This is a genomic window from Streptomyces sp. NBC_00009, assembly GCF_045040855.1.
Taxonomy (GTDB): Bacteria; Actinomycetota; Actinomycetes; order Streptomycetales; family Streptomycetaceae; genus Streptomyces; species Streptomyces aureus.
This window is the reverse complement of record NZ_CP108312.1, coordinates 5,084,929-5,142,599: the sequence shown is the minus strand read 5'-3', so window position 1 is coordinate 5,142,599 and position 57,671 is coordinate 5,084,929. Positions and strand designations below refer to the sequence as shown.

General features: G+C 70.9%; 46 protein-coding genes (2 of these 46 only partly in view). 27 read left to right on the top strand and 19 right to left on the bottom strand.

Annotation, left to right across the window (positions count from 1 at the left end; translation table 11 throughout):
* Window positions 1-839 carry the 5' portion of a BTAD domain-containing putative transcriptional regulator gene (locus OHA58_RS23200; RefSeq protein WP_405481089.1) on the bottom strand. Its footprint begins 76 nt before the window's first position, so the window shows 839 of its 915 coding nt (coding positions 1-839); it begins with the start codon at window positions 837-839; the stop codon falls past the left edge of the window.
* A gap of 244 nt (window positions 840-1,083) precedes the next feature.
* Between OHA58_RS23200 and OHA58_RS23195 the strand changes: the two genes are divergently transcribed.
* The 8 genes from OHA58_RS23195 (at window position 1,084) to OHA58_RS23160 (ending at window position 12,709) form a co-directional block, all read left to right on the top strand.
* Entirely contained in the window at window positions 1,084-2,070 is a 987-nt protein-coding gene (locus OHA58_RS23195) for a ScbA/BarX family gamma-butyrolactone biosynthesis protein (protein ID WP_405481087.1), read from the top strand.
* Window positions 2,067-2,741 carry an HAD family hydrolase gene (locus tag OHA58_RS23190; RefSeq protein WP_405481085.1) on the top strand — a complete coding sequence of 225 codons (675 nt, stop codon included), beginning with the start codon at window positions 2,067-2,069 and terminating at the stop codon, window positions 2,739-2,741. Before OHA58_RS23195 ends, OHA58_RS23190 begins: the two co-directional genes overlap by 4 nt.
* Window positions 2,738-4,450 carry an FAD-dependent monooxygenase gene (locus OHA58_RS23185; protein WP_405481084.1) on the top strand — a complete coding sequence of 571 codons (1,713 nt, stop codon included), beginning with the start codon at window positions 2,738-2,740 and terminating at the stop codon, window positions 4,448-4,450. The genes OHA58_RS23190 and OHA58_RS23185 overlap by 4 nt, the downstream gene beginning before the upstream one ends.
* A complete protein-coding gene (locus tag OHA58_RS23180) occupies window positions 4,447-6,717 on the top strand; it encodes an MMPL family transporter (protein WP_405481083.1) in 2,271 nt (756 codons plus the stop codon). Before OHA58_RS23185 ends, OHA58_RS23180 begins: the two co-directional genes overlap by 4 nt.
* Window positions 6,692-7,786 (top strand): NAD-dependent epimerase/dehydratase family protein, encoded by a 1,095-nt coding sequence (locus tag OHA58_RS23175; RefSeq protein ID WP_405481081.1) that lies wholly within the window; start codon window positions 6,692-6,694, stop codon window positions 7,784-7,786. The genes OHA58_RS23180 and OHA58_RS23175 overlap by 26 nt, the downstream gene beginning before the upstream one ends.
* Complete coding sequence (locus tag OHA58_RS23170; protein WP_405481080.1) at window positions 7,783-9,033, top strand: alpha/beta hydrolase; 1,251 nt, start codon at window positions 7,783-7,785, stop codon at window positions 9,031-9,033. Before OHA58_RS23175 ends, OHA58_RS23170 begins: the two co-directional genes overlap by 4 nt.
* Before the next feature lie 64 nt (window positions 9,034-9,097).
* Window positions 9,098-11,368, top strand: coding sequence for an MMPL family transporter (locus OHA58_RS23165; RefSeq protein WP_405481079.1), 2,271 nt, complete (start codon window positions 9,098-9,100; stop codon window positions 11,366-11,368).
* 9 nt (window positions 11,369-11,377) lie between these two features.
* Window positions 11,378-12,709 carry a metallophosphoesterase gene (locus tag OHA58_RS23160; protein ID WP_405481077.1) on the top strand — a complete coding sequence of 444 codons (1,332 nt, stop codon included), beginning with the start codon at window positions 11,378-11,380 and terminating at the stop codon, window positions 12,707-12,709.
* Window positions 12,710-12,800: 91 nt separating this feature from the next.
* On the opposite strand, the gene OHA58_RS23155 is transcribed toward OHA58_RS23160, so the two are convergent.
* On the bottom strand, window positions 12,801-13,838 hold the full coding sequence (locus OHA58_RS23155; protein WP_405481075.1) for a zinc-dependent alcohol dehydrogenase family protein: 1,038 nt from the start codon (window positions 13,836-13,838) through the stop codon (window positions 12,801-12,803).
* Between the two features lie 171 nt (window positions 13,839-14,009).
* Here OHA58_RS23155 and OHA58_RS23150 point away from each other — a divergent pair, with 171 nt between their 5' ends.
* From OHA58_RS23150 to OHA58_RS23140, 3 genes are all read left to right on the top strand, one after another.
* A complete protein-coding gene (locus tag OHA58_RS23150) occupies window positions 14,010-14,960 on the top strand; it encodes a PrsW family intramembrane metalloprotease (protein ID WP_405481074.1) in 951 nt (316 codons plus the stop codon).
* Window positions 14,961-15,076: 116 nt separating this feature from the next.
* A complete protein-coding gene (locus tag OHA58_RS23145) occupies window positions 15,077-15,394 on the top strand; it encodes a heavy-metal-associated domain-containing protein (protein ID WP_405481072.1) in 318 nt (105 codons plus the stop codon).
* A 278-nt stretch (window positions 15,395-15,672) separates the two neighbouring features.
* Entirely contained in the window at window positions 15,673-17,994 is a 2,322-nt protein-coding gene (locus OHA58_RS23140) for a heavy metal translocating P-type ATPase (protein WP_405481071.1), read from the top strand.
* Window positions 17,995-18,628: 634 nt separating this feature from the next.
* Here the strand turns inward: OHA58_RS23140 and OHA58_RS23135 are convergent.
* Entirely contained in the window at window positions 18,629-19,918 is a 1,290-nt protein-coding gene (locus tag OHA58_RS23135; protein ID WP_326712911.1) for a citrate synthase, read from the bottom strand.
* A 134-nt stretch (window positions 19,919-20,052) separates the two neighbouring features.
* A complete protein-coding gene (locus tag OHA58_RS23130; RefSeq protein WP_405481070.1) occupies window positions 20,053-22,386 on the bottom strand; it encodes an ATP-dependent RecD-like DNA helicase in 2,334 nt (777 codons plus the stop codon).
* Between the two features lie 490 nt (window positions 22,387-22,876).
* On the opposite strand from OHA58_RS23130, the gene OHA58_RS23125 reads away from it, so the two are divergent.
* A complete protein-coding gene (locus OHA58_RS23125; RefSeq protein WP_405481069.1) occupies window positions 22,877-23,233 on the top strand; it encodes an Lsr2 family protein in 357 nt (118 codons plus the stop codon).
* A 316-nt stretch (window positions 23,234-23,549) separates the two neighbouring features.
* Here the strand turns inward: OHA58_RS23125 and OHA58_RS23120 are convergent, their stop codons facing one another.
* A complete protein-coding gene (locus OHA58_RS23120) occupies window positions 23,550-24,134 on the bottom strand; it encodes a hypothetical protein (RefSeq protein WP_116513649.1) in 585 nt (194 codons plus the stop codon).
* Window positions 24,135-24,381: 247 nt separating this feature from the next.
* On the opposite strand from OHA58_RS23120, the gene OHA58_RS23115 reads away from it, so the two are divergent.
* From OHA58_RS23115 to OHA58_RS23090, 6 genes are all read left to right on the top strand, one after another.
* Window positions 24,382-25,452 (top strand): LacI family DNA-binding transcriptional regulator, encoded by a 1,071-nt coding sequence (locus OHA58_RS23115; protein WP_405481068.1) that lies wholly within the window; start codon window positions 24,382-24,384, stop codon window positions 25,450-25,452.
* Window positions 25,449-27,047, top strand: coding sequence for a sugar ABC transporter ATP-binding protein (locus OHA58_RS23110; protein ID WP_405481067.1), 1,599 nt, complete (start codon window positions 25,449-25,451; stop codon window positions 27,045-27,047). Before OHA58_RS23115 ends, OHA58_RS23110 begins: the two co-directional genes overlap by 4 nt.
* Complete coding sequence (locus tag OHA58_RS23105) at window positions 27,037-28,983, top strand: substrate-binding domain-containing protein (protein WP_405481066.1); 1,947 nt, start codon at window positions 27,037-27,039, stop codon at window positions 28,981-28,983. The genes OHA58_RS23110 and OHA58_RS23105 overlap by 11 nt, the downstream gene beginning before the upstream one ends.
* An 84-nt stretch (window positions 28,984-29,067) precedes the next feature.
* Entirely contained in the window at window positions 29,068-29,967 is a 900-nt protein-coding gene (locus tag OHA58_RS23100; RefSeq protein WP_405481064.1) for a ribokinase, read from the top strand.
* Window positions 29,964-30,353, top strand: a complete 390-nt coding sequence (rbsD, locus tag OHA58_RS23095) for a D-ribose pyranase (protein WP_405481063.1) — start codon at window positions 29,964-29,966, stop codon at window positions 30,351-30,353. Before OHA58_RS23100 ends, rbsD begins: the two co-directional genes overlap by 4 nt.
* Before the next feature lie 236 nt (window positions 30,354-30,589).
* A complete protein-coding gene (locus OHA58_RS23090) occupies window positions 30,590-31,054 on the top strand; it encodes a DUF937 domain-containing protein (protein ID WP_405481061.1) in 465 nt (154 codons plus the stop codon).
* A gap of 22 nt (window positions 31,055-31,076) precedes the next feature.
* Here OHA58_RS23090 and OHA58_RS23085 read toward each other — a convergent pair whose 3' ends face one another.
* Genes OHA58_RS23085 through OHA58_RS23075 form a run of 3 tightly spaced genes read right to left on the bottom strand, consistent with a single transcriptional unit; the run spans window position 31,077 to window position 34,212 of the window.
* The gene (locus OHA58_RS23085) at window positions 31,077-31,874 is read right to left on the bottom strand and encodes a sugar phosphate isomerase/epimerase family protein (protein ID WP_405485123.1); all 798 of its coding nucleotides are present in this window, start codon (window positions 31,872-31,874) and stop codon (window positions 31,077-31,079) included.
* Between the two features lie 32 nt (window positions 31,875-31,906).
* Window positions 31,907-33,058, bottom strand: coding sequence for a dihydrodipicolinate synthase family protein (locus tag OHA58_RS23080; protein ID WP_405481060.1), 1,152 nt, complete (start codon window positions 33,056-33,058; stop codon window positions 31,907-31,909).
* On the bottom strand, window positions 33,055-34,212 hold the full coding sequence (locus OHA58_RS23075; RefSeq protein ID WP_393872392.1) for a Gfo/Idh/MocA family protein: 1,158 nt from the start codon (window positions 34,210-34,212) through the stop codon (window positions 33,055-33,057). Before OHA58_RS23075 ends, OHA58_RS23080 begins: the two co-directional genes overlap by 4 nt.
* Before the next feature lie 176 nt (window positions 34,213-34,388).
* On the opposite strand from OHA58_RS23075, the gene OHA58_RS23070 reads away from it, so the two are divergent.
* Both OHA58_RS23070 and OHA58_RS23065 read left to right on the top strand, forming a co-directional pair.
* On the top strand, window positions 34,389-35,447 hold the full coding sequence (locus OHA58_RS23070) for a LacI family DNA-binding transcriptional regulator (RefSeq protein ID WP_405481059.1): 1,059 nt from the start codon (window positions 34,389-34,391) through the stop codon (window positions 35,445-35,447).
* Between the two features lie 186 nt (window positions 35,448-35,633).
* Complete coding sequence (locus OHA58_RS23065; RefSeq protein ID WP_405481057.1) at window positions 35,634-36,434, top strand: sugar phosphate isomerase/epimerase family protein; 801 nt, start codon at window positions 35,634-35,636, stop codon at window positions 36,432-36,434.
* On the opposite strand, the gene aroA is transcribed toward OHA58_RS23065, so the two are convergent.
* Together aroA and OHA58_RS23055 are read right to left on the bottom strand one after the other, a co-directional pair.
* Complete coding sequence (aroA, locus tag OHA58_RS23060) at window positions 36,418-37,674, bottom strand: 3-phosphoshikimate 1-carboxyvinyltransferase (protein ID WP_405481056.1); 1,257 nt, start codon at window positions 37,672-37,674, stop codon at window positions 36,418-36,420. The two genes, OHA58_RS23065 and aroA, sit on opposite strands and share 17 nt — an antisense overlap.
* On the bottom strand, window positions 37,661-38,635 hold the full coding sequence (locus OHA58_RS23055) for an EamA family transporter (protein WP_405485121.1): 975 nt from the start codon (window positions 38,633-38,635) through the stop codon (window positions 37,661-37,663). Before OHA58_RS23055 ends, aroA begins: the two co-directional genes overlap by 14 nt.
* Window positions 38,636-38,769: 134 nt before the next feature.
* Here OHA58_RS23055 and OHA58_RS23050 point away from each other — a divergent pair, with 134 nt between their 5' ends.
* The 3 genes from OHA58_RS23050 to OHA58_RS23040 all read left to right on the top strand — a co-directional run bounded on the left by OHA58_RS23050 (window position 38,770) and on the right by OHA58_RS23040 (window position 42,642).
* Entirely contained in the window at window positions 38,770-39,711 is a 942-nt protein-coding gene (locus OHA58_RS23050; RefSeq protein ID WP_405481054.1) for a LysR family transcriptional regulator, read from the top strand.
* A 333-nt stretch (window positions 39,712-40,044) separates the two neighbouring features.
* On the top strand, window positions 40,045-41,898 hold the full coding sequence (locus tag OHA58_RS23045; RefSeq protein ID WP_405481052.1) for a glycoside hydrolase family 3 protein: 1,854 nt from the start codon (window positions 40,045-40,047) through the stop codon (window positions 41,896-41,898).
* A gap of 111 nt (window positions 41,899-42,009) precedes the next feature.
* Window positions 42,010-42,642 carry a hypothetical protein gene (locus OHA58_RS23040; RefSeq protein ID WP_405481051.1) on the top strand — a complete coding sequence of 211 codons (633 nt, stop codon included), beginning with the start codon at window positions 42,010-42,012 and terminating at the stop codon, window positions 42,640-42,642.
* Window positions 42,643-42,667: 25 nt separating this feature from the next.
* Here the strand turns inward: OHA58_RS23040 and OHA58_RS23035 are convergent, their stop codons facing one another.
* The 4 genes from OHA58_RS23035 to OHA58_RS23020 all read right to left on the bottom strand — a co-directional run bounded on the left by OHA58_RS23035 (window position 42,668) and on the right by OHA58_RS23020 (window position 49,518).
* Window positions 42,668-44,095 carry a S28 family serine protease gene (locus OHA58_RS23035; RefSeq protein ID WP_405481049.1) on the bottom strand — a complete coding sequence of 476 codons (1,428 nt, stop codon included), beginning with the start codon at window positions 44,093-44,095 and terminating at the stop codon, window positions 42,668-42,670.
* A gap of 110 nt (window positions 44,096-44,205) precedes the next feature.
* Complete coding sequence (locus tag OHA58_RS23030) at window positions 44,206-44,598, bottom strand: hypothetical protein (RefSeq protein ID WP_405481048.1); 393 nt, start codon at window positions 44,596-44,598, stop codon at window positions 44,206-44,208.
* A 118-nt stretch (window positions 44,599-44,716) separates the two neighbouring features.
* Window positions 44,717-48,457, bottom strand: coding sequence for an ABC transporter ATP-binding protein (locus tag OHA58_RS23025; protein ID WP_405481046.1), 3,741 nt, complete (start codon window positions 48,455-48,457; stop codon window positions 44,717-44,719).
* Window positions 48,458-48,591: 134 nt separating this feature from the next.
* Entirely contained in the window at window positions 48,592-49,518 is a 927-nt protein-coding gene (locus OHA58_RS23020) for a serine hydrolase (RefSeq protein ID WP_405481044.1), read from the bottom strand.
* 246 nt (window positions 49,519-49,764) lie between these two features.
* Between OHA58_RS23020 and OHA58_RS23015 the strand changes: the two genes are divergently transcribed.
* The 3 genes from OHA58_RS23015 to OHA58_RS23005 are packed head-to-tail and all read left to right on the top strand — an operon-like array spanning window position 49,765 to window position 51,984.
* Entirely contained in the window at window positions 49,765-50,358 is a 594-nt protein-coding gene (locus tag OHA58_RS23015) for a type VII secretion target (protein WP_405481042.1), read from the top strand.
* 1 nt (window position 50,359) lies between these two features.
* Window positions 50,360-51,511, top strand: a complete 1,152-nt coding sequence (locus tag OHA58_RS23010) for a hypothetical protein (protein WP_405481041.1) — start codon at window positions 50,360-50,362, stop codon at window positions 51,509-51,511.
* Window positions 51,508-51,984: a hypothetical protein gene (locus OHA58_RS23005; protein WP_405481039.1), complete on the top strand. Its 477-nt coding sequence runs from the start codon at window positions 51,508-51,510 to the stop codon at window positions 51,982-51,984. Before OHA58_RS23010 ends, OHA58_RS23005 begins: the two co-directional genes overlap by 4 nt.
* Before the next feature lie 80 nt (window positions 51,985-52,064).
* Here OHA58_RS23005 and OHA58_RS23000 read toward each other — a convergent pair whose 3' ends face one another.
* Both OHA58_RS23000 and OHA58_RS22995 read right to left on the bottom strand, forming a co-directional pair.
* The gene (locus tag OHA58_RS23000) at window positions 52,065-52,463 is read right to left on the bottom strand and encodes a hypothetical protein (RefSeq protein ID WP_405481038.1); all 399 of its coding nucleotides are present in this window, start codon (window positions 52,461-52,463) and stop codon (window positions 52,065-52,067) included.
* Entirely contained in the window at window positions 52,460-52,651 is a 192-nt protein-coding gene (locus OHA58_RS22995; protein ID WP_405481037.1) for a hypothetical protein, read from the bottom strand. The genes OHA58_RS23000 and OHA58_RS22995 overlap by 4 nt, the downstream gene beginning before the upstream one ends.
* Window positions 52,652-52,991: 340 nt before the next feature.
* Here OHA58_RS22995 and OHA58_RS22990 point away from each other — a divergent pair, with 340 nt between their 5' ends.
* On the top strand, window positions 52,992-54,341 hold the full coding sequence (locus OHA58_RS22990; protein WP_405481036.1) for a tetratricopeptide repeat protein: 1,350 nt from the start codon (window positions 52,992-52,994) through the stop codon (window positions 54,339-54,341).
* Between the two features lie 76 nt (window positions 54,342-54,417).
* On the opposite strand, the gene OHA58_RS22985 is transcribed toward OHA58_RS22990, so the two are convergent.
* The 3 genes from OHA58_RS22985 to OHA58_RS22975 all read right to left on the bottom strand — a co-directional run.
* Window positions 54,418-56,091 (bottom strand): thiamine pyrophosphate-binding protein, encoded by a 1,674-nt coding sequence (locus tag OHA58_RS22985; RefSeq protein WP_405481034.1) that lies wholly within the window; start codon window positions 56,089-56,091, stop codon window positions 54,418-54,420.
* A gap of 102 nt (window positions 56,092-56,193) precedes the next feature.
* Window positions 56,194-57,165, bottom strand: a complete 972-nt coding sequence (gene speB, locus OHA58_RS22980; RefSeq protein WP_405481032.1) for an agmatinase — start codon at window positions 57,163-57,165, stop codon at window positions 56,194-56,196.
* A gap of 72 nt (window positions 57,166-57,237) precedes the next feature.
* Window positions 57,238-57,671, bottom strand: partial view of a sodium:solute symporter gene (locus OHA58_RS22975; RefSeq protein WP_405481030.1) — the end only. It continues 1,057 nt past the right edge of the window; the window shows 434 of its 1,491 coding nt (coding positions 1,058-1,491); its start codon lies off the right edge, out of view; it ends in the stop codon at window positions 57,238-57,240.

The window sequence follows — 57,671 nt, the reverse complement described above, 5'->3', positions numbered from 1 at the left end:
TCCTCACGCACGGTGGACAGAAGCATCAACTGCGGGTCCTGGAGCAGCAGCCGGGCGTGCAGCGCGCGCAGCGCGGGGCCCGGCTCGGTGCCCAGCTCCTCGACGACACGGGCGCGGTGGTCGGCGTACACGACCAGCGCCTCGTTGCCACGGTCCGAGCGGTAGAGCGCGAGCATCAGGAGCCAGACGAAGCGCTCGCGCAGCGGGTACTTGTGCACCGCGTAGTGCAGCAGCGGCACGGCGTAGCGGTGCCGGCCGAGTTCCAGTTCCAGCTCGGCGAGTACTTCCATGTCCGCGAGGAACCGCTCCTGGCGATAAAGCCGTTCGCGCTCCATCATCGGGCCCTCGAGGCCTTCGACCAGCGGCCCCGTGGACATGGTGCGGGCCTGGTCGAGGAGTCCGGCCGCTTTGAGGATCTCGCCGCCCCGGGCCGCCGCGATACCGGCCGCCGCGAGCCTTTCGTAGACGTAGAGGTCCACCTCCGCATCGCCGACATCGAGGCGGTAGCCGCCTCCCGACCATTCGATCAGGACGCCCCCGCCCGTGGCCGGGCCGGGCGCGAGCAGGCCGCGGAGACCCGAGACGGATTTCTGGATCAGATTCTTCGCGTACGCCGGATACTCCTCGCCCCACAGCGCCTCGATCAGCTGGTCCACGCCGGTCTCCAGACCCGGCCGCAGGAGCAGCACGGCGAGGAGCGCCCGCTGTCTGGGCGCCCCCAGTTCTAACAGCTTCGGACCGCGGGCGGCCTGGAGCGGGCCGAAGAGGCGGATCGCCATCTTCGACGGGTCCTCCCCGGCTCCCTCGGAACCATGTCCACGCAGCAGTACTCCTGACATTTCTCCCCCATGACAACGGCGTCGCGCCCGCAACCCGTCACTCACAAGGCTAGGCATTACTGACCAGTTCCCGTCAGGCAAAGGCCGGTTGAGAAACAGATCACGTCGCGCGACCTCTTGACGTGCCCCGAATTTTGGGGCAATGACCAGCCGCCCTCAGCGGTCCTTCCAGCGCTTCGACCAACGTCTGGTCAAACCGCCTGCATCAAGGTGATCCGGTCCCGCTCTCACGCTTGGAGAACCGATGACCGGCCCCGCACCGCAGGATCAGCAGATCCGTTCCGTCCTCAGCTACGACAGCACCGTCTCCCGTGCCGCCGTGCACCGCGCCGCGATCGCCGAGGTGTTCCTCACCGACTCCCGTCCGGTGGCCGGCCGGGAGGACACCTACGAGGTGGCGGCGCAGCTGCCGCGCGCGCACATCATGGCCGAGCAGTCCGGCACCCACGATTTCCTGCTCCTGGTCGAAGTCCTGCGCCAGGGCGGGGTGTTCCTGGCCCACACCTACGAGAACGTGGGCCTCGACGAGTCGTTCATCTTCCGCCACCTGCGCATACAGATACAGGACCTGTCCGCCGTACGCACCGGTGACCGCCCGGCCAGAGCCGTCGTCACCTTCACCGTCGACCCGCAGCGCAAGCGCAACGGCCGGGTGCAGGCCCTGGACTTCACCGGCACGTTCACCATCGAGGGCAAGGTCGTCCTGCACTTCAGCGGCGGCCTCGCCTTCTTCACGCGCACCGTCTACCGCGCGCTGCGCGCCCGCCGCCGCGACGCCCTGGCGGGCCAGATCGGCGTGCTGCCCACCCACGTGGCCGCGGAGCCGGAGTCGGTGGGCCGCCGGGACCCGCACAACGTGGTGATCACCCAGCCGCAGCCCATGGGCACGAGCACGCTCGCCGCCACCGTGCTCTCCGACACGACCCACCCGCACCTCTTCGACCACCAGCTCGACCACATCCCCGGCAACCTCCTCCTGGAGGCGGCCCGGCAGCTCGCCGCGGCCTCCGTCGCCTCACTGCACTCCATCTCGGCCGCGGGCCTCCAGGTGACCGCGCTCGACGCGAGCTTCCAGGAGTTCGCCGAACTCGATCTGCGCACACAGGCGGTGGCGAGCGTCGAGCAGTTCCGGCTCAGCGAGACGCTCGGCACCCTCGTCGTGCCGGTCGTGGTCGAGGTCGTCCAGCAGGAGCGCGTCGTCGCCTCGTTCCGTCTCGAGGTGGCGCAGTGACGTCGCCGCCGCTGACCACCGTCGTCGTCGACTACGGCGGGGTCCTGACCAATCCGCTGCACGAGACGTTCGCGGCCTTCGCGCGCGCCGTCGGCCTGCCCGTGACCGAGCTGCAGGACGCCTTCGCCAAAGCCACGGCGCGCCGGGGCCGCAGCCCGATGGCCGACCTGGAGACCGCCCTGTGCACCGAGGCGGAGATGGTCGGCCGGGTCTTGGCCGAGTTACCCGACGGGAAGGGTCAACACCTGCTCGACGGGCGGGAGTTCGGGGAACTGTGGTTCCGGGGCAGGACCGTCGACGACCGGCTCGTCGCCTTCGTGCGCTCACTGCACTCGGTGGGTTACCGCACCGCCCTGCTCACCAACAACGTCGTCGAGTGGGGTCCGCGCTGGCGGGCCCAGTTCCCCGTCGACGAGATCTTCGACACCGTCGTCGACTCGTCCGCCGAGGGCGTGCGCAAGCCCGACCCACTGATCTACCGGCGGCTCCTCGAACGCCTCCCGGCGGCCGCGCAGGAGTGCGTCTTCCTCGACGACCTCGAGGAGAACTGCGCCACCGCCTCGGACCTCGGCATGCTCGCCGTCCACTTCACCACCACCGACGAGGCGATCGACCAGATCACCGCGCTGCTCCGCTCCCGCGGTGCCTACCACCCCAGGAGCCTGGCATGAAGCGGCGATACGACAACACCGACACCGTACTGATCGTGGGAGCCGGTCCGACGGGCCTGACCACCGCCTGCACCCTGCTCCAGCACGGCGTGGAGTGCAGAATCGTCGACCGCAGGAAGGGCCCCGCGAGCGAACCCAAGGCGCTGATCCTGTGGAGCGGCGCACTCGAGGTGCTCAAGCGCATCGACGCGGCGGAGTGTCTGGTCAACCGGTCGCTGCCGCTCTCGGGCGCGTCCTACTGGTCGGGCGGCAAGCGTGCCGGGCAGGTCCGCTTCGGCTCGCTCGCCGACACCGCGTTCCCCCGCCCGCTGTGCGTACCCCAGTCGGTCACCGAGAGCGTCCTGTACCAGCGGCTCCTGAAGCTCGGCGGCCAGGTCGAGTGGAACACCGAACTCACCGACGTCCGGCTCATCGGCGACAGCGCGGAGGGATCCGTCTCCGTCACGGTCGAGTCGCCCGGCCAGAGCGCCCCCGCCCTGCTCGCGCCGCGCTGGCTGGTGGGCGCGGACGGCACTCACAGCAAGGTGCGGGCGGCCACCGGGATCGCGTTCCAGGGCAGTACGTACGCCCGCGACTTCCTGCTCGGCGACGGCGAGTTCAGCGGGAACCTGCCCAAGGACGAGGCGCAGTACCACCTCACTCCGGAAGGGGTCCTCGTCGTCGTTCCGCTGCCCGGCGGCGGACACCGCGTGTTCTTCGACCGGGACGCCACCGGCGAGGTGCGTCCGCTGTCCGACGACGATCTCCAGGAGCTGCTCACCGCGCGCGGCCCGCGCGGCTGGACGCTCCGCTCCACCTGGTGGCGCTCCACCTTCCGGGTCCACACGAGGGTCGCCGCCGCGTTCCGCTCGGGGCCGGTCTTCCTCGCCGGTGACGCCGCGCACTGCCACAGCCCGGCCGGCGGGCAGGGCCTCAACACCGGGGTGCAGGACGGCTTCAACCTGGGCTGGAAGCTGGCCGCCGTGTCGCGCGGAGCGGACCCGGCGCTGCTCGACAGCTACGAGGCCGAGCGGCGCCCCGCGGCACTGCGGGCGCTGCGCAACTCCGACCGCCAGACCAAGCTGTGGATGCTCCGCGAAGGCCCGAAGCGGGTCCTTCGTGACACCGTGCTGAAGGTGGCGTCCGCGACCGGCGCCCTCGACCGCAAGATGGTCCCCGACCTCGCCCAGCTCGACCCGGGCCTCGAGTCGAGCCCGGCGGTCCCCGGCCGGCTCCCGGCACCCGCCGGCAAGAACGCACCCGCCGGCAAGAACGCACGCGGCGCCAAGAGCGTCCTGCGCCCCGGCCTCCGGCTGCCCGACACCCGCTGGCAGGCGCTGTCCGGCACCCTGTCGACCTCCCTGCACGAGCTGCTCGCCGCCGGCCGGCACACCCTCCTGGTCCTCCAGAACGGCGCCTGCACGGTGGACGGCGAGCGCACGGCCCGCCAGGCCGCCGACCTCGCGGCCCGCTCCGCGGTGGCCGCGCAGACGGACGTCCTGCTCCTGACCGGCCGCGCCCCCGCGGACGAGCAGGACTACTCCGCTCCGTACGCGCGCGCCGTGGAGACCGGCCGGCAGCTGACCGCCCTGGCCGGCCCCGGACAGGACCCACTGGTGATCTACGTACGCCCCGACGGTGCGGTCGGCGCCTGGTCGTCGCACCTCGACCTGCCGCGCCTGGCGGACGGGGTATCGGTGCTCGGCCTCGCCGTGGGACGTGCGGCGTGAGCCGGAAGCTCCCCGGTCTCACCGCTCTCGGTACGCGGGTCGTGAGCAGACCGTGGCTGTTCCTGCTCGCGGCCGTGGTCCTGATCCTGGACGCCGTCCTGCTCGGCGCAGATCTGCCCGACCGGCTCAGCAACGGCGGTACGACCGACCCCGGTTCGGAGTCGGCGCGCGTACAGCGCGTCCTTGAGGACCACTACCCGGAGCAGCAGCCCAATCTCGTCCTCCTGGTGTCCGTGCCCGAGGGTGCGCAGGTCGACGACCGGAAGGTGGCCGGGCAGGGGGTGCGCCTCGCCGAGCGCCTCTCGTTCGAGAAGTCGGTCGTCGGCGTCGTCTCGTACTGGCAGACCGGGCTGGAGGAGCTGCGCTCCCGCGACGGGAAGCAGGCGGTGATCGCCGCCCGCATCGAGGGCGGCGACGACCGGGCGAGGGCCGAACTGGAGCGCCTGGCACCGGACTTCCGCGGCACGCGGGGGGATCTGACGGTACGGATCTCCGGCGCGCTCGCCGTCCAGGACGAGATCGAGAGCACCGTCGCCGAGGATCTGACCCGTTCCGAACTCATCGCCCTGCCGCTCACCCTCCTCGTGCTCGTCCGGGTCTTCGGCGGGGTGGTCGCCGCGGCGCTGCCGGTCCTGGTGGGTCTGGCCACCGTCCTGGGGACGGGCGCGCTGCTGCGAGTGGTCACCTCCTTCACCGAGGTGTCGGTGTTCGCGCAGAACCTCACCACGGCGCTCGGCCTCGGACTCGCCATCGACTACGCCCTGTTGATCGTCCGCAGATTCCGCGAGGAGCTGGCCACGGGGGCCGACCCGGCGGCCGCGGCCCTGCGCACCGTGCGCACCGCGGGCCGCACCGTCCTGTTCTCCGCGCTGACCGTCGCGGTGGCGCTCTCGGCGATGCTGGTCTTCCCGCTGTACTTCCTGCGCTCCCTCGCGTACGCGGGTATCAGCGTGGTCCTGGTCGCCTCGGTCACCGCCCTGACGGTGCTGCCCGCGGTGCTCGTGCTGCTCGGGCGGCGGGTCGATGCCTGGCAGGTACGCCGACGCCGCAGGGGCGGCCGGGCGCCGGCCGCGAAGGGGCGCCTCACCGAGGCCGTGATGCGCCGCGCGCCGCTGGTCACCGTCGCGGTGACCGGGCTGCTCCTGGTCCTCGGGCTGCCGTTCCTCGGGGCCCGGTTCGGGACCGCGGACCAGCGCCAGCTGCCCGCGACCAGCGAGGCTCGGGTCGTCCAGGACAGCGTGCGCGACGACTTCGACGACACGCCCGACGGCTCGGTGCCCGTCCTGTTGCGGACGGGAGGCGCGTCCCGCGCCGAGGCACGGGCCACGGCGGGGCGGATCGCGGGAAAGCTGTCCGTGCTCGACGGGGTCACCCGCGTCGAGTCGTCCGACGGCACCTACCGCGCGGGCCACCGGTCGGAGATACCGACCCCCGCCGACTCCTCGCGCAGGACGTCCGGCCACACCCTCCTGACGGTCGTCGCCGAGGACCACACCGCCGCGACATCCGCTGCCCATCAGCGGCTGGTCGAGTCCCTGCGCGGCGCGTCCGCGTCCGACGGGGCGTGGGTGGGCGGTCCCGCGGCGTCCCTGGTGGACAGCAAGGCGGCCATCGGCCGGGGCCTGGCCCCCGCCCTCGGCTTCGTCCTGATCGCGACGCTCCTGCTGGTCTTCCTGCTCACCGGGAGCGTCCTCCTTCCGCTGCTGACCGTCGCGCTCAACGCCCTGAGCCTGACCGCCATGTTCGGCGCGGTCGTGTGGGTCTTCCAGGACGGACACCTCTCGGGCCCGCTCGGCTTCACCGCGACCGGGGACGTGGAGACGACGCTGCCGGTCCTCATGTTCTGCGTCGCGTTCGGGCTGTCCATGGACTACGGCGTGTTCCTGGTCGCCCGGATCAAGGAGGACTTCGACCGCACCGGCGACCACCGCTCGGCGGTCGTCCACGGCATGCGCACCACCGGCGGCCTGATCACCGCGGCTGCCGTGGTGCTCAGCGTGGTCTTCGTCTCCATCGGGCTCTCGCGGATCACCAACACCAAGATGCTCGGCTTCGGCGTCGCGCTCGCCGTCCTGGTGGACGCCCTCGTCGTCCGCACGCTGCTCGTCCCCGCCGTGCTGCGCCTCCTCGGCCGCCGCGTCTGGTGGGCGCCGAGGCCACTGCGCCGCGTCCATCAGCGGTTCGCGCTGCGCGAGGAGCCGGACTCCCCTCTCCCTTCGAATCCTCCTGAAAGGACGTCGCATGAGCGGCACGCCGCCTCCCACTGAACCCATGGGCCTTCGCTCGGTCGTGGTCACCGGGGCCACCGGCCTGCTCGGAAACGCCGTCGTCGAGCGGCTCCTCGCCGGCGGCACCGAGGTGACCGCGGTCGTACGCGACGCCGGGCGCGCCCGCACCCTGCTGCCCCGCCACCCCGCGCTGCGTCTGGTCACCGGAGACGTCACCGACATCACCAGTTACACGGGCGACCTGCGCGGCGCGGACGCCGTCATCCACACGGCCGCGTACTTCCGCGAGTACTACCAGCCGGGCCACGACCTGGAGCTGCTGTACCGCACGAACGTGCAGGCGGTGGAGGACCTGCTCAAGTCGGCGGTGCAGGCTGGGGTGCCCGCTGTCGTGCACACCAGCTCGATCGCCGTGCTCGGCGGCGGCGACGCGCAGTCCCCCGGCGACGAGGACACCCCCAACGGCGCCCCGGACCAGGACAACCACTACCGCTCCAGCAAGATCCGCGCCGAGCGGATGATCGCCGGCTTCACCAAGGAGCACGGGCTGCGCGTACCGCTCGTGCTTCCCGGCTGGATGTGGGGTCCCGGAGACGCGGGCCCCACCTCCGCCGGACGGCTCTTCCTCGCGGTGGCGCGCGGCGAGATCAAGGCGCTGCCCACGGCGGGCAACCATGTCGTGGATGCCCGCGACGTGGCAGCCGTCTGTGTCGCCGCCGCCGCGCGCGGAACCTCGGGCCGCCGCTACATCGCCGGGGGTACCTGGCATCCGCTGCACGACATCTGCGCGGCCGTGGTCCGGGCCAGCGGCACCGGAGCGGTGCCCCGCAAGCTGCCCTCGGCGGCCGCCGTACCGCTCGCCTCGATCCTGGAGTGGCAGGCGAAGGCGCGCGGCCGGCAGCCGGTGGCGACCCGGACCGGAATGCGGGTGCTGCTCGAAGGACACCACCGCCGGGTGTCGTCCGCCCGGGCCGGACATGAACTGGCCGCCGCATTCCGCCCGTTGAAGCAGACCATCGCCGACCAGGCGGCGTGGCACCGCGCGCAGGGGCAGCTGCCTGCCGCGGCCGGCGCAGGCGGCACAGCACGAGAGGTGAACGGCGGATGAGCGAGCAGCGCAGGAGCGTCTTGAAGGGGATCGCCTTGCTCGGCACGGCAGTTGTCCTGCTCGTGAGTCCGGTGGCGGTGGCCGCGACCACGTCGTCCGACGCACCCGAGGGCCCCGGGAAGGCGGGGAAGTCCGCCTCGGCCACCTCGTCCGTGCCGTCGCCGGCCGAGGCAGCCGCCGCCCGCAGGGCGACCGCGGCACGCCTGGCCAAGGCCGGCATCACGGATGTCCCGGTCTCCTTCTCCGTACGCAACACCAACCGCAGCAGGACGGGGTGCCGCACGGACGGCGGGAGGTACCGGGTGCGCGGCCACCTGACGGCGCCCGCGTCCCTGCTCGCGGGGTCCGGAGACGGCAAGAAGAAGGCGATCACCCTCTATCAGCACGGCATCGCCGCGGGCGAGTGGTACTGGCGCCTCGACGTGCCCGGCTACCACTACGCCGAGGAGCTCGCCGAGCGCGGCCACGCCTCCCTCACCCTCGACCGGCTCGGCTACGGCGCCAGCGACCGCCCGGACGGCTTCGGCACCTGCATCGGCGCCGAGGCGGACATCGCGCACCAGGTCGTGCGGCAACTGCGCGAGGGGACGTACACCGTCGGCGGGAAGCCGCAGGAGCCCTTCAAGGCCGGCAGGGGTGCGGCCAAGACCGGCAAGAGTGCGGCCAAGCGCACCCGTTTCGACACGGTGACTCTGGCGGGCCAGTCCAACGGCGGTCAGATCGTCCAGATCGAGGCGTACTCGTTCGGCGGGATCGACGGACTGATGATCATGGACTGGACGGATCGCGGTCTGACCCCGGAGGCCAACACCCGTTTCTTCAGCGCCCTCCAGAGCTGCATGGCGGGTGGTTCGCCGAGCCGGAAGCCCTCGGACCCGAGCGGCTACGTCTACTACGACCTGGGGCCCGACCAGTTCCGCCGCGGCAACTTCCACGACACCGAGCGACGCGTCGTGGACGCCGCGACCCCACACCAGAACCGCCACCCCTGCGGCGACATGACGTCCCAACTCGACTCCGTCTTCACGGACTTGGACCACATCCGCGCCATCAAGGTGCCGGTCCTGATGCTGTACGGCGACGACGACGCCCGCGTGACCGGGGGCGCCGCGCACCGGCGCCTGTTCACCGGGGCCGACACCGACCTCATCGACATCCCGGGGGCCGGGCACTACGCCACGATGGCCCGTTCGGCACCCCGGACCTTCGACCGGATCGCCGCGTGGCTCGACGCGCGCGGCCTGTAGAACCCCCCGCACGCCCACACACCCCCTGCGTCCCCCGTATCCCCCCGCATTCGGAGCGTGACAAGTGCCGACCACCCGTCAATCCACCGCCGGCAGCCCCGAGGAAAGCCCGCCGGCCCTGCGGCGGTGGGGGCGTCTGACCGCGGCGCGCTCCCGTCCGGTCATCTGGGCCTGCGTCGTCCTGACCGTGCTCGGCCTCGCGCTCGCCGCAGGGGCCATGGACCGCCTGGTGCTCAGCCGTTTCGAGAGTCCGGGCTCCGAGTCGCTGAGCACCCGGGCCGTCCTGGAGCGGGAGTTCAAGGAGGGCACGCCCAGCGTGCTGCTCATGGTCACCGCCAAGCAGGGCACCGTCGACGACACGGCGGTCGCCGCCGAGGGCCGCAGACTGGAGAAGGAGCTGGCGGGGCAGGACGGCGTGGCCGAGGTCGCCTCGTACTGGTCGCGCGGCAAGTCACCCGCCATGCGCGCCACCGACGGCAAGCAGGCCCTGATCATCGCCCGGATGGCGGGCTCGGTGACCGAGGCCCGTACGAAACTCGGCGAGTTCTCCCCGGACTTCAGCCGGGACGAGCGGCTGGTGAAGGTCCGCGTCGGCGGCGGTGACGAGGTCTTCCGGCAGGTCTCCGAGCAGTCGCGGCAGGACTTCCTGCGGGCCGAGATGATCGTGTTCCCGCTGGTCCTTCTGCTGCTCTTCGCCATCTACCGCCGGTTCTCGGCGGCGGCGCTCACCCTGGGCATGGGCCTGTTCTCGGTGATCACCACGCTGGCGCTCCTGCGCATCGTCACGTACGCCACCGACGTCTCGACGTTCGCCGCCAACCTGGCGCTCGTGATGGGCATCGGGCTCGGCGTCGACTACAGCCTGTTCGTCATCAACCGGTTCCGCGAGGAGCTGCGGTCAGGGCGCTCCGTCCCCGAGGCCGTCGAGCACGCGGTCGGCAGCGCGGGCCGCACGGTCACCTTCAGCGGTCTCACCGTCATCGTGTCGCTCGCCTGCCTGCTCCTCCTCCCCTTCCCCTTCCTGCGTTCGTTCGCGTACGCAGGTATCGGCACGGTTCTCACCTCGGTCTTCGCCGCCCTGGTGATCCTGCCCGCCGCGCTGGCGAAGCTCGGCGTCCGGGTCGCCCGCAAGAAGGCCGACTCCCGTGCGCAGAACGGCTGGTGGCACCGCACGGCACTGCGCATGATGCGCAGGCCGCTGCTCTACGGCATTCCGGCCCTGGTGGTCCTTCTCGGCCTCGCCACCCCGACGCTCGGCCTCACCTTCGGCGTGCCCGACGAGCGGGTGCTGCCCAAGGACGTGTCCAGCCGCGTCGTGCAGCAGGAGATCCGCGACCACTTCGCCGCGGAGGAGATGGACGCGATCCAGGTCCTGCGCCCCGGCCAGGCGGGCACACCCGCGAACCGCGCCTCCATCGACGCCACGGCCGCCGAGCTCTCCCGCATCCCGGAGATCCATCAGGTCGACGCGCTCACGGGTTCGTACGCCGGGGGCAAGAGGGTCTCCGAACCCGACAGCGCGTCCGCCGACCGGTTCACGAACGACAAGGACACCTGGTACTCGGTGGTCGCCACCCACCGCGGACTCGACCAGGACATCGACCGGGTCCTGTCCGACGTACGCGCGACCGCCGGGAGCGAGCCGGTCAGGATCGGCGGCTATCCCGCCGAACTGAGCGATTTCCGGACCGAGTTGGTGGACCGCCTGCCGCTCGTCTTCGGTCTGATCCTGGTCGTCACCTTCATCATCCTGTTCCTGATGACCGGCAGTGTGCTGCTCCCCGCCAAGGCGATGGTGCTCAACTCCCTTTCCATGGCGGTGATGTTCGGCGCCCTGGTGTGGATCTTCCAGGACGGTCATCTGTCCGGCCTGCTCGGCTTCACCCCGAGCGGCACGATCGAACCGAGCATCCCGATCCTCATGTTCTGCACCGCCTTCGGCCTCTCCATGGACTACGAGGTCTTCATGCTGTCGCGGATCAAGGAGGAGTACGACCGTACGGGTGACAACGCCGGCGCAGTGGCCGTGGGCCTGGAGCGCAGCGGCCCGCTGATCACGTCGGCGGCGGTCATCCTGGCGGCGTCGTTCGCCACGTACGCCTCGTCGGGCATCGTCTTCCTCAAGATGCTGGGCATCGGCATGGTGGTGGTGATCCTGATCGACGCCACACTGATCAGGGCGGTGCTCGTGCCTGTCTTCATGCGACTGGCCGGCAAGGCGAACTGGTGGGCCCCCGCGCCGCTGCGCGCCGTGCACGAACACTTCGGCATCTCCGAGTCGGCCCCGTCGGCTCCCGCCGCCCGGCAGCCCGTCGGCACATCCGCCGACGCGTAAGGAGATCCGGTGCTGGGAATCGGAATGTGGGTCCTGATGCTGGCGGGCTCCGGCGTCTTCCACTTCTATCTATGGATGCGCCTGGTCCGTGACACGACCCGGCCCGCGAGCCGCGGGCGGCGCATCGGGACGGGCGTGGTCGCGGTGTCGGCGCTCGCCGCGCCGGGGACCCGGATCGTCACCCCGCTGTTCGACCCGTCGGACGGTGGGGGCGGGCGCTGGGTGGCGTGGCCGGGCTACACGCTGATCGGCGTGCTCCTCTATCTGCTCCTCGCGCTCGCCGTGCTCGAAGTGCCGAGGGCACTGGTGGTACGCAGTTGGCGGCGCCGGGCCGAACGGGAGGCCGCGCCGGAACCGGCGCCCGGGTCCGGAGCAGTGGTGACGGCCGGGACCGGGGCAGCGCCCGGGCCCGGTGGCGCGTCCGGCGCGGAGTCCGGCGGGCCGGCCGATGCGCCGGCTCCGGACGCCGGGGCCCAGGAATCCGCCCCGGCGGGGCAGTTGGTGGGCCGCCGGCTCTTCCTCGGCCGCGCGGTGGGCACCCTCGCCGGAGCGGCGGCCCTCGGCACCACCGGCTACGGCATGGCCGCGGCGCTCGGCGACCCGCAGACCAAGCGCGTGGCGATCACCCTCACCAAGGTGAACGCGCAGCTCTCCGGGCTCCGTATCGCCGTGGTCAGTGACATCCACCTGGGCCCGCTCCTCGGCCGTTCCCACACGGAGCGGATCGTCCGGAGGGTCAACGCACTGCAGCCCGACCTCGTGGCGGTCGTCGGCGACCTGGCCGACGGCAGGGCATCCCAACTCGGCCCGGTCGCACACCCGTTGAAGAGCCTGGAGTCCCGGTACGGCAGCTTCTTCGTCACCGGCAACCACGAGTACCTGTACGACGGCGTCGAGGACTGGCTGGCCGAGATGCGCGGCCTCGGTATCCGGCCCCTGGTGAACGAGCGGGTGGAGATCCGGCACAACGGCTCGTACGTCGACCTGGCCGGGGTCGAGGACCTGGCGGGCGAGGGCGCGGGCCGGGGCCCCGACCTGGAGCGGACCCTGGCAGGACGGGACGTCTCACGCCCCGTCGTCCTCCTCGCCCACCAGCCGGTGTTCGCCGGCGAGGCCGCCCGCCACGGCGTCGACCTCCAGCTGTCCGGCCACACCCACGGCGGCCAGATGTTCCCGCTCACGGCGGTGACGGCCCTGTCCAACCCGGTCGCATCGGGCCTCGGCATGGTCGACGACACCACGGTCTACGTCACCAACGGCGCCGGCTTCTTCGGACCGCCGGTCCGGGTCGGCGCCCCGGCGGACATCAGCCTGCTCGAACTACGGGCAGTGGACAGGTAGTTACGGCTTACGGCCCTGCGCCCCTTCCCGGGTGCCGTGCCCCTGGCGGCCGGCGCCCGGGGCGCGGCACCCGCACCCGTGTCCGGGGCTTTCAGGCCGCCCACGGCTCGATGATCGTCACGCCCGCGCCGGGCGTCGTCCCCATCGCCTCGAGCGCCGCGGGTGCCGCGTCCAGCGTGATCGTGGAGGTGACCAGGAGGTCCGGTCGCAGGACCCCGGCGCGGACCATCTCCAGCATCCGGGGATAGGCGTGCGCGGCCATCCCGTGGCTGCCGAGGAGTTCGAGTTCGAGGCCGATCACCCGGCCCATGGGCACGACCGGGTCCTGCGGCAGCAGGCCGACCTGCACATGGCGGCCCCGGCGCCGCAGCCCGCCCACCGAGGCGGCACACGTGACCGGTGAGCCGAGCGCGTCGAGCGACAGGTGCGCCCCGCCACCGGTCAACTCCCTTACGGCAGCGGCCACATCGGGCACCTCGGAGGCGTTCAGGCAGTGGGCGGCGCCGAAGGTGCGGGCGAGGTCCAGCGCGGCGGGCGAGACGTCGACCGCGACGACCCTCGCACCACTCGCCGCCGCGATCATCACGGCGGACAGGCCGACGCCGCCGCACCCGTGCACGGCGACCCACTCCCCGGCGGCGACCCGGCCCTGCGCGACCACGGCGCGGAACGCGGTCGCGAAACGGCAGCCGAGACCCGCCGCCGTCGAGAACGACAGCTCGTCCGGCACGTCCACCAGGTTCACGGCGGCGTGGTCCAGGGCGACGTACTCGGCGAAGGAGCCCCAGTGCGTGAAGCCGGGCTGCGTCTGGCGCTCGCACACCTGGTGGTCGCCGGCCGCGCAGGAGGCGCAGGTGCCGCAGGCGCACACGAACGGGACCGTGACCCGGTCGCCCGGCCTCCGGTCAGATACCTCGGCGCCCACCGCCTCGACCACTCCGGCGAGTTCATGCCCGGGGACGTGCGGCAGGCGGATGTCCGGGTCGTGGCCCATCCAGCCGTGCCAGTCGCTGCGGCACAGGCCCGTCGCCTGGACCCGTACGACCACGCCGTGCGGCGCCGGCACCGGATCGGGCACCTCCCGCACCTCGGCCCGCTCCCCGAACTTCTCGAACACCACAGCCCGCATCGCCCTCGCGCCCCACTTCCATCGAACGAAAGACCCTGACGGTCACCCGACCGGACGAACGTAGCCCCGGCCCGGACACCGGGACCCCGCCCCCGCACCAACTCACGGTGCGACAAAACACGTATCTACGTAAACTCCGTCACAAATCTTCCCCCCGCAGAGGGAATTGCCGTGACTCAAGCACAGCCGCCCGGCCCGCCCCGAGCCCGCATCCCCGGCCCCAAGCGGCCCCCGTCGTCCGTGCCGCGGATCCGGGCGGGACTGTGGAAGCACTGGCTGCGGGGCGGACTCGCCCTATGGGCCCTGACCGCCGTCGTCACCTACGCGACCAGGGACACCACGCTCCTGCCGACGCTGATCCTGCTCGGCAGCTTCCTCGTCCCGGGCGCCTTCGTGCTGTGGGCGTACGAGCGTCATGCGCGCGACCTGGGCGTGAGCCTGATGCTCGGATGCTTCGCCGTCGGCGGCATCCTCGGGGTGCTCGGCGCCTCGGTCATGGAGTACTACCTGCTGCACCCCTCGCTGTGGATGTTCGTCGGGGTCGGCCTGATCGAGGAGGCGGTCAAGCTCGCCGCCCTGATGTACATGCTGCGCACACAGCCGCGGGTGCGCGGGCTGCGGGCGGGACTCGTCCTCGGCGCGTCCGTCGGCTTCGGCTTCGCGGCCTTCGAGAGCGCGGGCTACGCGTTCAACGCGGCCGTCGGCATGCAGGGCATCGACCTGCGCTCGCTCCTGGAGACGGAGGTGCTGCGCGGGCTGCTCGCACCGTTCGGGCACGGGCTGTGGACGGCGATCTCCGGCGCCGTCCTGCTGGCCTTCCGCAAGCCGAACGGGCGCTATCACTTCGCGTCGCCGGTGGTGCTCACCTGTCTGGGCGTCTCCTTGCTGCACGCTCTGTGGGACTCCATGCACGGCATCGCGACCTGGATCGTCGCCCGGCTCACCGCCACGAACCTGCCCCTCTCGCTCTTCGCCGAGGGCTACCTCCCGCAGCCGACCGACACCCAGAAGCACCTCTTCACGCTCTTCTCGGTGGGCGGCCTCGTGATCATCTCGCTCGCGGGGATCGCCTGGGTACGTTCGCTCGCCCGCCGCGATCCCTCTTGGAGAAATACCCCCTAGGGGTATACAGTCGTGAGTGTCAGGAGGTCCCGGGGATGCCCCGGCGCCTCACTCGCACGGTACGCCGCACGCCTGCGCAGACCGGGACGCACGCGGCCTTCGACAAGGAGAACGACATGAGCGCCCAGACCGAGCTCCCCCAGATCGGCACCGAGTCGACCGGTTCCTGCTGCTCGCCCAGCGGTTCGTGCCACTCGGACGCCGCCGGGAGCGCCGAGGGAGCCGTCACCACCGTGTACCAGGTGACCGGCATGACCTGCGGCCACTGCGAGGGCGCGGTGTCGGACGAGATCTCGGGGCTCGCGGGCGTCATGTCGGTGAAGGCCGTGGCCTCCACGGGACGGGTGACCGTGGTCTCCGCGGCGCCCCTCGACGAGCAGGAAGTCCGGGCCGCCGTCGACGAGGCGGGCTACGAGCTGGTCGGCAGGGCCTGAGACCTCAGGGAGCGCCGGGCCGCCCACCACGACCCGGCGCCCGTGGTCGTACGCTCGGCGGTAGGGCCTGTCCGGCGGATCAGGTCGCATCTCGTTGACGCGCGCTGTTCTGTGCTGGTGAGCGGGGTCTGGCGCGTGCAGCTGCAAGGCGGACGATTGAGGCATCGCGGAGCGATGGTGATTGAGGACAACGCCGCAGATGGGCGTGCCAGACCCCGCGACCGCGACAAGATCCGCCGGACAGGCCCTGGTCCCGTACGCCCCTGGAAAGAACCGCGATGACCACGCCCACGGACACCACGGCCGGGCCGCTCTCAGAAGTGGAGCTCGCCGTCGGCGGGATGACCTGCGCCTCCTGCTCGGCCCGTATCGAGAAGAAGCTCAACCGCCTCGACGGCGTGACGGCGACGGTCAATCTCGCGACCGAAAAGGCGAAGGTGGCGTACGCGCCCGGGGTCGAGGTCGCCGACCTGGTCGCCACGGTGCAGAAGCTCGGGTACACGGCAGAGCCGGTCGTCCGTGAGGAGCCGGCCGAAGCCGCTGCGGACGGTCCGGACGGGGCCGGCGACGAAGCCCCGGCCGAGGTCCGCACGGAAGCCGGGACCGGGTCCGGGACCGGGACCGACCCCACCGCCCCCGTGCGCCGGCGGCTCGTCGTCTGCGCGCTGCTCTCCCTGCCCGTCGTCCTGCTGGCGATGGTGCCCGCCCTCCAGTTCGACAACTGGCAGTGGCTCTCCCTCACGCTCGCCGCCCCCGTCGCCGTCTGGGGCGGACTCCCCTTCCACCGGGCCGCCTGGACCAACGCGCGGCACGGCGCCGCCACCATGGACACGCTCGTCTGTGTCGGGACGCTCGCCGCGTTCGGCTGGTCGCTGTGGGCCCTGTTCTTCGGCGACGCCGGGATGAGCGGGATGCGGCACGGATTCACGTTCGCCGTCGACCGCACCGACGCCTCGTCCACCATCTACCTCGAAGTCGCCGCGGGCGTCGTCACCCTGATCCTGCTCGGCCGCTATCTGGAGGCCCGCTCCAAGCGCCGCGCCGGCACCGCCCTGCGCGCCCTGCTCGAACTCGGCGCCAAGGACGTCGCCGTGCTGGACGCCTCGGGCGCGGAAGTGCGCCTGCCGGTCGGGCGGCTGAGGCCGGGCGACCGGTTCGTCGTGCGGCCCGGCGAGAAGATCGCGACCGACGGCACCGTCGTCGAGGGCGCCTCAGCCGTCGACACCGCCCTGCTCACCGGCGAGTCCGTGCCCGTGGACGTGACCGTCGGCGACGCCGTGACCGGCGCGACCGTGAACGCCGGCGGCCGGCTCGTCGTCGAGGCGACCCGCGTCGGCGCCGACACCCAGCTCGCCCGCATGGCGCGCCTCGTCGAGGACGCGCAGACCGGCAAGGCCGAGGTGCAGCGCCTCGCCGACCGGATCGCCGGCGTGTTCGTGCCGGTGGTGTTCGTCATCGCGCTCGGCACGTTCGCCGGCTGGCTGCTCGCCACCGGTGAGGTGACCGCCGCGTTCACCTCGGCCGTCGCCGTCCTGATCATCGCCTGCCCCTGCTCGCTCGGCCTCGCGACGCCCACCGCGCTCATGGTCGGCACCGGCCGCGGCGCCCAGCTCGGCATCCTCATCAAGGGACCCGAGGTCCTGGAGAACACGCGCCGCGTCGACACCGTCGTCCTCGACAAGACCGGCACGGTGACGACCGGGCGGATGACGCTCCAGGACGCGTACGTCGCCGAGGGCGTCGAGGAGAAGACCCTGCTGCGGCTGGCCGGGGCCGTGGAGCACGCCTCCGAGCACCCCGTCGCCCGGGCCGTCGCACAGGGCGCCGCCGACCGGGCCGGCACGCTGCCCGCCGTCACCCGCTTCACCGCGCTCGCCGGGCTCGGCGTCCGCGGCGTGGTGGACCGGCACGACGTTCTGGTCGGCCGGGAGCGCCTCCTCGCCGAGCACGGGATCGCCCTGCCGCCCGCGCTCGCCGCCGCCAAGACCGCCGCCGAGGCCGCGGGCCGCACCGCCGTCGCCGTCGCATGGGACGGCGTGGCACGGGGTGTCATCACGGTCGCCGACGCGGTCCGCCCGACGAGCGCCCAGGCCGTCGCCGAGCTGCGCGCGCTGGGCCTCACGCCGGTGCTCCTGACCGGCGACAACCGGATCGTCGCCGAGTCCGTGGCGCGGGCCGTCGGGATCGACGGGGACGCCGTGTACGCGGAGGTCCTGCCACAGGAGAAGGTCGACGTCGTCCGGCGCCTGAAGGCCGAGGGGCGCACCGTCGCCATGGTCGGCGACGGCGTGAACGACGCGGCGGCGCTCGCCACCGCCGACCTGGGGCTCGCGATGGGCACCGGCACGGACGCCGCGATCGAGGCGGGTGACCTGACGCTGGTGCGCGCGGACCTGCGCGTGGCCGCCGACGCGATCCGGCTCTCCCGCCGCACCCTCGCCACCATCAAGGGGAACCTCTTCTGGGCCTTCGGCTACAACGTGGCCGCCCTGCCGCTGGCCGCCGCGGGGTTCCTGAACCCGGTGATCGCGGGCGCCGCGATGGCGTTCTCGTCCGTGTTCGTGGTGACGAACAGCCTTCGGCTGAGGACGTTTTCCTGAAGGTGAGCGGCCCTTTTTCTGGAAGGACTTCACATCGCCCCTGGTCTGGCCCATCATCAAGGGGTCTTCACATTCGCCTCACATCACAACCGCAGCATTCTCACGTCCGAACCTCGATCTACATATGGGGTCTCTTGCGCACGATCAGGACATATGCAGGAGACGCAGATCACAGTGATCTGAACGTAACCATTTGAGGTTCTCGTGAGTCTAAGGAGGCGATGCAGGAACGTCTTGGGGGGCGTTTCTGTGTTGACCGGGGCCGTCTTGGGGGACGGACCCGACCGCGTTGGCCGGGACACGTGCCACGGAGAGCTTGAGCGGCCCTCCCGTGTACGCGTCCCGGCAGACCGCACCACAGACGCCCGGACGGATCCCGTGGGGGGAATCCGCACCGGGACAAAGGAAAGCGCCCCGACTGCCGGCCCGTGGGGGGACTGGCAGCGGGGCGCTTTCCGCTTTCTCTTCACTTCTGCTCCCGCTCGACGCGGGGGGTGCGCTGCATGGTGTGCGGTCACGCAGCGCGAGGTGCACGGCGCGAGGCCTCAGCGGGCCTCGACGGGGACGAAGTCACGCAGGACCTCGCCGGTACTGTGCCTGCCCGGGGGGCGACCCCCGGACCCCCGGCCGAGGATCAGCGAGCCTCGACGGGGACGAAGTCACGCAGGACCTCGCCGGTGTAGATCTGGCGCGGGCGGCCGATGCGCGATCCCGGCTCCTTGATCATCTCGTGCCACTGGGCGATCCAGCCCGGCAGCCGGCCGAGGGCGAACAGGACCGTGAACATCTCGGTCGGGAAGCCCATGGCCCGGTAGATGAGGCCCGTGTAGAAGTCGACGTTCGGGTAGAGGTTGCGCGAGACGAAGTACTCGTCGGAGAGCGCGTGCTCCTCCAGCTTGAGCGCGATGTCCAGCAGCGCGTCGTCCTTGCCGAGGGCCGAGAGGACATCGTGCGCCGCGGCCTTGATGATCTTGGCGCGCGGGTCGAAGGACTTGTACACCCGGTGGCCGAAGCCCATCAGGCGGACGCCGTCCTCCTTGTTCTTCACCTTGCGGATGAAGGAGTCGACATCGCCGCCGTTGGCCTGGATGCCCTCGAGCATTTCCAGGACCGACTGGTTGGCGCCGCCGTGCAGCGGGCCCCACAGGGCGGAGATACCGGCGGAGATCGAGGCGAACATGTTCGCCTGCGAGGAGCCGACCAGACGCACGGTGGACGTCGAACAGTTCTGCTCGTGGTCCGCGTGCAGGATGAGCAGCTTCTCGAGCGCGGCGACGACGACCGGGTCGAGGTCGTACTCCTGCGCCGGCACGGAGAACGTCATGCGCAGGAAGTTCTCGACGTAACCGAGGTCGTTGCGCGGGTAGACGAACGGGTGGCCGATCGACTTCTTGTACGCGTACGCCGCGATGGTCGGAAGCTTGGCGAGCAGCCGGATCGTCGACAGGTGGCGCTGCTGCTCGTCGAACGGGTTGTGGCTGTCCTGGTAGAACGTCGACAGCGCGCTGACCACGGAGGACAGCATCGCCATCGGGTGGGCGTCACGCGGGAAGCCGTCGAAGAAGCGCTTGACGTCCTCGTGGAGCAGCGTGTGCCCGGTGATCTCGTTCTTGAAAGTGGAGAGCTCGTCGACGGTCGGAAGCTCGCCGTTGATCAGCAGGTAGGCCACCTCGGTGAAGGTGGAACGCTCGGCCAGCTGCTCGATCGGGTAGCCGCGGTACCGGAGGATGCCCTGCTCACCGTCGAGATAGGTGATCGCGGATTTATAGGCGGCGGTGTTGCCGTATCCGCTGTCGAGGGTCACCAGACCGGTCTGGGCCCGGAGCTTCCCGATGTCGAAGCCCTTGTCACCGACGGTGCTGTCGATCACCGGGTAGGTGTACTCGCCATCGCCGTACCGCAGTACTACAGAGTTGTCGCTCACGTCATCCCTCACCGACGTAGTGCCTCTTCTTCGAGGTGCCCTGACTGTTCTCTACCATCCCCCACTTGGCCCAGCAGAGTGCACTCGGGGTCGACCATTGGGCCTATTCGCGGCACTGAGTGCCGCGAACCTGCTCATCCTGCCCCCTTCGCCCCGCTTCCGGAAAGCCCGTGTGACGTTTCCGACTCATTTGATCGATCGAAAGTTACCAAACCGAAGGATGTGCCCCCGGAGAGCCGGAATCGGAGTGCCGTACAACGCCTCCCCGCGGAGACCGTGCGCACCGCCTGACCGAGTGCCTTGCGTGAACCGACGAGCACCACCAGCTTCTTGGCCCGCGTGACCGCCGTATAGAGGAGGTTCCTCTGCAGCATCATCCAGGCGCCGGTCGTGACCGGGATCACGACGCACGGATACTCGCTTCCCTGGGAGCGATGGATCGTCACGGCATACGCGTGGGCCAGCTCGTCCAGCTCATCGAATTCGTATACGACTTCCTCGTCCTCGTCGGTGAGTACGGTCAGCCGCTGCTCGTCCGCGTCGAGGGAGGTGACGACGCCGACGGTGCCGTTGAACACGCCGTTCTCCCCCTTCTCGTAGTTGTTCCTGATCTGGGTGACTTTGTCGCCCACGCGGAAGACCCGGCCGCCGAAGCGCTTCTCGGGGAGGTCGGGGCGGGCGGGCGTGACGGCTTGCTGGAGCAGGCCGTTGAGGGTGCCGGCGCCGGCCGGGCCGCGGTGCATCGGGGCGAGAACCTGGACGTCGCGCCGCGGGTCGAGGCCGAACTTGGCGGGGATGCGGCGGGCGGCGACATCGACGGTGAGCCGGCCCGCCTCCTCCGTGTCCTCCTCCACAAACAGGAAGAAGTCCTTGAGGCCCTGGGTGAGCGGATGCTGACCCCCATTGATGCGGTGCGCGTTCGTGACGACACCGGACTCCTGGGCCTGGCGGAAGATGCGGGTGAGGCGGACCGCAGGAACCGGGCCCCCCTCGCCGAGCAGGTCCCGCAGCACCTCGCCCGCGCCGACGCTCGGCAGCTGGTCGACGTCGCCCACGAACAGCAGATGGGCGCCCGGCGGCACGGCCTTGGCCAGCTTGTTGGCCAGCAGGAGGTCGAGCATCGACGCCTCGTCGACCACGACGAGGTCGGCGTCGAGCGGCCGGTCCCGGTCGTAGGCCGCGTCACCGCCCGGCTTGAGTTCGAGCAGGCGGTGGACCGTGGACGCCTCGGCGCCGGTCAGCTCGGCCAGGCGCTTGGCGGCGCGGCCCGTGGGGGCGGCGAGGACGACCTTCGCCCGCTTGGCGCGGGCCAGTTCGACGATCGAGCGGACCGTGAAGGACTTGCCGCAGCCGGGCCCTCCGGTGAGGACGGCGACCTTCTTCGTCAGGGCGAGCTTCACCGCCTCCTCCTGCTCGGGCGCGAGCTCGGCCCCCGTACGCCCCGCGAGCCAGGTCAGGGCCTTGTCCCACGCGACGTCCCGGAACGCCGGCATCCGGTCCTCGTCCGTGCGCAGGAGGCGCAACAGCTGGGCGGACAGGGAGAGTTCGGCGCGGTGGAAGGGGACGAGGTAGACCGCGGTCACCAGCTCTTCCCCGCCGTCCGGCCCCGGCACCCGCTCCCGTACGACGCCCTCCTCCTCGCCCGCCAGTTCGCCCAGGCACTCGATGACCAGGCCCGTGTCGACCTGGAGGAGCTTGACCGCGTCGGAGATCAGCTGTTCCTCCGGCAGGAAGCAGTGGCCCTGGTCGGTGGACTGCGAAAGTGCGTACTGCAGGCCCGCCTTGACGCGCTCGGGGCTGTCGTGCGGGATGCCCACGGACTGCGCGATGCGGTCGGCGGTGAGGAAGCCGATGCCCCAGACGTCGGACGCGAGCCGGTAGGGCTGGTTCTTGACCACGGAGATCGACGCGTCGCCGTACTTCTTGTAGATGCGCACCGCGATCGACGTGGACACCTCCACGCTCTGGAGGAAGACCATCACTTCCTTGATGGCCTTCTGCTCCTCCCAGGCGTCGGCGATCTTCTTCGTGCGCTTGGGGCCGAGGCCCGGCACCTCGATCAGGCGGCCCGGCTCCTGCTCGATGATGTCGAGGGTGTCCAGGCCGAAGTGACGGGTGATCCGGTCGGCGAAGACCGGGCCGATGCCCTTGACCAGGCCGGATCCGAGATAGCGGCGGATGCCCTGGATGGTGGCGGGCAGGACCGTCGTGTAGTTCTCCACGGTGAACTGCTTGCCGTACTGCGGGTGGGAGCCCCAGCGGCCCTCCATGCGCAGCGACTCGCCGGCCTGCGCGCCGAGCAGCGCGCCGACGACGGTGAGCAGATCACCGCCGCCACGGCCGGTGTCGACGCGGGCGACCGTGTACCCGCTCTCCTCATTGGCGTACGTGATCCGCTCGAGGACACCGGTGACTTCACAAAAGCCGGACCGACTCCCCCGCTCTGGGCTTCCTGCCGTGCCAGACACGTTCTCACCTGCCCTTATTGGCCCCTGTGTGGATAGGAGGCTACCGGCAGGCAGTGACAGCGCGGCCGCCATCCGGCGAAGTGACGAGAGCCGGCTCCGAGGTCATGAGGGCACAGCCGGGGGAAATCGACCTGTACCGCAAGGCATTTGCACTTCATCGGCAGTCCGCCGTCCATGGCCAGGCCGCCAAGGACCTCATCTTGACTGCAATCGACCATTTTGGCCGCCAGGGAAGGGAGGATCGTGGCTGAAATGCCGAATTGGCGAACCAGTACATACACGAAGTCCGACAGCTGCATTGACCTGGCTGACAATGACCCTGAAAGGTCATGATCCGGGACTCGAAGGCTCGTCACCGCGAGTTCCTGGGCATCAGGCCGGCCTCCTGGGCCGGGTTCATCGACTTCACGAAGAGGCTTCCTCTGCAGCGAGCCTCTGCCGGCCTTCCATCTGTGAGGTAGGGGGGCGGCGCAGGCCCTACAATCACCGCATGGCTCAGCGAGAAGTAATCACTTACACAGACGACCTCACAGGCGAAGAAGCCGAGGAGATCGGCACCCACACCATCCTCATCGATGGGGCTGGGGTCGAGGTTGACCTCACCACCGAGAATCACGATCGCCTGCTGGAAATCCTGCACCCCTACTTGAGCGCCACGGGTGCTCGTCGGGTCCGCGGCAGCATCACCGCTGCCGGCACGAGGGGCAAGCGTCGGGCCGTTGCAACTGCCGGCAGCTCGGACACGGCCGAGATTCGGGCCTGGGCCAAGAAGCAGGGTCTTGAGGTGAATGATCGGGGCCGAGTCCCCGCTTCGATTAAGGAAGCGTACGAAAAGGCCAATGGCTAATCCCTGATATCGGCCAGTCGTCGAGTCGACTTCCAGGATGCGCCAGGTCAGGATGTGGATCGCACTTGAATCTGTGACGCGTTGGAGCTACGGCGGCTTAAGGACCTGGGTATCTGGCGCGCTCCTCACAAGGTCCAGATTCAGGAAATTCTCGAACATGTGTGGCCGGCCGGCGAAACGAGTCGCACCGAATTTGTTCACCTGAATCGCGCGCGGGAGCCTTTCTATTTCCTGCGTCGCCGCCTCGGTGACAAGACTCTCAGCGCCGCGCAGCTCAAGGGCTCAGCGCGCTTTGAGCGCATGATCCGGGAGGGCCCTACAGCCCGCCCATGGGTTCGATGTCCACCTTGATGGGCGTGCCCCAGACCCGCACCACCTCGTAGTCCGTGAACGCGTGGACCAGGCGGTACGCCGAGGCCGCGCGGGGCTCCCTGCGCTGGGCCGCGAGATAGTGCTCGGCCTCCCTGCGGTCGTGTCGCGGGGTGCCGCACAGCTGCCACACCTGCCCGTTCCACTTCTCGGGGAGCCAGCGCTGCTGGGGCTGCGGGCGGTCCTCCCGGACGCCGTACCGCGACATCGCCGGGGCGTCCGCACTCTCGCCCTGCCGGGGTCTCGTGGGATACGTGCCATTGATCTCGGAGCGGCGGGCGACGCGGCGGCGGGTCTCGCAGAGCAGGCACAGGTCCTGCGCGTTCTCGTCGACCGGGCCCGTCGGGTGCTCCGGGCAGCGCGTGGTGGGCGGGTCGCCGGTGACGGAGTCCTCGATGAGGTCGAGCGCGCGCTTCACGTCCGCGCGCATCTCGTGCAGCTTGCTGTCGGGTGTGTCGGTGCTGAGGCCCTCGCCGTGCTCGCCGAGGAGGCGCAGGGCCCGGCCGAGCGCGGTGAGCTGTGCGTGATTCACGGGCGTGTGCCCCTTCCGTGCGGGTTCCGTGGCTGACTCCGCCAGCGTCTCACGCACCACTGACACGGCCGTCCGGCACCGGCCCGCGAGGGCCGCGTACATCACGATCCTGTCTCGACAAGCGGAACGGGGGTTGCCAACAGCCCGTGTAATCGATTCCAATCCTCCGTGTAATCGATTCCATGAGGTGTCGGACCAGGTTTCGGATCCGTTCCGGACCAAGCAGCCACAAGGAGGTGGTCCTGCGATGGCGAGCATCAAGGACGTCGCCGCGGCGGCGGGTGTCTCCGTCGCCACGGTCTCGCGGGTGCTGAACAGCCACCCGTCCGTGAGCCCGGACGCGCGCGCCCGTGTGCTCGGCGCGGTCGACTCGCTCGGCTACCGCCCGAACGCCGTGGCCCGCTCCCTGCGCACCGCCCAGACCCGCACGCTCGGCCTGGTCATCAGCGACGTACTCAACCCGTACTTCACCGAGCTGGCCCGCTCCGTCGAGGAGGAGGCCCGCGCGCTGGGCTACAGCGTCATCATCGGGAACGCGGACGAGCAGCCCGACATCCAGGACCACCACGTACGCACCCTCGTCGACCGGCGCATCGACGGCCTTCTGGTCTCCCCCACCGACGGCGGCTCGCCGCTGATGCTGGAAGCCGCGCGGGCCGGTACGCCGATGGTCTTCGTCGACCGCTGGATCCCGGGCGTGGACGTGCCCGTGGTCCGCTCCGACGGGCGCGCCGCGGTGCGCGACCTCGTGGCCCATCTGCACGCCCTCGGCCACCGCCGCCTCGCCATCATCGCGGGGCCCGCCGCCACCACGACCGGCAGCGAGCGCGTCGAGGCGTTCCGCGAGGCGCTCGCCGCGTACGGGATCGCGCTGCCGGACGCCTACATCGGGCAGGGCGACTTCCAGGCGGACAGCGGCCGGCGCGCGACGGAGCGCTTCCTCGCCCTGTCCGAGCCGCCCGAGGTCGTGTTCGCCGCCGACAACCTGATGGCGCTCGGCGCGCTCGACGCGATCAGGGCCGCCGGGCTGCGCGTCCCGTACGACATCGGGCTCGCGGCCTTCGACGACATCCCCTGGTTCGTGCACACCGACCCGCCGGTCACGGCGATCGCCCAGCCGACCAAGGAACTCGGCCGGGCCGCCGTACGGGCCCTGATCGACCGCATCGAGGGCAGGCCCCCGCAGTCGGTGACGCTGCCCGCGCGCCTGGTCGTCCGCCGGTCCTGCGGCGAAGCGGACAGCCCGGCCGCCCCCACGGCCACCCCGGCTCCCGCAGACACCCCCACCGCCACGACCTCAACGAGGAGGAACCCGTGAGCAACCCGGAAGAGCAGCAGGCCCAGGAGTCGGCCGGACCGCCCGACGAGCTGCTGCGCATCGAGGGGATACGCAAGACGTTCCCCGGCGTCGTCGCGCTCGACAGCGTCGACTTCGATCTGCGCCGCGGCGAGGTGCACGTGCTGCTCGGCGAGAACGGCGCGGGCAAGAGCACCCTCATCAAGATGCTCTCCGGCGCCTACCGGCCCGACGCGGGCCGGATCGTCGTCGACGGCCGGGAGACCCGTATCCACGGGGCGCAGGACGCCGAGCGCCTCGGGATCGCCACCATCTACCAGGAGTTCAACCTCGTCCCCGATCTGACGGTCGCGGAGAACATCTTCCTGGGCCGCCAGCCGCGCCGCTTCGGGATGATCGACCGAAAGAAGATGGAGGCCGACGCCGAGGAGCTGCTGCGGCGCGTCGGCCTGACGGTCTCGCCCCGGACCCGGGTGCGTGAACTGGGCATCGCCCGGCTCCAGATGGTCGAGATCGCGAAGGCCCTGAGCCTGGACGCGCGCGTCCTGATCATGGACGAACCGACGGCCGTGCTCACCTCGGAGGAGGTGGACAAGCTCTTCGGGATCGTGCGCGCGCTGCGCGAGGACGGTGTCGGCGTCGTCTTCATCACCCACCACCTGGAGGAGATCGCCGCGCTCGGCGACCGCGTCACGGTCATCCGCGACGGCAAGAGCGTCGGCCAGGTCTCCGCGTCGACCCCCGAGGCCGAGTTGGTACGGCTCATGGTGGGCCGCAGCATCGAGCAGCAGTACCCGCGCGAGCGGCCCGAACTCGACGCCACCGACGCTCCGTTGCTGCGGGTCGAGGGGCTGACCCGCGACGGTGTCTTCCACGACGTGCACTTCGAGGTGCGGGCCGGCGAGGTCGTCGGCATCGCCGGCCTCGTGGGCGCGGGCCGTACCGAGGTCGTCCGTGCCGTCTTCGGCGCCGACCCGTACGACAAGGGCACCGTCGAGGTCGCGGGCGCGCGGCTGCCGCGGCACGACGTGAACGCGGCGATGGCAGCCGGCGTCGGGCTCGTGCCCGAGGACCGCAAGGGGCAGGGCCTCCTCCTGGACGCGTCCGTCGAGGAGAACCTGGGCCTGGTCACGCTGCGTTCGGCGACCCGCGCGGGCCTCGTGGACCGCAGGTCCCAGCGTGCCGCGGCCGCGCGGATGGCCGAGCAGCTCGGTGTGCGCATGGCCGGGCTCGGCCAGCATGTGCGGACCCTGTCCGGCGGCAACCAGCAGAAGGTCGTCATCGGCAAGTGGCTGCTCGCCGACATCAGGGTCCTCATCCTCGACGAGCCGACACGCGGCATCGACGTCGGCGCGAAGGTCGAGATCTACCAGCTCGTCAACGAACTCACCGCGGCCGGGCACGCCGTCCTGATGATCTCCAGCGATCTGCCGGAGGTCCTCGGGATGAGCGACCGGGTCCTCGTCATGGCGCAGGGCCGGATCGCGGGCGAACTCGCGGCCGGCGAGGCGACCCAGGACTCCGTGATGGCGCTCGCCGTCAGCACCGCGGCATCCCCGTCGTCCCCGGCAACCACCCCCGTACACAATGAAGTGGAGGGCTCCCGTGGCCACTGACACGCTCAAGAGCAGCACGGCCGGCGCGGGTGGCCTGCGCCGCGTCCTGCTCGACAACGGCGCACTGAGCGCCCTGGTCGTCCTGGTGATAGCGATGTCGCTGCTGTCCGGCGACTTCCTGACCACGCAGAACCTGCTCAACGTCGGCGTGCAGGCCGCCGTGACCGCGATCCTCGCGTTCGGCGTCACCTTCGTCATCGTCTCGGCGGGCATCGACCTGTCGGTCGGCTCCGTGGCCGCCCTGTCGGCGACGGTCCTCGCGTGGGCCGCGACCAGCGAGGGCGTCCCGGTGTGGATCGCCGTGATCCTCGCCGTCGTCACCGGTATCGCCTGCGGATTCGTCAACGGCGCGCTGATCTCGTACGGCAAGCTCCCGCCGTTCATCGCGACGCTCGCGATGCTGTCGGTGGGGCGTGGTCTGTCGCTCGTCATCTCGCAGGGCAGCCCGATCCCGTTCCCGTCGTCCGTCTCGCGGGTCGGGGACACGCTGGGCGGCTGGCTGCCGGTGCCGGTGCTCGTGATGGTCGTCATGGGGCTGATCACGGCGCTGATCCTGGGCCGTACGTTCATCGGCCGGTCCATGTTCGCGATCGGCGGCAACGAGGAAGCGGCGCGCCTGTCCGGGCTGCGCGTCAAGCGGCAGAAGGTCGTCATCTACGCCCTGTCGGGCCTGTTCGCCGCGGTCGCGGGCATCGTCCTCGCCTCGCGTCTGACCTCCGCGCAGCCGCAGGCCGCGCAGGGTTACGAGCTGGACGCCATCGCCGCGGTCGTCATCGGCGGCGCCTCGCTGTCCGGCGGCGTCGGCAAGGCGTCGGGCACGTTCATCGGCGCGCTGATCCTCGCGGTGCTCAGGAACGGCCTCAACCTCCTTTCCGTGTCGGCGTTCTGGCAGCAGGTCGTCATCGGCGTCGTCATCGCGCTCGCCGTGCTCCTCGACACCGTGCGCCGCAAGGCGGGCGCGACCCCGACGGCCGCCGGCGCCACGTCCGGGCCGGGCGGCTCCAAGGGCAGACAGGCCGCCCAGTACGTGATCGCGGCCGTCGTCGCCGCGGCGATCATCGGCGGCATCTCCCTCTGGAACAACGGCTCTTCGGGTACGTCGACCAAGCTCGGCCTGTCCGTCTCGACGCTGAACAACCCCTTCTTCGTGCAGATGAAGGCGGGCGCGCAGGCTGAGGCGAAGAAGGAGGGCGTCAAGCTCACGGTCACGGATGCCCAGAACGACGCGTCCCAGCAGGCCAACCAGCTCCAGAACTTCACCAGTGAGGGCATGAGTTCGGTCATCGTGAACCCCGTCGACTCCGACGCGGTCGGCCCGGCCGTGCGCGGCGCCAACAAGGCGGACATCCCCGTCGTCGCCGCCGACCGCGGCGTCAACAAGGCGAAGACGGCCACGCTCGTCGCCTCCGACAACGTCGCGGGCGGCCGGCAGGCGGCGAAGACGCTCGCCGACAAGCTCGGCGGCAGCGGAAGGATCGTGATCCTCCAGGGCACGGCCGGCACCTCCGCCAGCCGGGAACGCGGCCAGGGCTTCGCCGAGGGCATCAAGGCGTACCCCGGCATCAAGGTCGTCGCCAAGCAGCCCGCGGACTTCGACCGCACCAAGGGCCTCGACGTCATGACGAACATGCTCCAGGCCAACGCGGGCGTCGACGGTGTCTTCGCCGAGAACGACGAGATGGCCCTCGGCGCGATCAAGGCGCTCGGCTCCAAGGCCGGCAAGTCCGTCGCTGTCGTCGGCTTCGACGGCACGCCGGACGGCCTCAAGGCCGTCGAGGCGGGCACGCTGTACGCGTCCGTCGCGCAGCAGCCGAAGGAGCTCGGCCGGATCGCCGTGCAGAACGCGGTCAGGGCGGCGAAGGACAAGAAGGTCGCAGAGATGGTGAAGGTGCCGGTGAAGGTCGTCACCTCGAAGAACGTCGCGAGCTTCAAGTAACCGTCGCGGGTTCCGAGTTACCGACCCGGGCGCCCGGCCGGCCCATCGAGAACGCCCATCCAGAACACGGAGAAAGTGACAGCGATGCACGACTACGACCTGTTGGTGGTGGGGTCGGCCAACGCCGACCTGGTGACCGTCGTCGAGCGCCGCCCGGGCGCCGGGGAGACCGTCCTCGGCTCGGACCTGGCCGTCCACCCGGGCGGCAAGGGCGCCAACCAGGCCGTCGCCGCCGCGCGCCTCGGGGCCCGTACGGCGCTGCTCGCGCGGGTCGGCGACGACGGGCACGGGCGGCTGCTGCTCGACTCGATGAGGTCGGCGGGCGTCGACCCGGTCGGCGTCCTCGTCGGCGGGGCGCCCACCGGGGTCGCCCTGATCACGGTGGACCCGTCCGGGGACAACAGCATCGTGGTGTCACCGGGTGCCAACGCCCGGCTCACCCCGCAGGACGTCAAGGCCGCAGGCAGCCTCTTCCAGGCGTCGCAGGTGGTCTCGGCGCAGCTGGAGATCCCGCTCGACACGGTCGCCGAGGTCGTACGGGCACTGGCACCGGGCAGCCGGTTCGTCCTCAACCCGTCCCCGCCCGCTCCCCTACCCGCCGAGGTCCTCGCTGCCTGCGACCCGCTCATCGTCAACGAGCACGAGGCGCGGGTCGTGCTCGGCGCGGACGTCACCGGCGAGCCCGAGGACTGGGCGCCGGCGCTGCTCGCCCTCGGGCCGCGCTCCGTCGTGATCACGCTGGGCGCCGAGGGCGCGCTGGTGGCCGACGGCACGGGGACGCGCCGCGTGCCGTCCGTCAAGGTCACGGCCGTGGACACGACCGGTGCGGGGGACGCCTTCACGGCGGCCCTGGCGTGGCGGCTCGGCGCGGGCGAGAGCCTCGCGGACGCGGCGGCCTTCGCGGCCCGCGTCGGCGCGGCGGCGGTCACGAAGGAGGGCGCCCAGGCGTCCTACCCGACGGCCGCCGAGGTCGCGGCGCTGTGAGGAAAGCCGGAATACTCAACCGCCACCTGGCCGGCGCGCTCGCCGAGCTGGGCCATGGCCACGGAGTGCTCGTGTGCGACGCGGGCATGCCGATCCCGGCGGGGCCGCGGGTCGTGGACCTGGCGTTCCGGGCCGGCGTCCCGTCGTTCGCCGAGGTCGTCGACGGGCTCCTGCACGAACTGGTGGTGGAAGGCGGGACGGCCGCCGCGGAGATCCGGGCCGCGAACCCCGAGGCCGCGGGGCTGCTCGCGGAGCGCCTTCCTGCGCTCGCCTTCGTCCCGCACGAGGAGCTGAAGGAGCTCTCGCGGGGGGCGCGGCTCGTCGTCCGTACGGGAGAGGCACGGCCGTACGCGAATGTGCTGCTGCGCTGCGGGGTCTTCTTCTAGCCGGCTGTTGCGGACGTGGCTTCGGGCCTGGCTTGTGGGCGTGCAAAAGGGGGCCCGGTCGGCGGACCGGACCCCCTGAGGCTTCCCCTCCCCATCAGAACCCCCGCGATCCCCCCGGATCCCCCTCCAGAAGTCCTGATGCCACATACGACCCGCAAATCGCGGAAAGGGTTGTACGGTCCGCCCGGAATCTTTTCGGGGTGCCGACGCAGTGGGGCAGACGTAGCGTTTCCGGCATGAGCGAAAACACCGGTTCTGCCGAACCCTCCCTGCAGAAGGACGTACTCGACGAGCTCGGCGACGACCGGCTCGGCGAGATCGCCGCCCTGCTCGGCACGGACGCGGCGGGCGCGCAGGACGTCGTGGGCACCACCGTCTCCGAGCTCTCCGGAGGTCTCAGGGAGAAGGCGACGGCCGATCCCGCGCAGGCCGAGGAGGTCCGGCAGGCGCTCGCCGAGACACAGGAGCAGCAGCCCTTGCAGGGCGTGGCCACGTTCGGCGGGCTCGGCGGGCTGGCGGCCGGCGGGCTGATGTCCGGGATCCTCTCGAAGATGAGCCGCCCGGTCGCGAACGCCGTGGCGAAGAAGACGGGCCTGCCGCCCGCGACCGTCACGCGGGTCGTCGAACTCCTGATCCCGGTGCTGCTGACGGTCTTCACCAAGCGGGCCGCGGGCAGGAAGACGGGCGGCGGCCGCCCGTAGGAGGTACCGCCCGCCAGTGAGGTCAGCAGGCGTGCCGCACGAAGCGGTCCGCCGTCTCCGCGAGGACCTCGCGCCCGTCGCGTGCCCACAGCCCGTCGTTGAAGAGCTCCACCTCGACGGGCCCCGCGTACCCGGCGTCCTCGACGAGGCCGCGCCACGCGCGCATGTCGATCGCGCCGTCACCGATCTGCCCCCGTCCGTTGAGGACGCCCTCGGGCAACGGCGTGGTCCAGTCGGCCAGTTGGAAGGCGTGCAGCCGACCGCTCGCCCCGGCACGCGCGATCTGCGCGGGCGCCCGGTCATCCCACCAGATGTGGTACGTGTCCACGCACACGCCGACCTGCTCGGCGGGGAAGCGCTCGGCCAGGTCGAGCGCCTGCGCCAGCGTCGACACGACGCAGCGGTCCGAGGCGTACATCGGGTGCAGCGGCTCGATGGCTAGCCGGACCCCGCGCTCGGCGGCGTACGGGCCGAGCTCCGCGAGCGCGTCGGCGATCCGCTCCCGCGCGCCGTGCAGGTCCTTGCTGCCTTCGGGGAGGCCGCCGGAGACCAGGACGAGGGTGTCCGTGCCGAGGGCGGCGGCCTCGTCGACGGCCGCGCGGTTGTCGTCGAGGGCCCGCACGCGCGCGTGCGGGTCGATCGCGGTGAGGAAGCCGCCCCGGCACAGCGTGGTGACGGCGAGCCCCGCGTCCCGTACGAGCTTCGCCGCGGCCTCGACCCCGTACGTCTGCACGGGCTCGCGCCACAGGCCGACGCCCGGGACCTCCGACTCGGCGCAGGCCGCGACGAGTTCTTCGAGGCCTAGCTGCCTGACGGTCATCTGGTTGATGGAGAAGCGGTCGAGGGCGTGGCTCACTGGTCGACTCCGTACACGCTGAGCAGGGACTTCATCCGGGTCTCGGCAAGGGCGGGGTCCGGGAACAGACCGAGGCCGTCGGCGAGTTCGTAGGCGCGCGCGAGGTGCGGGAGCGGGCGGGCCGACTGGAGGCCGCCGACCATCGTGAAGTGGGACTGGTGGCCCGCGAGCCAGGCGAGCAGGACGACGCCCGTCTTGTAGAAGCGGGTCGGCTTCTCGAAGAGGTGCCGGGACAACTCGACCGTCGGGTCGAGCAGTTCACGGAACTTGGCGGTGTCCCCCGTGTCGAGGACGCGCACCGCCTCGGCCGCGAGCGGGCCCAGCGGGTCGAAGATGCCGAGGAGCGCGTGGCTGAAGCCCTGCTCGTCGCCCGCGATCAGCTCGGGGTAGTTGTAGTCGTCCCCCGTGTAGCAGCGCACGCCCCGCGGGAGGCGGCGGCGCAGCTCGACCTCGCGCCGGGCGTCCAGGAGCGAGACCTTGATGCCGTCGACCTTGTCGGGGTGCGCGGCGATGACGTCCAGGAACGTCTCCGTGGCGGCGTCGAGGTCCGGCGAACCCCAGTAGCCCTCCAGGGCAGGGTCGAACATCGGGCCGAGCCAGTGCAGGATGACGGGCTCGGATGCCTGGCGCAGCAGATGCCCGTAGACGTCGAGGTAGTCCTCGGGTCCGGACGCCGCGGCCGCCAGGGCCCGCGAGGCCATGAGGATCGCCTGCGCGCCCGTCCCCTCCACGAGCGCGAGCTGTTCCTCGTAGGCCGCGCGGACCTCGGCGAGCGTGGCGGGCCCGGTCAACTGGTCGGTGCCCACCCCGCACGCGACGGCACCTCCGGCCGATCTGGCCTCGGCGGTCGAGCGCCTGATCAGCTCGGCCGCGCCCGCCCAGTCGAGGCCCATGCCGCGCTGGGCGGTGTCCATGGCCTCGGCGACGCCCAGGCCGTGCGCCCACAGATGACGGCGGAACGCGAGCGTCGCGTCCCAGTCGACGGCGGCCACGTCGGGGCCGGCGTCGGCGAACGGGTCGGCGACGACGTGCGCCGCCGAGAAGACGGTCCGCGACACGAGCGGCGCGCCCGTGGTGAAGGAGGCCGGCTCGGCGCGCGGGGTGTAGTCGCGCAGCGAGCCGCCGGGGCCGGGGAGTCGGATCGTCACAGCGCGATCTCCGGGACGTCCAGGCGGCGGCCCTCGGCCGACGACTTCAGGCCGAGCTCGGCGAGCTGCACCCCACGGGCGCCGGCGAACAGGTCCCAGCGGTAGGGCGCGTCGGCGTACACGTGCTTGAGGAACAGCTCCCACTGCGCCTTGAAGCCGTTGTCGAACTCCTGGTTGTCGGGGACCTCCTGCCACTGGTCGCGGAAGGAGTACGTGGCCGGCAGGTCCGGGTTCCATACGGGCTTCGGGGTCGAAGCGCGGTGCTGGACACGGCAGTTGCGCAGCCCGGCGACGGCGGAGCCCTCGGTGCCGTCCACCTGGAACTCGACGAGCTCGTCCCGGTTGACCCGTACCGACCAGGAGGAGTTGATCTGCGCGACGGCGCCGCCGTCGAGCTCGAAGATGCCGTACGCCGAGTCGTCGGCCGTCGCGTCGTAGGGCTTGCCGCCCTCGTCCCAGCGCTGCGGGATGTGCGTCGAGGCCAGCGCCTGCACGCTGGTCACGCGGCCGAACAGCTCGTGGAGCACGTACTCCCAGTGCGGGAACATGTCGACGACGATGCCGCCGCCGTCCTCCGACCGGTAGTTCCAGCTCGGCCGCTGCGCCTCCTGCCAGTCGCCCTCGAAGACCCAGTAGCCGAACTCGCCGCGCACGGACAGGATCCGCCCGAAGAAGCCGCCGTCGATGAGGCGCTTGAGCTTGAGCAGGCCCGGCAGGAACAGCTTGTCCTGGACGACGCCGTGCTTGATGCCCTTCGCCTTCGCCAGGCGGGCCAGTTCGAGCGCGCCGTCGAGGCTCGTCGCCGAGGGCTTCTCCGTGTAGAGGTGCTTTCCGGCGGCGATGGCCTTCTTGAGCGCCTCCTCGCGGGCGGACGTGACCTGTGCGTCGAAGTAGATGTCGATCGTGTCGTCGGCGAGGACGGCGTCGAGGTCGGTGGAGACGTTCGCCGGGTCGAGGCCGTGCTGCTCGGCGAGCGCGAGCAGCGCGTGCTCGCGGCGGCCGACGAGGACCGGCTCCGGCCACAGCACCGTGCCGTCGCCGAGGTCGAGGCCGCCCTGTTCGCGCAGGGCGAGGAGGGAGCGGACGAGGTGCTGGCGGTAGCCCATGCGCCCCGTCACCCCGTTCATGGCGATGCGCACCGTCTTGCGTGTCACGTGAGTCCCTTCGTACGGACGCCGATGGAGAACACGCTCGTCGTAGCAAGCGCTTTCTACACGGGAAGAAGCTAGCCTCTGCACAGCCGGTCGGACAAGACCGGGGGCTGATGAAACGGGACAGCAAGGCCGTACGTCCGGACGGCCGCCCGGACGGCCGACCGGAGGATGATGCGATGACCGTGACCCTGGCGGACGTGGCGGCCCGCGCCCAGGTCTCCCCCGCCACCGTGTCCCGCGTGCTGAACGGCAACTACCCCGTGGCCGCGGCCACGCGCGAGCGGGTGCTGCGCGCGGTGGACGACCTCGACTACGTGCTGAACGGGCCCGCGAGCGCTCTGGCCGCCGCCACCTCCGACCTGGTCGGCATCCTCGTGAACGACATCGCCGACCCGTTCTTCGGGATCATGGCCGGAGCCGTGCAGTCCGAGATCGTGGGGCCCGGCGGACGCGCGGGCGGCGAGCGGCTCGCGGTCGTGTGCAACACCGGCGGGTCGCCCGAGCGCGAACTCACCTATCTGACGCTCCTCCAGCGCCAGCGGGCGGCGGCCGTCGTCCTCACGGGCGGCGCCGTCGAGGACGCCGAGCACGCCAAGGCGATCTCCGGGAAGCTGCGGCGCCTCGCGGACGCCGGGACCCGGGTCGTCCTGTGCGGGCGGCCGCCCGTGCCGGACGCGGACGCGGTGGCGCTCGCCTTCGACAACCGCGGCGGCGGCAAGGCCCTCACGGACCACCTGCTCGACCTCGGCCACCGCAGGATCGGCTACATCGCGGGCCCCGAGGAACGGACGACGACCCGCCACCGCCTCGAAGGGCACCGCGCGGCGCTGGCGGCGCGGGGCGTGCCCGACGACGCCGGGTGGACCGTGCACGGCCCGTACGACCGGCGGTCCGGTTACGAGGCGACGGTCGAACTCCTGCGCCGCGAGCCGTCGTTGACGGCCGTGGTCGCCGCGAACGACACGGTGGCGCTCGGCGCGTGCGCCGCGTTGCGAGAGGCGGGCCTGAGCATTCCGGGGGACGTATCGGTGGCCGGCTTCGACGACCTGCCGTTCAGCGTGGACGCGGTACCGGCACTGACGACGGTCCGGCTGCCGCTGGCGGAGGCGGGGGCCCGCGCGGGGCGGATCGCGATGGGCCGGGAGGCGGCTCCCGCCGGAGGAATGGCTGTGGTCCAGGGGGAGTTGATGGTGCGGGGGTCGACCGGGGTGCCGTCCTCGGGTGCGGACGCGTGAGCGGGGCCCGACGCGTGAGCGGGGCCCGACGCGTGAGCGGGGCCCGACCGGAAATCTGCCTGCCCGGGCCGGGCGGAGGCGCCCGGCCCGTCGCCTGTGCCCCGCACGTGGTGCCTGTCACCCGCCCGCCCTACGCCCGCCCGGCGCGCCCTTGACCCCGGCCCGGGGCCCGGTAGCGTCCCCGCCATGAAACTGGCTTTCTCCACGCTCGGGGTTCCCGGGCTTCCCCTCGCCGATGTCGTCCGGCTCGCCGGCGATCACGGGTATCACGGTGTCGAGCTGCGCGCCCACCCCGAGGAACCCGTACACCCGGGGCTCGGGCTCGCCGAACGGGCCGACGCCGCCGCCGAGTTCAAGGCCGCCGGGGTCGAGATCCTCGGGCTCGCCGGGTACGCGCGGGTGGCCGCTCCCGGCGAGGACGAACCCGTGATCACGGAGATCAGGTCACTCCTCGAACTCGCCCGCGACGTCGGAGCGCCCTACGTACGCGTCTTCCCGGGCGGCGGAACGGAGCAGAGCAGCGACCAGGCCGACGCCACGGCCGCCCGGCGCCTGGGCACCGCCGCCGAGTACGCCGCGGACCTCGGCGTCCGCATCCTCCTGGAGACGCACGACTCCCACCGCACCGGAGCCGACGCGACGCGCGTGCTCGGCACGGTCGGACACCGGCAGGTCGGCGCCCTGTGGGACGTCATGCACACGTGGCTCGGCGGCGAGCAGCCCGTTCAGTCGTACGCGGCGCTGTCCCCGCACCTGGGCTACGTACAGGTGAAGGACATCGCGGGCGCCGACGACACGACGCCGCTCGCGCTGGGCGCGGGCGTGCTGCCGCTCACCGAGGTCGTGGACGTCCTGTGCCGCGAGGGCTGGGACGGGTGGCTGTGCTGGGAGTACGAGAAGCGCTGGTACCCGGACGCCGCCCCGCTGCCCGGGCTTCTGACGGCCGGGCGTGAGCATCTCGCCCGGCTGCTCAACGAGTCGGCGTAGACGGCTGTCCGAACACCTTCGCGAACGCCTCGTGGAAGTCGGGGAACGTCTTCCGCACGCACCCCGGGTCGTCGAACGTGACGCCGCCCGGGATCCGCAGGCCCGTCACCGCGAAGGACATCGCGATGCGGTGATCCCCGTACGTGGTGATCTCTGCCGGGGCCGGGGTGCCCGGCTGGATCTCGATCCAGTCGGGTCCCGTCGCCACCGTCACCCCGAGCGCGCGCAGGTTCTGCGCGCAGGCATCCAGGCGGTCGCACTCCTTGACGCGGGTGTTGTGGACGTCCTCGATACGGACCGGGCCGCTCGCGTACGGCGCGATCGCGGCGAGGGTCGGCATCGTGTCGGAGATGTCCCGCATGTTGACGGTGACGCCGGACAGGCCCGCGGGGCCGGGGGCGGTGACCGTGGTGCGGTCCGCCGTCGTCGTCACCCCGGCGCCCATGCGCCGCAGTACGTCGACGAACCCCAGGTCGCCCTGGAGCGCGTCCTTCCCGAGCCCTTCGACGGTGACCTCGCCGCCGGTGACGGCCGCCGCCGCGAAGAAGTAGCTGGCGGTCGAGGCGTCGGGTTCGATCGCGTAGGTGGTGGCGCGGTAGCCGCCGGGCGCGACCGTGAACACGCCGCCTTCGCGGGTGACTTCGGCCCCGAAGCTGCGCATCATCGCGAGGGTGATCTCGATGTACGGCGCCGAGACCAGGTCGGTGACCGTGATGCGCAGGCCGGTCCTGGTCAGCGGGCCGAGCAGCAGGAGCGCGGTGAGGTACTGGGAGGACTGGCCCGCGTCGAGGGTGACGTCGCCGCCCCGGACCCCGCCCGCCGTGACCGTGAGCGGATGGTGCCCCTCGGCCTCCTCGTGACGGAGGTCCACGCCCAGGTCGCGCAGGGCCCTGGTGAGCGGCGCGAGGGGGCGGCGGCGCATCTGGGGCGAGGCGTCGAAGCGGTACGTACCGTGCGCGGCGGCCGCCGTGAGCGTGGGCAGGAAGCGAGAGGTGGTCGCGCCGTCCCGGCAGTACACGTCGGCGTCCGTGGTGGCGGGGCCCGTCGGGCGGCCCTCGATGTGCCAGGCGTCCGGGCCGCGTTCGACGCCGTAGCCGAGCCGGAGCAGTCCTTCGGCGAAGCCCTCGGTGTCGTCGGAGCTGAGGGGGCGCACGAGGGTGGTGGTGCCCTGCGCGGCCGCGGCGAGGAACAGGGCCCTCGCCGTCACGGACTTGGAACCGGGGATCTCAACGACTGGCATGCGCTTCATGGTCCTCGACGGGCAGTGCGGGCGCCGGAGTGTCCACACGCTGGACGACCCGGTTCCGGGGAGCGGGCGCCAGCGATGCGAGGGCGACACCGCCGACGAGCAGCGCGGCGGCGCACCAGCGCAGAGGGCTGACGCTCTCGCCGAGGAAGAGCGCGGCGGACGACATCCCGAACACCGGGACGAGCAGCGTGAACGGGGCGACCGACGAGGCGGGGTGGCTGCGCAGCAGGAAGGTCCAGGCGCCGAAGCCGAAGAGCGTGGTGACCCAGGCGACGAACGCGATGATGCCGGCGCCGGTCCAGTCGAGCGAGGCGAGCGCCCGGGTGTCGCGGTCCCAGCCCTCGAAGGCGAGGGAGAGCGCGAGCAGCGGCAGGACGGGGACGGCCGACGTCCACACCATGAAGGTGAAGGGGGCGGACGGCGCCGCCTTGCGGGTGAGGACGTTCGAGACGCCCCAGCCGACGGCGGCCACCACGACGAGCGTGAAGCCGAGCAGGGGGCCGCTCGCGCCTTCGTCGGCGGCCGCGACGCCGATCCCGGCGAGCGCGACGACCATGCCGGCCAGGCGGATACGGCCGGGCCGCTCGCCGAGTGCGACGAAGGCGAACAGGGCGGTGAACACGGCCTGGATCTGCAGGACGAGGGAGGAGAGCCCGGCGGGCATCCCCTGGTTCATGCCGACGAAGAGCAGGCCGAACTTCATGACTCCGAGGGCCAGTCCGACGCCGATCACCCATCCCCAAGCTCTCAACTTCGATCGAGCAGGGGAGACCCCATCCCAGGCGACCTTGGGCCGCCCCACGAAGAACACCGCGGGCAGTGCCGCGACGAGGAAGCGCAGGGCCGAGAAGAGCAGCGGCGGGAAGTGGTCGAGGCCTACCTCGATGATGACGAAGTTGACGCCCCAGATGGCGGTGACGAGGACGGCGAGCGCGATGTGGGACGGGCGCATGGGGAGCGTAGGAGCCATGCGTCGAGGATCACCGGGCACGACCGTGTAGCACCAGCGCGAATGTCTGCATGGTTGAATTCAGTAACGCTAATGAATGCCCCCTGACTCCGCCCCAGACCCACCGGGAGGCCGGCATGCTCGATCTCCAGCGGCTGCGCGCGCTGCACGCCGTCTCCGTGCACGGCACCGTCGGGGCCGCCGCGGCGGCGCTCGGCTACACGCCGTCCGCGGTCTCGCAGCAGATCTCCAAGCTGGAGCGGGAGACGAGGACCGTGCTCCTCGAACGGCACGGGCGGGGCGTCCGCCTCACTGACGAGGCCCTCGAACTCGCCCGTACGGCACAGGACTTGATGGTCATCGTCGAGCGCGCCGAGACCGATCTGGAGGAGCGGCGCGGGCTCCCGGCCGGGCGGCTGACGATCGCCGCGTTCGCCTCGGCGGCGCGCGGCCTGCTGCCGTCCGTCCTCGCGGATCTCGCCGTACGGCATCCCGCGCTGGAGGCCCGGCTCACGGAGGTCGACCCGCATCTGTCGGTCGACCTGGTCGCCAAGGGGGCCGTCGACCTGGCCGTCGCGCACGACTGGGACATCGCGCCGCTGCCGGCCCCCGCCGGCGTGGAGCAGGCCGCCATCGGGGACGACCTGTGCGACCTGCTCGTGCCGGCCGGGCATCCGCTCGCGGGACGTCACGCGGTGCGCCGCGAGGAGCTCGGCGGCGAGCGGTGGGTGTCACAGCCGCCGGGGCGGGTGTGCCACGACTGGCTGGTGCGGACGCTGCGGGCGGCGGGCTTCGAGCCCGACATCAGGCACCAGGCCGAGGAGAACCCGACGCTGACCGCGCTCGTCGCGGCCGGGCTCGGCGTCGCGCTGATCCCCCGCCTCGGCCGCGGCCCGCTGCCGGACGGCGTCGTCGCGGTACCGCTGGACCCCATGCCCGTACGGCACTTGTACGCACTGTGGCGGACAGGGGCGTCGCGCAGGCCGGCCATCGCGGAGGCAGTACGGACGCTGCGGGAGCGGTGGGGCGAGGTCACCCGGGAGCCGGAACAGACGGAACAGACGGATCAGGCCCGCTGACCGGTGCTCAGGAGCGGTGCCGCTCCCCTGATTTCACCGGCGCCCCACTTTCCGGCAATCCCCGGGAAGCGGGGAACCCGCCCGCGTACCGCTCCGTCAGAACGGCATGCTGCCGGAGAGTCTCCGCAGAGCGGTGTCGGCCTCGCTGCTGGCTGCGAATGCTGACCACCCTCTCCGCCGCCTGCGGCCGGCAGCACGCCGTCACCGGCGCGCCCCCCTCCTTTGCGCCGGTGACGGCCCCTCCCCCGACCCTTCTGCCGCCCCGGCTGCGCGCACCCTTGACTGGCAGAAACTTTCCGGATAATCGTGACCCTCGGAAGATTCTTTCAGGGTATGGATCACCAGTTCTCCTCCGGAAGGAGTGCGCACGTGCACCACAACCTGTCCAGACGCACCCTGCTCGCCGCCGCCACCGCGGGCGCCGCCGCGGTCACCCTGTCCGGCGTCCCGGCCCAGGCCGACGACGCGTCACGCCAGGACAAGGACGCGCAACTCAAGCAGCTCATCTCCCGGATGAGCCTCGAGGAGAAGGTCGGCCAGCTCTTCGTGATGCGGGTCTACGGCCACTCCGCCACCGACCCCGACCAGGCCGACATCGACGCCAACCTCGCCGAGATCGGCGTCCGCACCGCGGCCGAACTGATCGACAAGTACAAGCTCGGCGGCATCATCTACTTCACCTGGGCGCACAACACCCGCGACCCGCACCAGATCGCCGACCTCTCGAACGGCATCCAGCGCGCGGGCCTCGCCCAGCCGAGCCGTATCCCGCTGCTCATCTCCACCGACCAGGAACACGGCATCGTCTGCCGCGTCGGCGAGCCCGCGACGCTCTTCCCGGGCGCCATGGCCATCGGCGCGGGCGGCTCCCGCTCCGACGCCCGCACCCTGGGCCGGATCGCCGGCGCCGAACTGCGCGCGGTCGGCATCCGCCAGAACTACGCGCCCGACGCCGACGTGAACATCAACCCGGCCAACCCGGTCATCGGCGTGCGCTCCTTCGGCGCCGACCCCGAGGCCGTCGCGGGCCTGGTCGCCTCCGAGGTCAAGGGCTACCAGAGCGCGGACATCGCCTCCACGGCCAAGCACTTCCCCGGCCACGGCGACACCGCCACCGACAGCCACTTCGGCTTCCCGATCATCACGCACACGCGCGAGCAGTGGCAGAAGATCGACGCGCCGCCGTTCAAGGCCGCGATCGCCGCGGGCATCGACTCGATCATGACCGCGCACATCATGGTCCCCGACCTCGACGGCTCGGGCGACCCGGCGACGCTCTCGCACCCGATCATGACGGGCATCCTGCGCCAGGAACTCGGCTTCGAGGGCCTCATCGTCACCGACTCCCTCGGCATGCAGGGCGTACGCGACAAGTACGGCGACGACCGCGTGCCGGTGCTCGCCCTGAAGGCGGGCGTGGACCAGCTCCTCAACCCGCCCTCCCTGGAGGTGTCCTGGAACGCCGTCCTGAACGCCGTGAAGAGCGGTGAGCTGGCGGAGGCGCGCCTCGACGAGTCGATCCTGCGCGTCCTGCGCCTCAAGGAGAAGCTGGGTCTGTTCGACGAGCCGTACGTCACCGGCCGCGGCGTCGACAAGACCGTCGGCACCCGCGACCACCTGGCCGCCGCCGACCGCATCGCCGAGGCCACCACGACGCTCCTGCTCAACAAGAACGGGCTGCTCCCGCTGTCGCGCCGCACCCACAAGAGCATCCTCGTGGTCGGCGCCGACCCGGCCTCGCCCTCCGGCACGACGGGCCCGCCGACGACGACACTCGGCCAGGCCCTGACCGAACTCGGCTTCACCGCCACGGTGTTGTCGACCGGGACGGCGCCGAACCAGGCGAAGATCGACGGGGCGGTCGCCGCCGCTCAGGGCAAGGACGCGGTCCTGGTCGGCACGTACAACGTCACGGCGGGCAGCGCTCAGCAGCGGCTCGTGAACGCCCTGGCCGCCACCGGCGTCCCGGTCGTCGCGGTCGCGATCCGCAACCCGTACGACATCGCGCAGGTGCCCGGCGTCGGGGCCTCGCTCGCCTCGTACTCGTGGACCGACGTCGAGCTGCGGGCCGCGGTCCGGGTGATCGCCGGCCGGGCCAGGCCGCGGGGCAAGCTGCCCGTGCCGGTGCAGCGGGCCGACGATCCGACGCAGGTGCTGTACCCGATCGGCTACGGGTTGTCGTACTAGACGTACGCCGCACACCCGGCGCACCACCCCCAAGTGGCCCAAACCACCCTGCACGCCTGGCGTGCGCCCGCCCCGGCGGGTCACGCTGGGGTGTGTATCGGGGGGATTGCCATGCTTGCGTGGAACAGGGCGCGGTGGGCGGGGGCGGTGTGCGCGGCGTTGCTCGCCATGATGCTCGCGGCGTGTCAGGGGTCGCCGGATTCGGGGTCCGGCGGACCTTCGCCGGGGGCCAGCCGGTCGCCGTCGGGGTACGGGGCGGTGTTCCTCGCCGTGGACGAGTGCAGCTCGCGGGGGCGCAACACGTTCACCGAGGTGCCGTGCAGGAGCGAGCGGGCGGTGGCGCGGGTCACCGCCCGCTACGACGGAAAGGTGGCGGACGGGCCGACGTGCCCGGCCCGCACCGACTTCGTCCTGCACATCAGCGAGGACCGGCCCTCGGCGGACGGGAGCGACAGAACCGCCGCCGGGGAGATCCCGCAGGGCTACGCCTGCATGCGCAACCTGGAGCCGCCGCACCCCGGGGATCCGGGGGGCGGCGGCGGGCCCCGCACGATCGTCGGGGACTGCGTGTACGCGGCGGGCCGCGGCCAGGTCCGCGAGACCGCCTGCGACGGCTCCGGCAAGGAGAAGCCCCAGTACCGGGTGGCCGCCGCGGCGGTCGACCGCGCCAAGTGCCCTGCGCTCACGGCGTTGTACGTGACGCTGGGCGGGTCCGAACCGGTGGGATGCGCGGTCCGGGTGTAGTTCAGCTTGATCCAGACGAGAGGCCTTACGGCCGCAGGGTCAGCTCGCGCTGGACGTCACGCTTGTCGAGCCTGGCGTCGTACGGGGCCAGCGGCTTGGCGGCCTGCGCGGCGGGGGCGGAGACGCCGGCCCACTTCAGGATCCGCTCCGTGGCGAACGTCTTGTCGTCGGCGTTCAGACCGGCGACGTTCGCCCCGTGGTTGGCGCCGGGGGCGGTGAGCACGTACGAGTCCGTCGAGCCCTTGCCGGGGCGGAACCGCTCGGCGCCCCACGGGTCGTTGGAGCCGTAGACGTACAGCATCCGCGTCGCGTGGTGGCGCACCCAGGAGTCCACGTCGCGCATCGCCGACGGCTGGAACTTCATCGGGATGGAGCGCGGCACGAAGTTGCGCGGCGGCTGGTAGCCGTAGCGCGACAGGTCGCCCAGCCAGGGCTGCTTGATGTCGGGCGAGCCGAGCTGCGTACCCGCCTGGTAGTAGTACGGCGTGTACGTGGCGAGGCTCTGGTCCGCGTACGAGGACCAGCCGCCGACCGCGTCGACGTAGTCGAAGAGCGCCTGGTCCGTGACCGTCGCGGCGTCGGGCACCTCGGCGCACGCCGTCTGCGACGGCTGGTACTGCCAGAAGCCCCACACCAGGTCGAGGACGGTGGCCTCGTAGGCCTTGTCCAGCGAACCGACCGTGTCCACCGTGTAGTTGTTGGCCTTCAGGTACTCCGCGTACTTCTTCTCCAGGGCGTCGCGGCGCACCAGCGTCTCGCGCTGCACGTTCTGCAGCGCCACGCGGCAGTCCTTCGGGCCGACCGTCTTGAAGAAGTCGTCGTACGCCGAGTCCTCCTTGTTCACGACGTCGTTCGGCGCGACGTACGCGACGACGCCGTCCATGTCGCGCGGGTAGAAGCGCTCGTAGTACGTGGCCGTCATGCCGCCCTTGGAACCGCCGGTGGTCAGCCAGTTCTTGCCATAGACCGGCTTGAGGGCCTGGTAGATGGCGTGCTGGTCACTGGCCGCCTGCCAGATGTCGAGCTTGGACCAGTCGGCCGGGGCGGGCCGGGACGGGGTGAAGTAGCGGTACTCCACGGAGACCTGGTTGCCGTCGACGATGCGGGTCGGTTCGCTGCGGCTGGGGTTCGTGGAGACGTTGTAGCCGCTGGTGAACATGACCGTGGGGCGGCTGACGTCCTTGTGCAGCACGGTGATGCGCTGCTGGAAGGTGCCCTTGGACGGGTGCCGGTGGTCGACCGGCTGGGTGTAGTTGAGGACGAAGTAGCGGTAGCCGGTGTAGGGCTTCTCCTCCACCAGGCTCATGCCGGGTATGGCGAGGAGCCGGTCCTTGATGTCGGTAGTGGTGTCGGCGGCCGCCGGCCGGGCCTGAGCGGCGGTGGCCGCTGTGGCCGTACTCACGGTGCCTATCAGCACCACGAGCGCCAGCAACCATCTCAGCGCATTGCGCATGCATACTCCCCTGTAGAACACAGATGCGCACCGGAACCTAGCGGAGGAACATCTGTTCTGTCAGGGGTTCTTGATGTTCTGTGAGCGCACGGAGCGCTCGGGGCGCGCGTTCAGCAGAGGATCCAGCCCGAGCTCACCGACGCCCGGCCGACCGCGCCCCTCACCCACACGCAGCGGTGGCCCGTGTGGACGGTCACCGGGCCCGCGTGGTGGGTGTAGCGCCCGCTGTCCTGAACCGGCCTGCTGCCGCGCGCCTGCACGCTGACCGACATCTTCTGCCGTACGCCGTCGCGCTTGGTGAGGGTGATCGCGCAGAGGTAGTTGCCGCTGCGGTAGAGGACCGTCCTGCCGGTGGAGAACGGCAGAGTGCGCACCTTGTGGCCGGGGCAGATCGCCGCGGCCTGGGCCGTGCCGACGGCCGGCCCCGCGAGGGCCAGCAGCGCCGACGAGGTCAGTACTGCTGCCGCGGCCGCCAGCCGTCTGCGTATGCCGCCCTCGCTCATGCCTCCACCCACCGTCGCCCCTCCAGTCACGTGTGCCACAGCGTACTGATGAACGGACGCGACACACAGGGCCGGTGGTTGCGCTGATCCCGCCCCGGTGGCTGCGCTGATCCCGCTGTCACAGCGAAGAGCTGATCTCCGCCTCGGGCTCGGGCTCGCCGGCGAAGGTCCGCCACAGCTCGGCGTACTGCCCGCCGAGCGCGAGGAGCTCGGCGTGCGTGCCGTCCTCCGCGACGCGCCCGTCGGCCATCACCACGACCCGGTCGGCGCGGGCCGCGGTGGTGAGGCGGTGCGCGACGACGAGGGTCGTGCGCTTGCCCGCTATCCGGTCCGTGGCCTGGTTGACCTGGGCCTCCGTGGCGAGGTCGAGCGCGGCGGTCGCCTCGTCGAGCAGCAGGATGTCGGGGTCGACGAGCTCGGCGCGGGCCAGGGCGATCAACTGCCGCTGCCCGGCCGACAGGTTGCGGCCGCGCTCGGCGACCTCGTGGAGGTAGCCGCCCTCAAGGGTGGCGATCATCTCGTGCGCGCCGACCGCGCGGGCCGCCGCCTCCACCTGGGCGTCGGTCGCGTCGGGGCGGCCGTAGGCGATGGCGTCGCGCACGGTGCCCTGGAAGAGGTACGCCTCCTGCGGTACGACGCCGAGGCGGTGGCGGTAGCTCGTCAGGTCGAGGGCGCGCAGGTCGGTGCCGTCGACGGTGACGCGGCCCGCCGTCGGGTCGTAGAAGCGGGCGACGAGCTTGACGAGGGTCGACTTGCCCGCGCCGGTCTCGCCGACGAAGGCGACGGTCTGCCCGGCGGGGATGCGCAGGGCCACGTCGCTGAGCGCCGCCTCCTGTTCGTCCGCGGCCCCGTACGCGAAGTCCACATCCTCGAAGGCGATCTCGCCGCGCAGGGAGAGGACGTCGAGGGGTTCCTCGGCGTCCTTCGTGGACGTCGGCTCCTGGAGCAGCTCCTGGATGCGGCCGAGCGAGACGGTGGCCTGCTGGTAGCCGTCGAAGACCTGGGAGAGCTGCTGCACGGGTGCGAAGAACAGGTCGATGTAGAGGAGGTACGCGACGAGCGCGCCGGTCGTCAGGGTGCCCGCCTCGACGCGGCCCGCGCCCACCATCAGGACCGCGGCCGCGGCGACGGACGACAGGAACTGCACGAACGGGAAGTACACCGAGATCAGCCACTGGCCGCGGATACGGGCGCTGCGGTAGGCGCCGCTGCGCTCGGCGAACCGCTCGGCACCCGAGCGCTCACGCCGGAACGCCTGCACGATCCGCAGCCCGGCGACGGACTCCTGGAGGTCGGCGTTGACCACCGAGACGCGCTCACGGGCGAGTTCGTACGCCTTGACGCTGGAGCGGCGGAAGAAGAACGTGCCGACGATCAGCGGCGGCAGCGTCACGAAGACGACCAGGGCGAGCTGGACGTCGATGACGAGGAGCGCGCCCATGATGCCGAAGAACGTGACGACGGAGACGAAGGCGGTGACCAGGCCCGTCTGGAGGAACGTCGACAGGGCGTCCACGTCGGTCGTCATCCGGGTCATGATGCGCCCGGTCAGCTCCCGCTCGTAGTAGTCGAGGCCGAGCCGCTGGAGCTGGGAGAAGATCTTCAGGCGCAGCGAGTAGAGGACCCGCTCGCCGGTGCGTCCCGTCATGCGGGTCTCGCCGATCTGCGCGCACCACTGGACGAGGACGGTGACCAGGCCGAGCCCGGCGGCCGCCCACACGGCGCCGAGCGCGAGCTGCGAGACGCCCTCGTCGATGCCGTGCCGGATCAGCACGGGGAGCAGCAGGCCCATGCCGGCGTCGAGGGCGACGAGCACGAGGCTGATCAGCAGGGGCGCGCCGAATCCGCGCAGCAGGCGGCGCAGCCCGTACGACTCCTCGGCCGTGACCGCGCGCGCCTCGTCGATGTCCGGGACGTCGGTCGCGGCGGGCAGGGCGTCGACCTGCGCGAGCAGTTCGGGCGTCGCAGGCATCCCGGCGAGCGCCGGATCCTTGGCGTTCTTCGCCTCGCGATCACCCGTCCACAGGGTGGGGGTGATGCCTCGCTCGGCGTCGAACTCGGCGTCCAGCTCGTCGCGTACGGAGGTGTCCTCGTCGGGGAGCGCGGGCGCGATGTGGCCCGGCGAGACCCCGCCGAGCTCGTCGGGGTCGGTGAGCAGGCGCCGGTAGAGGGCCGATCCGGCCTCCAGCTCCTCGTGGGTGCCGATCGCGGCGAGGCGCCCGCCGTCCAGGACGGCGATGCGGTCGGCGAGGCCGAGGGTGGAGCGGCGGTGGGCGATGAGGAGGGTGGTGCGGCCGGCCATGACGCCGCGCAGCGCCTCGTGGATCTCGTGTTCCACGCGCGCGTCGACGGCGGACGTGGCGTCGTCGAGGACGAGGAGGCGGGGGTCGGTGAGGATCGCGCGGGCGAGCGCGATGCGCTGGCGCTGGCCGCCGGAGAGTGTGAGGCCGTGCTCGCCGACGGTCGTGTCGTAGCCCTCGGGGAGCTCGGCGATGAAGCGGTCGGCCTGGGCGGCGCGGGCCGCGGTCTCGATCTGCTCGTCGCTCGCGCCGGGGGCGCCGTACGCGATGTTCGCGCGGATGGTGTCCGAGAAGAGGAAGGAGTCCTCGGGCACGAGCCCGATCGCGGCCCGCAGCGAGTCGAGGGTCAGTTCGCGCACGTCGTGGCCGCCCACGAGGACGGCGCCGTGCGTGACGTCGTAGAAGCGCGGCAGGAGCAGCGAGACGGTGGACTTGCCGGAGCCGGAGGAGCCGACGACGGCGAGGGTCTGGCCGGCCGGGATCTCGAAGGACAGTCCGTCGAGTACGGCGCGGTCGGTGCCCTCGTACGAGAACGACACGGCGTCGAACTCGACGGTCGCGGGGGCGTCGGCGGGCAGTTCCTTCTTGCCGTCCTCGATGGACGGCTCCGTGTCGATCAGTTCGAGGACGCGTTCGACGCCGGCGCGGGCCTGCTGGCCGACGGTCAGGACCATGGCGAGCATGCGGACGGGGCCGACGAGCTGGGCGAGGTAGCTGGAGAACGCGACGAACGTGCCGAGCGTGATCTGGCCGCGGACCGCGAGCCAGCCCCCGAGCGCGAGCATCGCGACCTGGCCGAGGGCCGGCACGGCCTGGAGTGCGGGGGTGAACTTGGAGTTCAGGCGGATGGTGCGCAGGCGGCCGGCGAACAGCCGCCGCCCGACCTCCCTGAGCTTCCCGGTCTCCTGGTCCTCCTGCCCGAAGCCCTTCACGACGCGCACGCCGGAGACGGCCCCGTCCACGACACCGGCGACGGCGGCGGCCTGCGCCTGCGCGTACCAGGTGGCGGGGTGGAGCTTGGAGCGGCTGCGCTTGGCGATGAACCAGAGGGCGGGGGCGACGGCGAGCGCGACGAGGGTGAGCGGCAGGGACAGCCACGCCATGATCACGAGGGAGATCACGAAGAGCAGGACGTTGCCGATGGTCATCGGCAGCATGAAGAGCAGGCCCTGGATGAGCTGGAGGTCGCTGGTCGCCCGGCCGACGACCTGGCCGGTGGACAGCTCGTCCTGGCGCCGGCCGTCGAGCCGGGTGATCGTCCCGTACATCTCGTTGCGCAGGTCGTGCTGGACGTCGAGCGCGAGGCGGCCGCCGTAGTAGCGGCGGATGTAGGTGAAGACGTAGACGACGAGGGCGGCGCCGATCAGGGCGCCCGCCCACGGGCCCATGGAGCGGGTGTGGTCCTGGACCACGTCATCGATGATCACCTTGGTGATCAGCGGCACCAGCGCCATGACGGCCATGCCGCCCAGGGACGCGCCGAGCGCGAGCACGACGTCCTTCGGGTACCGCCACGCGTACCCGGCGAGACGCCGACCCCAGCCCCGTTGCTCCGCCACGTGTCCGCCTCCTGTTGTCCTGACCTGCCCAGAGGGCCAACGCGGAGACCGGCGGATTTCATCCCGCCGCAACAAAACGGGGAGCAGACCGGGACCAAGGTCCGAGCCGCCCTGGTCCTCAGGTCCCGGTTCCGTCAGTTCCCGGGCACGGCGACGAACGCCTCCTTGGGGGTGGTGGTCGGCGTGTAGCGGGACGCAGCAGGGGCGGTCGGCGTCAGATCCTTGTGGATCACCTTGGCCACGCCCTGGATCGTGTTCACGCCGTAACTCATCGTGCTGTTCCCGTGCGTGAGGACCGAGATCGTGTAGTCGTGGCCGCCGCCCTGGAACGCGCCGATGCTGTGCACGCGCCAGCCGTGCGTGGAGCGCTCCAGCCAGCCGTTCTTGACGTGCACGGCGACGGACGAGGGCGCGCCGGCCGGGGTACCCCACCGCTGCGACGAGACGACCTTCCCCATGAGCTTGAGGATGTAGGCGCGGGAGTTGTCACTGAGGACGGAGTTCTTGGCGGTGACCAGCGAGAGCAGCTTCTGCTCGTCCTGGACGTTGATCTGGGTCAGCCCCCAGTAGCCACCGGACCCCGGCACGGTCCGCGTCATCCCGGCGGCCTTCAGGAAGCCCTTCACCTTGGTGGTGCCGAGCTGCTTCCACAGCGATGTGGTGGCCGCGTTGTCCGACTTGGTGATCATGGCGGTGGCGAGGTTCGCCTCGCGCGTCGTCAGATACCGGTTGGTCTTCTTGGCATCCCAGAGCAGCGTGGCGAGAACGGTCACCTTCACGACACTGGCGGAGTCGTACGAGGACGTGGCCCGAAGCGAGCACGTGGTGTTCGTGGTCCGGTCGTAGAGCCCGACGGCGACGGTCCCCTTACGGCCGGCAAGGGCGGCGGTGATGTCCTTCTGCAGCTTGGCGGCGAGGCCTGCCTTGCCGGAGGTGCAGCTGGCCTGCGGGGTCGTCGCCGCGGCGGCGGGCGCGGCACCTGCGACGAGCGGCACGAGGACTCCGGCGGTCGCGAGGACCGCCGGGAGCACACGGGTGCGCAGGGATATTCGGTGAGTCATGTGGGTCCCCCCTGGAACGAAACGAGCACGCCTCGATCGAGCGCACTCGCCTCACATGACTCTTGGGTGGGGTCGAAGGGTTGTACGAGACGCGTTCACGAGACCAGGCTCGGCTGTTCCGATGCCCTTCGACCAATACGTCCGTGAAGTCCCCTCGATCTGGACTGATGAGAGGTCGTTTGATGGTGCCTGATTCGCTTCCGTTAAAGTCGCTCGCGAAGATAGAGGTACGGGGGGTTGCATCGCATGAGCGACAGCAAAACGGGCAACGGCACGTCAGGGAACACGGTGGAAGGGGACGACAAGCTTCCCGAACCGTCCCAGACGCAGCTTCCTATATCGCCGGACGAGGCAGCCAAGCACCACAGTCCCGCGACGGCAGGGCTGGCCACTGCGCCGCCCGCTGACAGCTATAGGGACCCGCTGGAAATCCAGCCGCTGCCGACGGGTGACCCACTCCTGCCCCGACCATCCCCTCTGCTGCCGCCGAAGGGCACCCCTGACCCGAACGGCAAGGATCGGCTGCGGATCGCGCCGTCCATCCTGCGCAAGGCGGCACACCACACGGACGAGGTCCACGAAGCCTTCTACAAGGCGGCGGCGTCACTCGAAGGGCCGGCACTCACAGCGGCGAAAGGACTGTCGGGCTGGGACTCGAAGCTCGGCATAACGCTTGCTCACAAGAACTGGGAGAAGCAGGCCGGTACGGTCACGGGCTGGCTGGCGCACATCGCAGCAAGCCTTCGGGGCAGCGCTGACAGCTACCACAAGACGGATGGCGCTGTTCGGGATGATCTGAACCAGGTGCGCCGCCCCAAGTCGAGTCTGGACGGTCTCTGAAATGCCCGCGTTCTACCGCGAGTTCATGGACGCGGACATCACGGGTCTGGACAGCCTCGCCGACCAGCTCAGCACCCTGCACAAGGACATCAAGGGTCTTCCGCAACGTGTCCATGGCGAGGTCCTCGTCCCGCTGCGCAACAAGGGGTACTGGGAGGGCGCTGCGGCCCCGTACGCCTGGCGGATGATTGACGACATGCAGCGGCAGATCGATGCGGCGGACAAGGTCGTCGAGGCCATGCGCGGAGTCGTCGAGGACGCCGTCGGTGAGGTGAAGGCCGTACGCCGCGATCTGGCGGCGGCGGTGAAGCACGCCACGGGCAAGGGGATGTACGTCGACGGGAATGGCGATGTCTCGCCCGACATCATCGACGGGATATGTAAGCCAATCGAAAAGGGCTCGGAGGACGAGCGGGCGATCAAGGCGGCCCAACGGGAGATTGCACACCTCTGCGGGCGTGCCGTAGCCGCTGACCGCAATCTTACCTTCAGCCTCATGTCCGACGTGGGACTCGGTGAGTGGTTCAACGACAAGCCGAAGCACACGAATATCGACACCACGGACAAGATCGGTGAGGACGAGTACAACGCGCTCGGTCGAGCCATGCAGGGCAAGGACCCCTACCCGCTGACGCAGGGCGACTCCCCATACTCACTCGGCGGGAACTGGGTCACAGGCGAGGGATCGCGCGACAAGGAATTCGCAGCGGGCGACAAGATGACGGAGCTGATCCGCTCCAGTGAGAGCATGAAGCAACTGCGCCTCGACACGTTGCACAAGTGGCGAACGGACGGAAACGACTCCGGAGCTGTGCACTATTCGATCTCCGAGAGCGGCAAGCTCGGCGCGTTCAAGAAACTCGTCACCACGGATATTCCCGCCATCGTCACCGGCGACAAGGACCACTTGGGGGAGGCGTTCGTCGGCTCGTACTCCCTCGGCTACGACGTCAAGGGCGAAGATCCGGACGGCTCACTTGTCGTCGAGTACACACTCGACAACTCGACGAGCAACGCATCGTTCTTGCACTACGTCGGCTACTACGACTGGCTGGAAAAGACGAACCGCGAGTCGGGACCGTTCTCCTCCGTCGACCAGAAGATCGTTTGGACCGAGCGCATCCCGGCCCAGTCGCACAAGGGGTCCCAGTGAACAAGAAACTTCTCTGTGCTGGGATCGCACTGGCCGCGCTTGCCGGCGGGCTGTTCGTGGGCTGCTCGTCGGATACGTTCGAGCGGTGCGTGCCGCGAAAGTCCGCGGAGGTCAGCTCGGCCGATCTTGAGGGCAGTTACCGGGGTTCGGGCGACGCTGACAGAACCACGATCACCCTCAAGACGACTCCTGGCCAGTTCGGCGGCACTATGACGGTGCGCAAATGGCCAAGCAGCGACTTCCCGAGGTACGGCAAGGACCAGACGTTCGACGGCTCGGGCACCTGGCAGGTCGACAAGACAGCCGACTCCGGTAAGTACCCGATGGTCCGACTCTCCTTCGACGAGCCGGATGCGCTCACCACTGTCAACACGGTCGACCTCCTTTCAATCGGTGTCGACTCGAAACGTACTGCCCTCTACGACGAGGCCGACCCGGACACGTGCCCGGCCTTCCGGTTGGAGCGCGGATAGCGCATGCCTGCGACCGAACCGCGTGATGCTTCGGCATACCTCATACGCGCACCGGCCACAGTCATATCCGGCGGAACGGATCAGTCCGCCGCACTGACGCCGTCATCCGCCTCACAGGCGTAGTCACCGTGGTCGGGAGCGGGGAGTCGCTCACCCCGGCTCAGCGCGATGCGGTGCACGTCGCGCAGCGACTCGGCCAATCGAGATGCCAGAAAGTGGAGTTGGGGCGCGGTGGTCTTGCCTCCCCCTTCGCCTTCGCCTTCGCCTTCGCCTTCGCCGAGGAGATCGGCAGCATGGTCGAGGAGTTCTTCGGCCATGTCGAGCTGAACAGACTCGACGTTGTCGGCTACGCGGGAGAGGTGGCTATGACTGTTGGCGGCGCCGTCACCGATGAGGTAGCAGGGGTTCCCGTCCAGGTTGGGCCAGGGCAGGAGGCGGGTCACGGTAACGGCTGTGGCGTCGTGGCTCTGGTAGATCACGCGACCACCTCGACACCGTGGATGCGGCGCGTGCCGATGTCTACGCCGTGCACGGCGAGCCATAGGGCGCGGCGGCGGGAGCGTTGGCGCTTCGCCTGCTCGTGTTGTTCGTGAGCGAGGTCGCGTCGCTCGTGGGCGAGGAGGTACGGGCGGACGAGTCGGGAGTCCTCGCCGCGGAGCGGGGCCATGTGCGGGGAGGGGCGGGGAGGGGACTGCGGGTTCGGGGCTGAGCGGCTCTCCGGCGTCCTGCCGGTGCCGCCCCGAGGCAGGGACGAGTAACCGCAGCATCGGCTCCACGAGGCGGGCGATATCGTGCAACACGTCTTCAACTCCTGGTTAGTTGAGGGCCATGCCCCCGGGCCGTCTCCAGCGGTCGCGGGGGTCTTCCGTTTCGGCCGAGATCGCTCGGCGCCTGTGCAAGAGGTAACCGCTCCGACACCCTCCGCAGGTACCGTTGGGAGACGGTGGGACCGTGAACACCGTGAACGCCGTCGTTGAATGCCGCGGAATCTGCCAGGAGTTGAGGACATGGCACGGAAGCGCACTCCCAATCCCGCCCTGCACAACCTGCTTGACCAGGCGAGATGGACCAGGACCCAGCTCGCACAGCAGGTGAACCGCCTTGGCCCCCAGGCAGGACTCGACCTGACGTACGACCGCACCGCAGTCGCGCACTGGATCGCAGGAGTCCAGCCAAAATCACAGGTCAGGGCGCTGGTCGTCGAAGCTCTTTCCGCGCGGCTCGGACGGCCGGTCACACACGCGGAGGCGGGCTTGGAGCCCGCACCGTCCCTCACGAGGTCTCAACAGGACAACACTGTCGAGGAGTTGATCGATCTCGGAAGGGCAACCATGGATCCGTCCCGCCGCAGCATGCTGGCTGCCACAGTCTTCTCCGCTGCTCTTTCCGTGTCCGCGTTCGCCCTACCCGCGCGGGCAGCAGACGAAGAAGTCACCCCTGGCAAGAAGACCGTTCGCATCGGCTCTTCACAGGTGCAGTCGATTCGCACCATGACCGAACGGATCGCGGACATCCTCGACGAACTCGGAGCCGGGCACGCGTTGCCCATGGCATCCGCGTTTCTCGTCAACACCGTCGGCCCCTGGCTACAGGCGCAGTCCACGGAATCGGTCCGCAGAGAAATGCTGGCAGCCGCATCCGATCTCACGTACCTGACCGGATGGATGGCGATGTACGAGAAGGCCCACGGCCTCGGACAGCGCTACTACGTCCAAGCCCTCGGCCTGGCCCGTGAGGCGGAGGACCACATCACCTACTCCAGGACCCTGCGCGGCATGTCCCTCCAGGCATCCAACCGGGGACACGGGCCAAAGGCTCTGGAGCTCGCGGACTCCGCAGCGGAAGCAGCACCCACGGCGGGCCCGCGTCTCGTGGCATTCCTGCGCGGTCAGCAAGCCCACTCCGCGTCCATGGTCGGATTCAGGCACGAAGCCCACGCCCGGCTCAAGGAGGCCGAGGACGCCCTGTCGAAGGCAGACAACCGCAGGGACGCGATCGGCGGCTACGACCAGACCGCCTATCTCTTCCACGTCTCCCATGTCCTGTACGAGGAAAAGGACTTCAAGGGCTCGATCAGGGCTCTCAAGCAGTCGATCCGGCTTCAGCCCCAGCAGGAACACCAAGGGCGCGTGCACGCCTACGCGGTCCTCGCGCAACGCCAGCTACGCCTCGGCCACCTCGACGCCGCCTGCGAGAGCTGGTCGCGGTTCCTGGACGAGTACGAACATGTCTCGTCCAACCGCGGTGACGATCACTTCCACACGATGCACGCAGACCTGCGCCGGCACCCAACTGCCCGCCCTGTACGCGAACTTGCGCTCCGAGCACGCGATGTGGCGGCAGCCAAAGCGGCCTAGGGACCGCAAACGCCAACGGCCCACGGAAAGACATCTCCCGGGGGCCGCCGCGTGAACGACCGATCGGCTGATCGCCTCAGCCCAGATGCGTAGGCGCGAACATCTTCAGCAGCGCCGGCAGCACCACGACCGAGGGACCCGGCGTCGCGAGTGCCTTCGTCAGGTCGTCGCGGAGGGTCTCGGGGGACGTCCGCACGCCGCTCACCCCGAACGACTCCGCCAGCGCCACGAAGTCCGGGCGGGAGAGTTCCGTTGCCGTGGCTTCGCCGAACGCGTCCGTCATGTACTCGCGCAGGATGCCGTAACCGCCGTCGTCCACGATCAGCCAGGTCACCGGCAGGTTGTACTGCTTCGCCGTGGCCAGTTCCGCGATCGAGTACATCGCGCCGCCGTCGCCCGACACCGCGAGGACCGGCTTCGACGGGTCGGCCGCGGCGGCGCCGAGCGCGGCCGGGAAGCCGTAGCCGAGGCCGCCCGCGCCCTGCGCCGAGTGCAGCGCTCCCGGCCACGCCGACCAGGCCCAGTAGGCGAGGATCGTCATGTCCCAGAAGGAGGGGGAGGAGGCCGGGAGTGCAGCCCTCACAGAACCCAGGATCTCGCGCTCGAAGGCCAGGTCCTGGCCGTCCAGGCGTTCGCGGACCGCGGAGAGAAGGGCCGCGACCCGCTCGGGAGCCGAAGGGTCGTGCCGCTCCGCGACCGTCTCCAGGAGCGCCGAGAGCGCCAGGCGCGCGTCCGCGTGGATGCCGAGCGCCGGGTGGTTGGACTCCAGCTTTCCGGCGTCCGCCTCGATCTGGATCACTCGGCCGCGCGGCGCGAACGTGTGGTAGTTCGAGGAGAGTTCGCCCAGGCCGGAGCCGACTACGAGCAGGACGTCCGCGTCTTCCAGGAGGTCCGTCGTGTGGCGGTCCTCCATCCACGACTGGAGCGAGAGCGGGTGCTCCCAGGGGAACGCGCCCTTGCCGCCGAAGGTCGTGACGACGGGGGCGTCGAGGCGCTCCGCGAGGGCTACCAGCTTGCCGCTCGCGTCCGACCGTACGACGCCGCCGCCCGCGATGATCACGGGACGCTCGGCGCGCGACAGCAAGTCGGCTGCCACAGCGGTCAGTTCGGGGCGGGGCACGAGGTCGCGCGGGGTCGCGTCCATCGCCGTGACGACCGGAAGGGTGGTGGCGGCCAGGAGTACGTCCTGCGGGATCTCCACCCAGACCGGGCCGTGCGGCGCGGTGAGGGCGGACTCCCAGGCGGCGGCGATCGCGGAGGGGATCTGCGACTGCGTCCGCACGGTGTGGACGGACTTGACCACGTCCCGGAACGACGCCTGCTGGTCCCGGAGTTCGTGCAGATAGCCGTGGCGTCCGCCGCCGAGCCCGGCGACCGGGATCTGGCTGCCGATGGCCAGGACCGGCGCCGACGCGGCCGCCGCCTCCTGGAGCGCGGCGAGCGACATCAGCGCGCCGGGGCCGGTGGAGAGCAGGAGGGGTGCGACCTCACCGGTCACGCGCCCATAGGCGTCGGCCGCGAAGCCCGCGTTGTTCTCCACGCGCAGGCCGACGTACCGCAGGTCCGAGCGGCGCAGCGCGTCGAACATGCCGAGCGCGTGCTGGCCGGGGAGCCCGAAGACGGTGGACGCGCCGAGGCCGTGCAGGGTCTCGACGACGAGGTCGCCGCCGTTGCGGCCGGGGGGAGGGTTCAGCGCGGCTGCGGTCTGCGCCTCGGTGGGCAGCAGTTCCAGGTCGTGGTCGTGGGTCATGGGTCCCTCGGGGCGTGGCGTGGTCGGTCGGGTGCGGCCCGGTGGTCGGGTTGTGCCCACCCGTCCCGCCCTGCGGAACGAATGCCCACAACCCGACTGGGACTACTTCGCCGCGCGGCTCTGCGCGATCTGGCGGGACATGATCGTCGTCAGCTCGTACGCGGTGTGCGAGGCGGCGACGGCGGTGATCTCCGCGTGGTCGTAGGCCGGGGCGACCTCGACGACGTCGGCGGAGACGAGGTTGCAGGACGACAGGCCGCGCAGGATCTCCAGGAGCTCGCGCGAGGTCATGCCGCCGGCCTCGGGGGTGCCGGTGCCGGGCGCGTGGGCCGGGTCGAGGCAGTCGATGTCGATGGAGATGTAGAGGGGACGGTTGCCGATGCGCTGGCGCAGCTGGTCGGCGACCTCGTCGGCGCCGCGGCGGTAGATGTCCGCCGAGGTGACGATGCCGAAGCCCATCTTCTCGTCATCGGTGAGGTCCTGCTTGCCGTACAGCGGGCCGCGCGTGCCGACGTGGGAGAGTGCCTCGGTGTCGAGGATGCCCTCCTCGACGGCCCGGCGGAACGGGGTGCCGTGCGTGTACTCGGCGCCGAAGTACGTGTCCCACGTGTCGAGGTGCGCGTCGAAGTGGAGCAGCGCGACCGGGCCGTGCTTCTTGGCGACGGAGCGGAGGAGGGGGAGAGCGATGGTGTGGTCGCCACCCAGCGTCATCATGCGGGCGCCGGTGCCGAGGAGGTCGTCGGCCGCGGCCTCGATCGTCTCGACGGCCTCGTTGATGTTGAACGGGTTGGCCGCGATGTCACCGGCGTCCGCGACCTGCGCGAGGGCGAACGGGGAGGCGTCCTGCGCCGGGTTGTAAGGGCGCAGCAGCCGGGACGCCTCGCGGATCGCGTTGCCGCCGAAGCGGGCGCCCGGCCGGTACGAGACGCCCGTGTCGAAGGGCACGCCCACGACGGCCACGTCCGCGGTGCCCACCTCGTCGAGGCGGGGCAGCCGGGCGAAGGTGGCGGGACCGGCGTACCGCGGGACGCGGGAGGAGTCGACCGGACCGCGGGGCGTCTCGTTGCTGCTCATGCGAATTGCCTTCTTTCCTACGCTTCTTGGCGCCGCGCAGCCCTTGACGGGGCTACGCGGCGCTTTCCGAATTTACTGGGTGACGGTGGCCGGCTCCGCGTCCGTCTCCGCCTCGGCCCCGCGCCCCGCGAGCCGCTCGCGCCAGGCGGCGAGCACCGCGGCGTCGGTCGGCTTGGTGGCGAGGGAGACGATGACGTAGGCGGCGAGGGAGAGCAGGAGGCCGTAGTAGACGGGCTCGTTGGCGAGGATCCCGTAGCCCCACATCAGGCCGATGACGGCGAGTCCGCCGACGGAGACGGCGGCGAGGGCGCCGGCCACGGTGCCGCGCTTCCACAGCAGGCCGCCGAGGATCGGCACGAGGAGCCCGGCGACGAGCAGGTTGTAGGCGACGGTCAGGGCCTCGACGACGTTGTTGAGCGCGATGGCGATGCAGATCACCGCGACGCCCATGATCAGGATGAAGAGGCGGTTGCCCTTCACCTCGTCGTGCGCCTCCTCGTGCGCCT

Bases quoted from the DNA above. Each gene is read 5' to 3' on its own strand.
- OHA58_RS23155 (WP_405481075.1), bottom strand. From the start codon at position 13,838: ATGCGGGCTGTGGTGTTCGAGAAGTTCGGGGAGCGGGCCGAGGTGCGG.
- OHA58_RS22990 (WP_405481036.1), top strand. From the start codon at position 52,992: ATGGCACGGAAGCGCACTCCCAATCCCGCCCTGCACAACCTGCTTGAC.
- OHA58_RS23055 (WP_405485121.1), bottom strand. From the start codon at position 38,635: ATGCGCCCGTCCCACATCGCGCTCGCCGTCCTCGTCACCGCCATCTGG.
- OHA58_RS23175 (WP_405481081.1), top strand. From the start codon at position 6,692: ATGAGCGGCACGCCGCCTCCCACTGAACCCATGGGCCTTCGCTCGGTC.
- OHA58_RS23115 (WP_405481068.1), top strand. From the start codon at position 24,382: ATGGCGAGCATCAAGGACGTCGCCGCGGCGGCGGGTGTCTCCGTCGCC.
- OHA58_RS23020 (WP_405481044.1), bottom strand. From the start codon at position 49,518: ATGACTCACCGAATATCCCTGCGCACCCGTGTGCTCCCGGCGGTCCTC.
- OHA58_RS22995 (WP_405481037.1), bottom strand. From the start codon at position 52,651: ATGGCCCCGCTCCGCGGCGAGGACTCCCGACTCGTCCGCCCGTACCTC.
- aroA (WP_405481056.1), bottom strand. From the start codon at position 37,674: ATGCCAGTCGTTGAGATCCCCGGTTCCAAGTCCGTGACGGCGAGGGCC.
- OHA58_RS23045 (WP_405481052.1), top strand. From the start codon at position 40,045: ATGGATCACCAGTTCTCCTCCGGAAGGAGTGCGCACGTGCACCACAAC.
- OHA58_RS22985 (WP_405481034.1), bottom strand. From the start codon at position 56,091: ATGACCCACGACCACGACCTGGAACTGCTGCCCACCGAGGCGCAGACC.
- OHA58_RS23065 (WP_405481057.1), top strand. From the start codon at position 35,634: ATGAAACTGGCTTTCTCCACGCTCGGGGTTCCCGGGCTTCCCCTCGCC.
- OHA58_RS23030 (WP_405481048.1), bottom strand. From the start codon at position 44,598: ATGAGCGAGGGCGGCATACGCAGACGGCTGGCGGCCGCGGCAGCAGTA.
- OHA58_RS23040 (WP_405481051.1), top strand. From the start codon at position 42,010: ATGCTTGCGTGGAACAGGGCGCGGTGGGCGGGGGCGGTGTGCGCGGCG.
- OHA58_RS23035 (WP_405481049.1), bottom strand. From the start codon at position 44,095: ATGCGCAATGCGCTGAGATGGTTGCTGGCGCTCGTGGTGCTGATAGGC.
- OHA58_RS23050 (WP_405481054.1), top strand. From the start codon at position 38,770: ATGCTCGATCTCCAGCGGCTGCGCGCGCTGCACGCCGTCTCCGTGCAC.
- OHA58_RS23090 (WP_405481061.1), top strand. From the start codon at position 30,590: ATGAGCGAAAACACCGGTTCTGCCGAACCCTCCCTGCAGAAGGACGTA.
- OHA58_RS23185 (WP_405481084.1), top strand. From the start codon at position 2,738: ATGAAGCGGCGATACGACAACACCGACACCGTACTGATCGTGGGAGCC.
- OHA58_RS23195 (WP_405481087.1), top strand. From the start codon at position 1,084: ATGACCGGCCCCGCACCGCAGGATCAGCAGATCCGTTCCGTCCTCAGC.
- OHA58_RS23140 (WP_405481071.1), top strand. From the start codon at position 15,673: ATGACCACGCCCACGGACACCACGGCCGGGCCGCTCTCAGAAGTGGAG.
- OHA58_RS23145 (WP_405481072.1), top strand. From the start codon at position 15,077: ATGAGCGCCCAGACCGAGCTCCCCCAGATCGGCACCGAGTCGACCGGT.
- OHA58_RS23085 (WP_405485123.1), bottom strand. From the start codon at position 31,874: ATGACCGTCAGGCAGCTAGGCCTCGAAGAACTCGTCGCGGCCTGCGCC.
- OHA58_RS23125 (WP_405481069.1), top strand. From the start codon at position 22,877: ATGGCTCAGCGAGAAGTAATCACTTACACAGACGACCTCACAGGCGAA.
- OHA58_RS23100 (WP_405481064.1), top strand. From the start codon at position 29,068: ATGCACGACTACGACCTGTTGGTGGTGGGGTCGGCCAACGCCGACCTG.
- OHA58_RS23015 (WP_405481042.1), top strand. From the start codon at position 49,765: ATGAGCGACAGCAAAACGGGCAACGGCACGTCAGGGAACACGGTGGAA.
- OHA58_RS23070 (WP_405481059.1), top strand. From the start codon at position 34,389: ATGACCGTGACCCTGGCGGACGTGGCGGCCCGCGCCCAGGTCTCCCCC.
- OHA58_RS23010 (WP_405481041.1), top strand. From the start codon at position 50,360: ATGCCCGCGTTCTACCGCGAGTTCATGGACGCGGACATCACGGGTCTG.
- OHA58_RS23170 (WP_405481080.1), top strand. From the start codon at position 7,783: ATGAGCGAGCAGCGCAGGAGCGTCTTGAAGGGGATCGCCTTGCTCGGC.
- speB (WP_405481032.1), bottom strand. From the start codon at position 57,165: ATGAGCAGCAACGAGACGCCCCGCGGTCCGGTCGACTCCTCCCGCGTC.